This is a genomic window from Devosia oryziradicis, assembly GCF_016698645.1.
Taxonomy (GTDB): domain Bacteria; phylum Pseudomonadota; class Alphaproteobacteria; order Rhizobiales; family Devosiaceae; genus Devosia; species Devosia oryziradicis.
The window spans coordinates 3,010,446-3,065,524 of the sequence record NZ_CP068047.1 but is presented as its reverse complement, the minus strand read 5'-3'; the positions used below and the strand labels follow the sequence as shown (position 1 = coordinate 3,065,524).

At 65.1% G+C, this 55,079-nt stretch carries 62 protein-coding genes and 1 pseudogene (2 of these 63 cut by a window edge); 50 read left to right on the top strand and 13 right to left on the bottom strand.

Annotation, left to right across the window (positions count from 1 at the left end):
* On the bottom strand, positions 1-264 hold the beginning of the coding sequence (locus JI749_RS15245) for a S9 family peptidase (protein ID WP_201655801.1). It extends 1,833 nt beyond the left edge of the window; the window shows 264 of its 2,097 coding nt (coding positions 1-264); the start codon lies at positions 262-264; its stop codon lies off the left edge, out of view.
* A gap of 191 nt (positions 265-455) precedes the next feature.
* Between JI749_RS15245 and mbhE the strand changes: the two genes are divergently transcribed.
* From mbhE to JI749_RS15190, 11 genes are all read left to right on the top strand, one after another.
* Positions 456-2,849 carry a hydrogen gas-evolving membrane-bound hydrogenase subunit E gene (gene mbhE / locus JI749_RS15240; protein ID WP_233280782.1) on the top strand — a complete coding sequence of 798 codons (2,394 nt, stop codon included), beginning with the start codon at positions 456-458 and terminating at the stop codon, positions 2,847-2,849.
* The gene (locus JI749_RS15235; protein ID WP_201655798.1) at positions 2,846-3,271 is read left to right on the top strand and encodes an MnhB domain-containing protein; all 426 of its coding nucleotides are present in this window, start codon (positions 2,846-2,848) and stop codon (positions 3,269-3,271) included. Before mbhE ends, JI749_RS15235 begins: the two co-directional genes overlap by 4 nt.
* A complete protein-coding gene (locus JI749_RS15230; RefSeq protein WP_201655795.1) occupies positions 3,271-3,648 on the top strand; it encodes a Na+/H+ antiporter subunit C in 378 nt (125 codons plus the stop codon). Before JI749_RS15235 ends, JI749_RS15230 begins: the two co-directional genes overlap by 1 nt.
* Position 3,649: 1 nt before the next feature.
* Positions 3,650-5,206 carry a proton-conducting transporter transmembrane domain-containing protein gene (locus tag JI749_RS15225; protein WP_201655792.1) on the top strand — a complete coding sequence of 519 codons (1,557 nt, stop codon included), beginning with the start codon at positions 3,650-3,652 and terminating at the stop codon, positions 5,204-5,206.
* Positions 5,203-5,682, top strand: coding sequence for a Na+/H+ antiporter subunit E (locus JI749_RS15220; protein ID WP_201655789.1), 480 nt, complete (start codon positions 5,203-5,205; stop codon positions 5,680-5,682). The genes JI749_RS15225 and JI749_RS15220 overlap by 4 nt, the downstream gene beginning before the upstream one ends.
* Positions 5,679-5,978 (top strand): monovalent cation/H+ antiporter complex subunit F, encoded by a 300-nt coding sequence (locus JI749_RS15215; RefSeq protein ID WP_201655786.1) that lies wholly within the window; start codon positions 5,679-5,681, stop codon positions 5,976-5,978. The genes JI749_RS15220 and JI749_RS15215 overlap by 4 nt, the downstream gene beginning before the upstream one ends.
* Positions 5,975-6,328, top strand: a complete 354-nt coding sequence (gene mnhG, locus JI749_RS15210) for a monovalent cation/H(+) antiporter subunit G (RefSeq protein ID WP_201655783.1) — start codon at positions 5,975-5,977, stop codon at positions 6,326-6,328. Before JI749_RS15215 ends, mnhG begins: the two co-directional genes overlap by 4 nt.
* 127 nt (positions 6,329-6,455) lie before the next feature.
* A complete protein-coding gene (locus JI749_RS15205; protein WP_201655780.1) occupies positions 6,456-6,878 on the top strand; it encodes a MucR family transcriptional regulator in 423 nt (140 codons plus the stop codon).
* Between the two features lie 169 nt (positions 6,879-7,047).
* On the top strand, positions 7,048-7,404 hold the full coding sequence (locus JI749_RS15200; protein ID WP_201655777.1) for a helix-turn-helix domain-containing protein: 357 nt from the start codon (positions 7,048-7,050) through the stop codon (positions 7,402-7,404).
* Entirely contained in the window at positions 7,397-7,903 is a 507-nt protein-coding gene (locus JI749_RS15195) for a DUF6456 domain-containing protein (protein WP_201655774.1), read from the top strand. The genes JI749_RS15200 and JI749_RS15195 overlap by 8 nt, the downstream gene beginning before the upstream one ends.
* A 35-nt stretch (positions 7,904-7,938) precedes the next feature.
* Complete coding sequence (locus tag JI749_RS15190; protein WP_201655771.1) at positions 7,939-9,012, top strand: acyltransferase family protein; 1,074 nt, start codon at positions 7,939-7,941, stop codon at positions 9,010-9,012.
* 1 nt (position 9,013) lies between these two features.
* Here JI749_RS15190 and JI749_RS15185 read toward each other — a convergent pair whose 3' ends face one another.
* Positions 9,014-9,439 (bottom strand): SufE family protein, encoded by a 426-nt coding sequence (locus tag JI749_RS15185; RefSeq protein WP_201655768.1) that lies wholly within the window; start codon positions 9,437-9,439, stop codon positions 9,014-9,016.
* Between the two features lie 95 nt (positions 9,440-9,534).
* Here JI749_RS15185 and JI749_RS15180 point away from each other — a divergent pair, with 95 nt between their 5' ends.
* Positions 9,535-9,861, top strand: a complete 327-nt coding sequence (locus JI749_RS15180; RefSeq protein WP_201655765.1) for a hypothetical protein — start codon at positions 9,535-9,537, stop codon at positions 9,859-9,861.
* 89 nt (positions 9,862-9,950) lie between these two features.
* Here the strand turns inward: JI749_RS15180 and JI749_RS15175 are convergent, their stop codons facing one another.
* Positions 9,951-10,160, bottom strand: coding sequence for a cold-shock protein (locus tag JI749_RS15175; RefSeq protein ID WP_201655761.1), 210 nt, complete (start codon positions 10,158-10,160; stop codon positions 9,951-9,953).
* Positions 10,161-10,474: 314 nt separating this feature from the next.
* On the bottom strand, positions 10,475-10,768 hold the full coding sequence (locus tag JI749_RS15170; protein ID WP_201655758.1) for a hypothetical protein: 294 nt from the start codon (positions 10,766-10,768) through the stop codon (positions 10,475-10,477).
* A gap of 377 nt (positions 10,769-11,145) precedes the next feature.
* Here JI749_RS15170 and JI749_RS15165 point away from each other — a divergent pair, with 377 nt between their 5' ends.
* The 3 genes from JI749_RS15165 to JI749_RS15155 are packed head-to-tail and all read left to right on the top strand — an operon-like array spanning position 11,146 to position 14,442.
* Positions 11,146-12,921 (top strand): PAS domain-containing sensor histidine kinase, encoded by a 1,776-nt coding sequence (locus JI749_RS15165; RefSeq protein WP_201655755.1) that lies wholly within the window; start codon positions 11,146-11,148, stop codon positions 12,919-12,921.
* Positions 12,918-14,108 (top strand): peptidoglycan-binding domain-containing protein, encoded by a 1,191-nt coding sequence (locus tag JI749_RS15160; RefSeq protein WP_201655752.1) that lies wholly within the window; start codon positions 12,918-12,920, stop codon positions 14,106-14,108. The genes JI749_RS15165 and JI749_RS15160 overlap by 4 nt, the downstream gene beginning before the upstream one ends.
* A 1-nt stretch (position 14,109) precedes the next feature.
* Positions 14,110-14,442, top strand: coding sequence for a DUF1491 family protein (locus JI749_RS15155; RefSeq protein WP_201655749.1), 333 nt, complete (start codon positions 14,110-14,112; stop codon positions 14,440-14,442).
* Between the two features lie 39 nt (positions 14,443-14,481).
* On the opposite strand, the gene JI749_RS15150 is transcribed toward JI749_RS15155, so the two are convergent.
* A complete protein-coding gene (locus tag JI749_RS15150; RefSeq protein WP_201655746.1) occupies positions 14,482-15,630 on the bottom strand; it encodes a DUF2336 domain-containing protein in 1,149 nt (382 codons plus the stop codon).
* A 362-nt stretch (positions 15,631-15,992) separates the two neighbouring features.
* On the opposite strand from JI749_RS15150, the gene JI749_RS15145 reads away from it, so the two are divergent.
* The 3 genes from JI749_RS15145 to JI749_RS17580 all read left to right on the top strand — a co-directional run bounded on the left by JI749_RS15145 (position 15,993) and on the right by JI749_RS17580 (position 20,319).
* Complete coding sequence (locus JI749_RS15145) at positions 15,993-16,805, top strand: hypothetical protein (protein ID WP_201655743.1); 813 nt, start codon at positions 15,993-15,995, stop codon at positions 16,803-16,805.
* A 19-nt stretch (positions 16,806-16,824) separates the two neighbouring features.
* A complete protein-coding gene (gene chrA / locus JI749_RS15140) occupies positions 16,825-18,015 on the top strand; it encodes a chromate efflux transporter (protein WP_201655740.1) in 1,191 nt (396 codons plus the stop codon).
* Positions 18,016-18,210: 195 nt separating this feature from the next.
* Positions 18,211-20,319 carry a calcium-binding protein gene (locus JI749_RS17580; RefSeq protein ID WP_201655737.1) on the top strand — a complete coding sequence of 703 codons (2,109 nt, stop codon included), beginning with the start codon at positions 18,211-18,213 and terminating at the stop codon, positions 20,317-20,319.
* Between the two features lie 120 nt (positions 20,320-20,439).
* Here the strand turns inward: JI749_RS17580 and JI749_RS15130 are convergent, their stop codons facing one another.
* From JI749_RS15130 to JI749_RS15120, 3 genes are all read right to left on the bottom strand, one after another.
* Complete coding sequence (locus tag JI749_RS15130; RefSeq protein WP_201655734.1) at positions 20,440-20,985, bottom strand: DUF1254 domain-containing protein; 546 nt, start codon at positions 20,983-20,985, stop codon at positions 20,440-20,442.
* A complete protein-coding gene (locus JI749_RS15125) occupies positions 20,982-21,554 on the bottom strand; it encodes a DUF1214 domain-containing protein (protein ID WP_201655731.1) in 573 nt (190 codons plus the stop codon). The genes JI749_RS15130 and JI749_RS15125 overlap by 4 nt, the downstream gene beginning before the upstream one ends.
* 122 nt (positions 21,555-21,676) lie before the next feature.
* On the bottom strand, positions 21,677-23,833 hold the full coding sequence (locus tag JI749_RS15120; RefSeq protein ID WP_201655727.1) for a transglycosylase domain-containing protein: 2,157 nt from the start codon (positions 23,831-23,833) through the stop codon (positions 21,677-21,679).
* Positions 23,834-23,964: 131 nt separating this feature from the next.
* On the opposite strand from JI749_RS15120, the gene JI749_RS15115 reads away from it, so the two are divergent.
* The 4 genes from JI749_RS15115 to JI749_RS15100 all read left to right on the top strand — a co-directional run bounded on the left by JI749_RS15115 (position 23,965) and on the right by JI749_RS15100 (position 27,098).
* Positions 23,965-24,420 carry a YcgN family cysteine cluster protein gene (locus tag JI749_RS15115; protein ID WP_201655724.1) on the top strand — a complete coding sequence of 152 codons (456 nt, stop codon included), beginning with the start codon at positions 23,965-23,967 and terminating at the stop codon, positions 24,418-24,420.
* Positions 24,421-24,488: 68 nt separating this feature from the next.
* Positions 24,489-25,151: a diguanylate cyclase domain-containing protein gene (locus JI749_RS15110; RefSeq protein WP_201655721.1), complete on the top strand. Its 663-nt coding sequence runs from the start codon at positions 24,489-24,491 to the stop codon at positions 25,149-25,151.
* 80 nt (positions 25,152-25,231) lie between these two features.
* A complete protein-coding gene (locus tag JI749_RS15105) occupies positions 25,232-26,488 on the top strand; it encodes an Hsp70 family protein (RefSeq protein WP_201655718.1) in 1,257 nt (418 codons plus the stop codon).
* 223 nt (positions 26,489-26,711) lie between these two features.
* Complete coding sequence (locus JI749_RS15100) at positions 26,712-27,098, top strand: DUF2147 domain-containing protein (protein ID WP_201655715.1); 387 nt, start codon at positions 26,712-26,714, stop codon at positions 27,096-27,098.
* Positions 27,099-27,359: 261 nt separating this feature from the next.
* Here JI749_RS15100 and JI749_RS15095 read toward each other — a convergent pair whose 3' ends face one another.
* Positions 27,360-27,590, bottom strand: a complete 231-nt coding sequence (locus JI749_RS15095; RefSeq protein WP_201655712.1) for a KTSC domain-containing protein — start codon at positions 27,588-27,590, stop codon at positions 27,360-27,362.
* 99 nt (positions 27,591-27,689) lie between these two features.
* Here JI749_RS15095 and JI749_RS15090 point away from each other — a divergent pair, with 99 nt between their 5' ends.
* From JI749_RS15090 to JI749_RS15080, 3 genes are read left to right on the top strand one after another with little or no spacing between them, the layout of a single operon-like run.
* Positions 27,690-28,103: a hypothetical protein gene (locus JI749_RS15090; RefSeq protein WP_201655709.1), complete on the top strand. Its 414-nt coding sequence runs from the start codon at positions 27,690-27,692 to the stop codon at positions 28,101-28,103.
* Complete coding sequence (locus JI749_RS15085) at positions 28,081-29,337, top strand: DNA-packaging protein (protein WP_407644888.1); 1,257 nt, start codon at positions 28,081-28,083, stop codon at positions 29,335-29,337. The genes JI749_RS15090 and JI749_RS15085 overlap by 23 nt, the downstream gene beginning before the upstream one ends.
* 17 nt (positions 29,338-29,354) lie before the next feature.
* Positions 29,355-30,509: a phage portal protein gene (locus tag JI749_RS15080; RefSeq protein ID WP_201655703.1), complete on the top strand. Its 1,155-nt coding sequence runs from the start codon at positions 29,355-29,357 to the stop codon at positions 30,507-30,509.
* Between the two features lie 148 nt (positions 30,510-30,657).
* Here JI749_RS15080 and JI749_RS15075 read toward each other — a convergent pair whose 3' ends face one another.
* Both JI749_RS15075 and JI749_RS15070 read right to left on the bottom strand, forming a co-directional pair.
* Positions 30,658-30,918 (bottom strand): DUF2442 domain-containing protein, encoded by a 261-nt coding sequence (locus JI749_RS15075; protein WP_201655700.1) that lies wholly within the window; start codon positions 30,916-30,918, stop codon positions 30,658-30,660.
* Positions 30,893-31,135 carry a DUF4160 domain-containing protein gene (locus JI749_RS15070; protein WP_201655697.1) on the bottom strand — a complete coding sequence of 81 codons (243 nt, stop codon included), beginning with the start codon at positions 31,133-31,135 and terminating at the stop codon, positions 30,893-30,895. Before JI749_RS15070 ends, JI749_RS15075 begins: the two co-directional genes overlap by 26 nt.
* A 99-nt stretch (positions 31,136-31,234) precedes the next feature.
* Here JI749_RS15070 and JI749_RS15065 point away from each other — a divergent pair, with 99 nt between their 5' ends.
* The 22 genes and pseudogenes from JI749_RS15065 to JI749_RS14960 all read left to right on the top strand — a co-directional run bounded on the left by JI749_RS15065 (position 31,235) and on the right by JI749_RS14960 (position 48,129).
* Positions 31,235-31,423, top strand: a complete 189-nt coding sequence (locus JI749_RS15065; RefSeq protein ID WP_201655694.1) for a hypothetical protein — start codon at positions 31,235-31,237, stop codon at positions 31,421-31,423.
* A gap of 123 nt (positions 31,424-31,546) precedes the next feature.
* The gene (locus JI749_RS15060; RefSeq protein WP_201655691.1) at positions 31,547-32,023 is read left to right on the top strand and encodes an HK97 family phage prohead protease; all 477 of its coding nucleotides are present in this window, start codon (positions 31,547-31,549) and stop codon (positions 32,021-32,023) included.
* 11 nt (positions 32,024-32,034) lie between these two features.
* A complete protein-coding gene (locus tag JI749_RS15055; protein WP_201655688.1) occupies positions 32,035-33,276 on the top strand; it encodes a phage major capsid protein in 1,242 nt (413 codons plus the stop codon).
* A 300-nt stretch (positions 33,277-33,576) separates the two neighbouring features.
* Positions 33,577-34,143, top strand: coding sequence for a head-tail connector protein (locus JI749_RS15050; protein WP_201655685.1), 567 nt, complete (start codon positions 33,577-33,579; stop codon positions 34,141-34,143).
* The gene (locus JI749_RS15045; protein ID WP_201655682.1) at positions 34,140-34,481 is read left to right on the top strand and encodes a phage head closure protein; all 342 of its coding nucleotides are present in this window, start codon (positions 34,140-34,142) and stop codon (positions 34,479-34,481) included. Before JI749_RS15050 ends, JI749_RS15045 begins: the two co-directional genes overlap by 4 nt.
* Before the next feature lie 4 nt (positions 34,482-34,485).
* Positions 34,486-34,884, top strand: coding sequence for a DUF3168 domain-containing protein (locus JI749_RS15040; RefSeq protein ID WP_201655679.1), 399 nt, complete (start codon positions 34,486-34,488; stop codon positions 34,882-34,884).
* 162 nt (positions 34,885-35,046) lie between these two features.
* Positions 35,047-35,460 carry a phage major tail protein, TP901-1 family gene (locus JI749_RS15035; RefSeq protein ID WP_201655676.1) on the top strand — a complete coding sequence of 138 codons (414 nt, stop codon included), beginning with the start codon at positions 35,047-35,049 and terminating at the stop codon, positions 35,458-35,460.
* 146 nt (positions 35,461-35,606) lie between these two features.
* Complete coding sequence (locus JI749_RS15030; RefSeq protein ID WP_201655673.1) at positions 35,607-35,921, top strand: gene transfer agent family protein; 315 nt, start codon at positions 35,607-35,609, stop codon at positions 35,919-35,921.
* On the top strand, positions 35,918-36,106 hold the full coding sequence (locus JI749_RS15025; RefSeq protein WP_201655670.1) for a rcc01693 family protein: 189 nt from the start codon (positions 35,918-35,920) through the stop codon (positions 36,104-36,106). The genes JI749_RS15030 and JI749_RS15025 overlap by 4 nt, the downstream gene beginning before the upstream one ends.
* On the top strand, positions 36,096-36,650 hold the full coding sequence (locus JI749_RS15020; protein ID WP_201655667.1) for a phage tail tape measure protein: 555 nt from the start codon (positions 36,096-36,098) through the stop codon (positions 36,648-36,650). The genes JI749_RS15025 and JI749_RS15020 overlap by 11 nt, the downstream gene beginning before the upstream one ends.
* 167 nt (positions 36,651-36,817) lie before the next feature.
* A complete protein-coding gene (locus tag JI749_RS15015) occupies positions 36,818-37,438 on the top strand; it encodes a DUF2460 domain-containing protein (RefSeq protein WP_201655664.1) in 621 nt (206 codons plus the stop codon).
* Complete coding sequence (locus JI749_RS15010; RefSeq protein ID WP_201655661.1) at positions 37,435-38,325, top strand: DUF2163 domain-containing protein; 891 nt, start codon at positions 37,435-37,437, stop codon at positions 38,323-38,325. Before JI749_RS15015 ends, JI749_RS15010 begins: the two co-directional genes overlap by 4 nt.
* Positions 38,322-38,744, top strand: a complete 423-nt coding sequence (locus JI749_RS15005) for an NlpC/P60 family protein (protein WP_201655659.1) — start codon at positions 38,322-38,324, stop codon at positions 38,742-38,744. Before JI749_RS15010 ends, JI749_RS15005 begins: the two co-directional genes overlap by 4 nt.
* A gap of 3 nt (positions 38,745-38,747) precedes the next feature.
* A complete protein-coding gene (locus tag JI749_RS15000; protein WP_201655656.1) occupies positions 38,748-42,479 on the top strand; it encodes a baseplate multidomain protein megatron in 3,732 nt (1,243 codons plus the stop codon).
* Positions 42,472-43,239, top strand: a complete 768-nt coding sequence (locus tag JI749_RS14995) for a glycoside hydrolase family 108 protein (protein ID WP_201655653.1) — start codon at positions 42,472-42,474, stop codon at positions 43,237-43,239. Before JI749_RS15000 ends, JI749_RS14995 begins: the two co-directional genes overlap by 8 nt.
* A 62-nt stretch (positions 43,240-43,301) precedes the next feature.
* Complete coding sequence (locus JI749_RS14990) at positions 43,302-43,550, top strand: DUF1902 domain-containing protein (protein ID WP_201655650.1); 249 nt, start codon at positions 43,302-43,304, stop codon at positions 43,548-43,550.
* Between the two features lie 34 nt (positions 43,551-43,584).
* Positions 43,585-43,746 (top strand): annotated as a pseudogene (locus JI749_RS17650) (type II toxin-antitoxin system HicA family toxin); the annotation flags it as partial.
* A 3-nt stretch (positions 43,747-43,749) separates the two neighbouring features.
* On the top strand, positions 43,750-44,100 hold the full coding sequence (locus JI749_RS14980; RefSeq protein ID WP_201655644.1) for a PepSY domain-containing protein: 351 nt from the start codon (positions 43,750-43,752) through the stop codon (positions 44,098-44,100).
* An 18-nt stretch (positions 44,101-44,118) separates the two neighbouring features.
* A complete protein-coding gene (locus JI749_RS14975) occupies positions 44,119-44,778 on the top strand; it encodes a response regulator transcription factor (RefSeq protein ID WP_201655641.1) in 660 nt (219 codons plus the stop codon).
* A 153-nt stretch (positions 44,779-44,931) separates the two neighbouring features.
* Complete coding sequence (locus tag JI749_RS14970; protein ID WP_201655638.1) at positions 44,932-46,305, top strand: sensor histidine kinase; 1,374 nt, start codon at positions 44,932-44,934, stop codon at positions 46,303-46,305.
* 57 nt (positions 46,306-46,362) lie between these two features.
* Complete coding sequence (locus JI749_RS14965; protein WP_201655635.1) at positions 46,363-46,836, top strand: hypothetical protein; 474 nt, start codon at positions 46,363-46,365, stop codon at positions 46,834-46,836.
* A 111-nt stretch (positions 46,837-46,947) separates the two neighbouring features.
* Positions 46,948-48,129, top strand: a complete 1,182-nt coding sequence (locus JI749_RS14960; protein ID WP_201655632.1) for a hypothetical protein — start codon at positions 46,948-46,950, stop codon at positions 48,127-48,129.
* Here JI749_RS14960 and JI749_RS14955 read toward each other — a convergent pair.
* Both JI749_RS14955 and JI749_RS14950 read right to left on the bottom strand, forming a co-directional pair.
* Positions 48,126-50,126, bottom strand: a complete 2,001-nt coding sequence (locus JI749_RS14955; protein ID WP_201655629.1) for an FAD-dependent oxidoreductase — start codon at positions 50,124-50,126, stop codon at positions 48,126-48,128. The two genes, JI749_RS14960 and JI749_RS14955, sit on opposite strands and share 4 nt — an antisense overlap.
* Entirely contained in the window at positions 50,123-51,190 is a 1,068-nt protein-coding gene (locus tag JI749_RS14950) for a hypothetical protein (RefSeq protein WP_201655626.1), read from the bottom strand. Before JI749_RS14950 ends, JI749_RS14955 begins: the two co-directional genes overlap by 4 nt.
* A gap of 255 nt (positions 51,191-51,445) precedes the next feature.
* Here JI749_RS14950 and ccmI point away from each other — a divergent pair, with 255 nt between their 5' ends.
* From ccmI to JI749_RS14935, 3 genes are all read left to right on the top strand, one after another.
* Entirely contained in the window at positions 51,446-52,531 is a 1,086-nt protein-coding gene (gene ccmI, locus JI749_RS14945) for a c-type cytochrome biogenesis protein CcmI (protein WP_201655624.1), read from the top strand.
* A complete protein-coding gene (ccmE, locus tag JI749_RS14940; protein ID WP_201655621.1) occupies positions 52,528-53,001 on the top strand; it encodes a cytochrome c maturation protein CcmE in 474 nt (157 codons plus the stop codon). The genes ccmI and ccmE overlap by 4 nt, the downstream gene beginning before the upstream one ends.
* Before the next feature lie 184 nt (positions 53,002-53,185).
* Positions 53,186-55,079: the 5' portion of a heme lyase CcmF/NrfE family subunit gene (locus tag JI749_RS14935; RefSeq protein WP_201655618.1), read on the top strand. It continues 80 nt past the right edge of the window; 1,894 of the gene's 1,974 nt are visible here — the first part of the coding sequence; the start codon lies at positions 53,186-53,188; its stop codon lies off the right edge, out of view.

Sequence of the window (55,079 nt, the reverse complement as noted above, 5' to 3'; positions counted from 1 at the left end):
GCTATCATCCTCTTTGATGCGGCCACGGATTTCCTTGTAGATCGTGTCCTGCAGCGCCTTGGTCGGCTCGCCGAATTCGGCTTCGTAGAAAGCATTTTCCGCTTCGAGATAGGCACGGATTTCCGCGTCCAGCGTCTCGGGCTTCTGCATCACCTCCTGCCAGTTGTCGGCCCGCAGCCAGTGATAGGGGTCATCGCGCCGGATATTGTGGAACGTGACGACATGCGGCTTGGTGGCTGCAACGGGCGGGGCGGCTTTGGTCATGGGAAGATCCGTTAGGCGGGTCCATTCACATAGGCTCGGCCTTCCGCGAAAGAAAGGGGCAAGCGAGCTTCCTTGGACAACGCGTCGCGCCCGGCCGTTTTGGCTTGTCGATGGGGACCTAATCGGTAAGGTCTTGCCCAAGCCGGCCCACACAGAGTCGGCGTGGGGAGTATCGGCAGTTGGGGCCTGGTTTGGACGCAAGCATTGCGCTGGTGGCGATAGCGCCATTTGCTGCCGCTGCGCTTGCGCCGCTGGTTCAGCGCATCGCCAGACCCTTTGCCGGCTGGGTCCTGGCCCTGGTGCCGGCGAGCCTGTTCATGCTCCTGCTGCGCCTGGTGGAGCCGGTCATGGCCGGCGGCGCGATATCTGCACGCATCGGTTGGGTGCCAGCGTTCGACCTCGACCTTTCGTTCATGGTCGATGGGCTCAGCCTCACCTTCGCGCTGACGATCAGCGGCATCGGCATGCTGATTGTCCTCTATTCGGGTGCCTATCTCAAAGGCCATCCCCATCTGGGCCGGTTCTTCATGTTCCTCTTGGCCTTCATGGGCGCCATGCTGGGCCTGGTGTTGTCAGACAACCTGCTGGCGCTGTTCATGTTCTGGGAGCTGACCTCGGTCACCTCCTTCCTGCTGATCGGGTTTGACCATACCAGGCAGGCCGCCCGCCGGGGGGCAATCCAGGCCCTCGTCATCACCAATATCGGGGGCATGGGCCTGCTGATCGGCGCAATCGCTGTGTATCAGCTCACCGGTACCTGGGACATGAGCGCGCTGGGAGGCGAAGTCCGTTCCAGCGGCCTCTATGGCTTGGTGCTGGCCGTATTCCTGCTGGCAGCGTTCACGAAATCGGCGCAGCTGCCATTCCATTTCTGGCTGCCCAACGCCATGGAAGCGCCCACGCCGGTTTCGGCGTTCCTGCATTCGGCCACCATGGTGCAGGGCGGCGTCTATCTGCTGGCGCGGACGACGCCCTGGCTCGGCAATACCCAGGCCTGGACGCTGATCCTGGTCTGCCTTGGCGGAGCGACGCTGCTGTGGGGCGCAATCGGCGCCATCAGGCAAACCGACCTCAAGCAGATGCTGGCGCAGACTACCATTGCTTCGCTCGGACTGTCAGTCCTCTTGCTGGGGTTGGGCACCCCTGCGGCCATTTCGGCCATGCTGCTCTATTTCGTGGCGCATGCCCTCTACAAGGCCGGGTTGTTCATGGTGACGGGGGCTGTGGACCATGAGGCGGGCACCCGCGACATCACCGTGCTCGGTGGCCTTGCCGACAGCATGCCGGTGACCTTTATTGCCGCTGCATTGGCCTGCCTGGCCATGATCGGGCTGCCGCTGACACTGGGCTACTTTGCCAAGGAAGAGATGTATCTGGGGCTTCTGAGCCTGCAATGGCCCGACATCGCCACGTTGGCCGTGCTCCTTGTGGGCAATGCCATGCTGGCCGGTGTGGCCATGCTGATCCTCATCAGGCCGTTCCTGGGGCCGGTGCTGTCGACGCCGAAAACGGCGCATGAGGCCCCCATTGCCATGCTGGTCGGGCCCATCGTTCTGGGCGCCGCTGGCATCGTCGCGTCGGTGATGCCCGATTGGCTGGGCCTTGCGTTGCTCGAGCCCGGCACGTTGGCCGTTCTGGGCGAGGCCATCAGCGGCCACCTGTCGCTTGCCGTCGATCCCACCAACCCGCTGCTCTGGCTGTCGGTGGCGACCTGGGCGCTCGGCTACCTCGTCTATCGCCAGGCAGCAGCGCTCCGCACTTTGTCCCGTCGTTTCGAAGTGGCGCTTGGCTGGACGGCCGATACGGCTTTCGATGGCGCCATGTTCGGGCTGATCCGCTTCTCGGGCGCGGTGACCCGCTTGCTGCATCACGGCCTGCTCGAGATTTATCTGGTCACCGTGTTCGTCATGCTGGCGCTGGCGCTGGTCGGGCCATTGCTGATGCTCGACGGCTATGCGGCCCTGCTACCTACGGCCGAGCTGGGCAACTGGTCGGCCAAGCTTACCTGGCCAGATTTGCAGGTCCATGAATGGGGCGTGATCGCACTGGCCCTGCTGGGCCTGGGGGCGGTGCTGTTTTCCGCAAATCGTCTGGTGGCCATCGTGGCCCTGGGGATCCAGGGCACGGCTGTGGCGCTCATCTTCCTCTTGTTCGGCGCGCCCGATCTCGCCTTCACCCAGTTGATGGTGGAAATCCTGTCGGTGGTCATTCTGGCGCTGGTGATGACCCGCCTGCAACTCGACGAGCGTGATAGCCGGCAATTCGAGGATCTGGCGCGCGATGGAACGCTGGCCCTGGTCTGCGGGGCGGGTGTCAGCCTGTTCCTCATGGTCATCCTCTCCGGCAGTTTCGACAGTCGGCTGTCGGATCTTTTTGCGGCCACCAGTGTCCCGATCGCCCATGGCCACAACATCGTCAACGTGATCCTGGTGGATTATCGCGGTCTGGATACCCTGGGCGAAATCTCCGTGGTCATGGGCGCCGGCATAGCCATCATGGCGCTATTGCGGAGCCGGGCGAGGCGTACTGTCCCACCCGCACCCACGCCCATCCGCGCCCCCCGGCGGGGAAAGGTGGCGCCATGAACACGATCATCTTCCGCACCATCGCGCCGCTGATCGTGGCCATCATGCTGGTCTTTTCCGCCTATGTCTGCCTGCGTGGCCACAACGAGCCGGGTGGCGGCTTCATCGGTGGCCTGATTGCCGCCTCGGCCATCGCCGTCCTGGGCATGGCCAGCGGTGCGCAGGCGGCCCGCCGCGCCCTGCGTCTCGACCCAATGGCCATTGCCGGCTTTGGCGTCGTCATCGCCGGCATGTCGGGGCTGCTGTCGCTGTTCACCGGCTCGCCCTTCATGACCAGCATCTGGCTTCACCTTGAGCTTGGCGAGACCACCGTGCCGATCTCGACGCCAATGGTCTTCGATATCGGTGTCTACCTGGTGGTCTTCGGCACCATTGCGACAATTGCACTGGCCCTCGAGAGCGATGGCGGGGACGGCCTCTGATGGATTATGTGCTCGCAGCCCTAGTCGGCTTCTTTGTCGCGCTGGGTATCTACTTGCTGCTGTCGCGTTCGGTCATCCGCATGCTGCTGGGGCTCGTGGTGCTGGGCAATGGGGTCAACCTGCTGATTTTCACCGCCGGTCGGCTGACCAGGGCCGCGGCGCCCATCGTGCCCGCTGGTCTCGATCAACCCACCGGACCTATTGCCAATCCGCTGCCCCAGGCGCTGATCCTGACCGCGATCGTCATCGGCTTTGCCATGTTCAGCTTCCTGCTGGTGCTGGCCTTCCGCGCGTATCAGAGCCTCGACGCCGACAACACCGACAACATGCGCGTCGCCGAACCGGTCGACGAGCCCCATCCACCCTTGAGCTACTGACATGGTGGAACAGGCACTGCCAATTGCAATGATCGATGCCGTGACCGCCGCGGCCGACTGGGTCGTGGTGCTGCCGCTGGTGCTGTGCCTGATCGGTGCTGCCGCCACGCTGATGCTGCGCCGCGCCGGCGCGCTGACCTTCGTGTTCTCGCTGCTCATCCTGGCAGGGGTCATTGCCTGCGAGGTCAGCCTGCTGCTCCGGGTGGTCGATGCCGGTCCGTTGAGCATGACGATGGGCAAGTGGCTGCCGCCCTTCGGCATCAGCTTTGCCGCCGATGTCTTCGGTGCCGGCTTTGCCCTCGCCGCGGCTGTGGTGACGCTCGTGGTGGTGATCTACGCCAAGGGCGAGCGCGGCGCAGAAGACGGCCGCGACGGCTTCCATGCGATGGTGTTGCTGCTCCTCGCGGGCGTGACCGGCTCGTTCCTGACAGGCGACCTCTTCAACCTCTATGTGTGGTTCGAGGTCATGCTGATTGCTTCGTTCGGATTGATCGTGCTGGGCGGCAGTCCGTCGCAGCTCGACGGCGCGGTCAAATACGGCTTCCTCAATTTCCTCGCGACCACCCTGTTCCTGATGGCCCTGGGCCTGCTCTACGGGCTGCTCGGTACGCTGAACATGGCCGATATCCTCCGCGTAGCGCCCGCTGCAAATCCGGCAGCCATGGCCGGGGTGGCGGCGCTGCTCCTTCTGGCTTTCGGCATGAAGGCTGCGGCGTTCCCGGTCAATGCCTGGTTGCCGGCGGCCTATCACACGCCCCCGGCGGCAATATCGGCCCTGTTCGCCGGCCTGCTCACCAAGGTCGGCGTCTATGCCCTGCTGCGGGCGCTGGTAGTCTTGCTGCCGGCCAGCCGGGACTTGCTCGAGCCCGTCCTTATATCCGTTGCGGTGCTGACGCTGCTGGTCGCGCCCCTGGGTGCCATTGCCGAAACGAACCTGCGCCGAGCCATCGGCTTCCTGGTCATCGGCGGCATTGGCTCCGTCCTGGCCGGCATCGCTATTCCGTCGCTGGCCGGCGTCAGCGGCGCGGGGCTCTATGTGTTCCATGCCATCCTGACCATGACTGCGCTCTACCTGGTGGCCGGTCTCATCGAGCGGCAGACGGGCCAGTTCGACACGCGACGCATGGGCGGGCTGTATGCTGCCGGTGCTCCGGTCTCCATCGCGTTCCTCGTGCTGATCTTGGCAACGGCGGGCGTTCCACCCTTCCTCGGCTTCTGGCCCAAGCTGTTGTTGCTGCAGGCAGGCCTGGCGGAAAACGGCTGGATTGGCGGATTGGTCACGGTAGCGCTGGTCGTCAATGCCGTGCTGACCCTGATCGCCGGATCGCGTCTATGGGCGCACATATTCTGGCGCTCTGCTCCGGCGGAGCTTGCCCCCGGCCAGCTTGGGACGGGTCACCTGCTTCGCATTGCGGCAACCGGGGCATTGGTTGTCCTGGTGGTCGCCGCCGGGCTTTGGCCCAACGGCATGTTCGAGGCCGTGCGGCTGGGGGCGCCCGATCTGCTTGATCCCGCGCGCTACGTCGCCGCCATTGGCCTGGCAGGAGGCACGCCATGAACCCGCTCATGACAGTCATCGTTCTGGCTCTGGTATGGGGGGCTATTTCAGGCAATTTCAGCGGCCTGAACCTGCTGCTGGGCGCCGGTATCGGCGCGATCGCCGTGGTCCTGCTGAGCCGCATTTCTGGCTCCGGCAGAAGCTTGCGCAGGCTGCGCAGCGCCATCTCGCTGGGCCTGCTGTTCATCTATGAGCTTCTCGTCAGCGCGGTGAAGGTGACGCTGGTCGTGCTGAGCCCAAACCTGCGGGCGACCTTGCGGCCTGCCATCGTCGCCTTCCCGCTCACCATCAAGTCCGATGCCGAGATTACCTTGCTGGCCAACCTCATCACGCTGACCCCGGGAACGCTGAGCGTCGATGTGAGCGCAGACCGCAGCCTGCTCTACGTGCACACGCTGACGCTGGACACACGGGAGGCGCTCATCGCCGACATTGCCAGCGGTTTCGAGGCCAAGGTGCGGGAGGTCTACGCATGACCCCGGCCGACGCCCTGCAGTGGACGACGCTGGTGGCGCTGATCGTGCTGGGCCTGGCGCTGCTGATTTCGGTGGTTCGCATCGTTGTTGGCCCCACGCTGTCCGATCGCGTACTGGCGCTGGACCTCATGACGGTGATCGCCATGGGTTTCGTCGGGGCGATTGCCCTGCGGACCGGACAGATGATCTATGTCGACATCGCCATCGCCCTGGCCCTCCTGGGCTTCCTCGCCACGATCGCCTTGGCCCGCTATGTGATGACCCGCGCTGCCGGGCGCGATGGAGGCGCACCATGATGGAAGCCATAGCCATCTACACCGGCTGCGGCCTGTTGCTGGTGGGGTCGCTGTTCAGCCTGGTCGCCGCCATCGGCGTTGTTCGGCTGCCCGATCTGCTGACCCGCATGCATGCCGCCTCCAAGGCCGGGCCGGTCGGCGCCGGATTCGTATTGATTGCGGTCGCGCTGTTGAGCGGCGATGCCGGCGTTGCATTGCGAGCAATAGTCGGCGTCGTATTTCTTCTGCTCACCACGCCTGTCGGGGCGCATCTGCTAGCAAGGGCAAGTTATCGCACCAGTGATCAATTGGGCGGGAACATGGTTCTGGACGAACTCAAGTCTAAAACCGGCCAAAGTCCCGGCGCATGAACATGCCTATTGTAGCATGTTAATTGCGGCATATTGGGTTGCGAATACGGTTAAACGGCCATAGGAATGAAACATGGCCGTGACTATGCGTCGTCGCGACCCAATAAGAACAATGAAAGGTTGAAATATGAGTGACACCGCTGGCGCGGCGAACGGCTACGAGCACGACCTGATCGAGCTCAGCACTGAAATCGTCTCAGCCTATGTGAGCCACAACTCCGTCAACGTTACCGATCTGCCCAAGCTTATCGCTGATGTTCACGGTGCCCTGCGCGCTCTTCAGAACAACGAAGTCCCCACCCCAGTCGAAGAGCTCAAGCCGGCCGTGCCAGTGCGCAAGTCTGTCGCCGCCGACTACATCGTCTGCCTGGAAGACGGCAAGAAGTTCAAGTCGCTGAAGCGCCACCTGCGTACCCACTACAATCTCTCGCCGGAAGAATACCGCGAGAAGTGGGGCCTGCCGGCCGACTACCCGATGGTTGCTCCGAATTACTCGGCGACCCGCTCCAAGCTTGCCAAGGACAATGGCCTGGGCCGCAAGGCCGCCTGAGCCCCTCTTACGCTACGAGACGTCGCGCCTTTCCGGGCCCCGGCGACAAATGAGATCAAACGGTCGCCGCGAGGCGGCCGTTTGATTTTGTTGCGCACACTTATCCCCGTCTGGCTTTACCCATCGCAGTATCTAGGAATAAATTCCTTGAATGTGATGAGGCCTACGGATGTACGATTCAGTATCCAGCGCAGCACCATGCCGGCCCGGCCGGCGTTCCCCTGGCGCGCCGCGCAACTGCGATCAGGTAATCACGCTGGTTGCGCGGCAGAAGAACGTGCCGGAACAGTCGCTTACCAACCGCCGCCGCAATCGCTTGCCGATTGCCCGCGCGCGTCAGCTGGCCATGTACCTGTCCCATGTCGTCCTGGGTCGGACGCTGTCGGAAATCGGCGAAGTGTTCGGCAGGGATAGGACTACGGTCTCATATGCTTGTGCGCTGATCGAAGATATGCGCGACGACCCCCGCTTCGACGATGAAGTCACCATGCTGGAGCAGCAGATCGAAACGGTGACCCATGGCTAGTGGTCGCGACGACGACGTGCTTGCGCGCCTGTCTTCGGGCCGCGACGGGACAAGCTTCCTCGCCCCGCATCACCTGGCAGCGGCCGATCGGTTCGAGCGGCTGGTGCAGCGGGCGCAACTGGCCCCGCGGGTCACCATGTCCTACAGCCCCGCCCATGTCGGCGGGCGAGGGCGGTCCAATGGCGTGGAGACGGCTTCGGACGCGGCTGCCGATGCGCGGCTCAAGCTCAGCCGGCTGGCTGCGGCGCTGCCGGCGGATTGCTGGGGCGTGCTATTCGATGTCTGCGGCCTGGGCAAGGGCCTGCAACTGGTCGAGACGGAACGGCGCTGGCCGCGGCGCAGCGCCAAGCTGGTGCTGCGCATCGGGCTCGACCAGCTCGCCGGCCAGTTCGGCCTTTCCCCCCATGCCACCGGCACCGGGACCGCATCACGGCACTGGCTGGAGGAGCGCCTGCCGCTGATCGCTGACGATAGACCCGAACTTGGCGACGCTCGGTAACACTTGCTGCATGTCTTGCGCGGTAGAATGGCGCCATGCGCCACAAGTTCATCTCGATACAGTATCTGCGCGGACTGGCCGCCATGCTGGTGCTGGCATCGCATGCGCTGCTCTATCCGCTGACCGGCCCCCACCTCGGATATAGCCGGCTGGGCTGGCTCGGCGTCATCCTGTTCTTCGTCATTTCCGGGTTCATCATGGTGGTGGTGACGGGAGAGGGGCGCTTCTCGCCCCTCGATTTCCTGCGCCGCCGCTTCATCCGCATCGTGCCGATGTATTGGGGCGCCACCCTGCTGGCCGCCGCCTTGGCGCTGGTGGCGCCGCACCTGTTCAAGACCACGGTCTACGACACCGGCCAGCTGCTGCTGTCCCTGCTCTTCGTGCCGTTCTACAACCCGGTCAGTGGCGGCATTCATCCGCTCTACAAGCTGGGCTGGACGCTCAACTACGAAGTGTTCTTCTACCTGTGCTTTGCGGTGCTGGCTTTCCTGGGCGCCAAGGCGCGCGTAGTGGGGCTGACGGCCGCTTTCTCGCTGCTCGCCGTGCTGGGAGCATTGTTCCAGCCGCAACCGGCCATTCCCCAATTCTATACGAGTTTCATGCCGCTGGCCTTCTGCGCCGGCGCCTGGCTGGGTCTGGGTACCCTGCGCGGCCAGGTCGCCGCCCTGCCACGCGCCGGGATCTGGATTGCGCTTGCACTGGGTGCTGCAGGGCTGGGCGAAGGCTTCGCGGTCGATCGCGCCGGCCTGCTCGAGGACGGCCTGGCGTTCACGGGCTTCGTGGTTTTTGCCTCGGCGCTGGTCCTGCTGGCTGTTCGCCTCGAGCGCAGCCTGCCACGCGTCACGCTGCTCGGGCGCATCGGCGATGCGTCCTATTCGATCTACTTGGTCCACATCTACGAAGTAGCCGTGCTGGCCGGCTTAGCCTTCATGCTGCTGAACCCGGCCGACCTCGTGGCTGACTATTCCGTCGCGGTCGTCTCGATCGCCGGCGGCACGATTGCGGGCCTGGTGGTCTATCGCTTCGTTGAGCAGCCCGTGCTGCGCGCCGCAAATGCCATTTTCGGACGGCGCAGACCCGTCAAGGCCGCCGAGGCTCCGGCCGAATAGGTCAGCTCAGGGCTTTCGCTTCCGTCCTGATCCGGTTGACCATGGCCACCAGGCCATTGGAGCGCTGCATGCCCAGATGCTCGCTCAGGCCGACTTTCCTGAACCATTCGATGGCATCGGTATCGGCAATCTCGTTGGCGGGCCGCCCCGAATAGAGCGCGATCAGCACGGCCACCAATCCTTTGGTGATGATGGCGTCCGACTGCCCCCGGAAGCACATGACCGGCGAGCCGCCGGACCGGTCGACGCTGGATACGAGCCAGACATTGGACACGCATCCCTTGACCTTGTTCTCGGCCGACTTGTCTTCGTCCGCCATCGGGGGCAGGGCCTGGCCCAGTTCGATGAGATAATTCAGCCGGTCTTCCCAATCGTCGAGAAAGGAAAGGTTTTCGGCAATGTCCTGGAAGGCCTGGGGCTCGCTCATGGCCGGTTATCTAGTCAAAGCCGGGCGCCATTACCAGAGCGGAGTACCGCCCTGGTACCTGATCGTCAGGCAGTGGCAGCGTTCTGGTGTGAAGCATGCGCAAGGCGCGTCAGGGCACGTGCCCAGGTCCGCCGTCCTGCGACTCGATGCCTGCGGGCGCGCCGCATATCTTGCTTGCGTGGCAGTGGAAAGGCCTCACTGCGGTAGAGGGCCGCAAGGTCATCGCCGGCAAATGTCGCCTCGCCGATCTTCAGCATTGCGCCATGAAGGCTCACGGGGGCCGCTTCTTCGAAGGCGAAGCGAATGGCCTGGGCGGCGCTCGCAAAACGGCGCGCACCCTGTTCGATTGCAGTGTGACGATCGCTGCCGAGATAAAGCTCGGCGCGAGCGTGAAAGTCTGGAAATGTCATTATTGTCTCTGATGGCCCGAGCGGTGCCCAGGACCTTGTCTAGGCTTCGGCCAGTGGCGCGAAGCGTGGCCAAGCCCGCCGAAGCGGGCCTGGCACAGATCTTACTTTACGAGGGTCAGGTTGCCGGCCGAAGCCTTGCCGTCACGGCCGGTCTCGAGCTCATAGGTAACCTTGTCGCCTTCATACAGACCCTGCAGGCCTGCGCGCTCGACAGCCGACACATGGACAAAAGCGTCCTTGCTGCCGTCTTCGGGCGAGATGAAGCCGAAACCCTTGGTTGCGTTGAAGAATTTTACGGTGCCGGTGATCATGGTTGATGTCTTTCAAATCGTGCCCTGGCCTGAGGCCAGCAAGCATCATTGCTGCCCGGCAACATGCCGGACAGGCCTAAACGCTCACAAAAACAGGGGATACGATGTCCGGCGAACCGGGGATCAAATAGCCATGTAGCTCAAACGTATGCGCATCATGTAGGCGCTTGTGGTGTCCATAACAAGGCAAAAGAAAAAGCCGCAAGCACGGGGCAGCGTGCCTGCGGCTAAGGCCAGGGATCGCTGGAGTGCGTCGCTTGGGGAAGTGACGCGATCCCTGGGGTCTGGATCGGGGCCCTGGGGCAGGGCTCCCGCTATCCCGCCCAGTCCGGCCGAGGTCGGGGGATTGGGGCCGTACGGGTCGGCGGCAACGCATGCATGGGTGTGCCGACGGGCGGGGAAGTCTGAAGGGCAGCGGCAATGACGGCCTTGCCGCCAAGGCACTGCAAACTGTCGCAATCGATCGCCTGGATCTGCTCGGCAATGACCTGCTGGCCGGCGGCCATCGCCTGGGATGACACCTGCTGGGCGTCGGCAAAATCAACGCCGGGCTTGATCACCATATAGGCGACCGTCAGCCAGAAAACGGAGCGAACGACCAGAAACATAGCCTCTACCAGAACTTTACAGGTGCAAGCTCGACCTGCACCAACCACCCTAGGCCGCCCCTCTTAAGCGCCGCTGGGACATTTCGATAAAATTTGAGGCAAATGCCGGCGACCGCTCCGACACGGGCAATATGTTGTTTACGCTAACCCGAGAAACCACCCCGCGGTTTGCTCTCCAGGCACCCGCGTGGCTCCAGATTTAAGGTCGCCTTCAACTCTTCCCCCGCACTGTGAGCCCAACAAGACCTGAAGCCATTCAGGCGACTGGTGCGCCACGGAAACAGCAAGTTTCCCAAGGCATTCCATGACTGCTGGCGTCGTGATGAGTGAGTAAAAGCGTAATGCGTAGGCTGTTCTCTTTTGGCGCAAGCAAAGAGATGTCCCTGGCCGTTGCCGGCACCGGCCACCGCCCCGAGATGCTTCGCCGCAAGACGCTTGCGAACAATTCCCGCATCCTGATCGGGCTTGGCGCGTTGGCAATGCCGTTTGCCGTTTATGGTCTGGTGACGGGCGCTGCCCTTCCTTTCGTCATTGCCGCGCTTGGCCTGGCCGGCGGCATGGTCACGCTGTCGCTGCACCAGCGCAAGCTGTTCGAAGAGGCGGCCGCCGGCCAGGTCTATACCCTTCTGATATTGGGCTGCATCCTGACGCTGGCGGACAACCGGTTTGGCGACACGGGCCTTGCCATATCGGCCATGGCGCCGATCATGGCCTCGCTGGTGGGGCGCGAGCCCCTCCGTCGCCAGGGCTGGCTCCTGCTCGCCGCCTTGGCTTTGGTGGCTGGCCTTGCCTCTCTCTTTGCCCTGCCCACCATTCCCGTCGGTTCGGCCGCCTTGATGGCGACGAACTTCGCAGCCTTCGTGGCCAGTGTTTGCCTGGTGGCGCACACGGCCAATCGCATCAACACTGCCTATGAAGTGCATGACAAGGCGCAGGTCACCGCCTACCGGCACCTGCTCGAACATGTGCAGGATGGTGTCATCCGCTTCTCCAGCGATGGCGAGATTCTGCTGGCATCGCATTCCTCCGAGCAGTTGTTCGGCTGCCGCCGTTACGAACTGTCCAATGGCGGGCTGGGCGATCGCCTGCATGTGCTCGATCGGCCGGCTTACCTGACGGCGTTCGCCGATGCCAACCAAGGTGGCAAGTCGCGCGTTATCGAAGTCCGCATGCGGCAGGACGATCCCCGCGCCGCCACCGGCGTTCCACGCTTCATCTGGGTCGAAATCAGCCTGTCGCCCGTGCTGGACGCCGAAACCGCGGGTGAGCGGCACGAGGTCGTGGCGCTGTTCCGCGACATCACCAGCCGCAAGGACAATGAGATTGCCATGGCGGAAGCCCGACGCGCGGCCGAAGAAGCGTCAGCTGCCAAATCGCGCTTCCTGGCGACCATCGGCCACGAGTTGCGCACGCCGCTCAATGCCGTGGTCGGCTTTTCGGAAATGATGACATCAGGCATTGGCGGCGAACTGTCGACGACCCACCGCGAATATGCCGGGTTGATTCACCAGAGCGGCAAGCATCTGCTCGAAGTGGTGCGCATGCTGCTCGATATGTCGCGCCTCGAGGCCGGCAAGTTTGAATTGCAGACCGAGCCGTTCGTGGTCGAGGACATGATCGAGCCCTGCTTCGGCATGGTCGAGGCCATGGCAGCCAAGCAGCAGGTTACCCTGGTTACCGACATTGCCGGCAACCTGCCGCTGCTGGTTGCGGACGAGCGCGCCTGCCGGCAGATCCTGCTCAATCTTCTGTCCAATGCCATCAAGTTCAGCCATCCCGGTGGCCGCGTGACGGTCAGCCTCAAGCGCCAGGGCCAGAGCCTCAACCTCTCCATCGCCGACCAGGGCGTCGGTATGGCGCCAGAAGCGCTGACCCGAATCGGCGAGCCCTTCTTCCAGGTGCAGGATGGCCTGTCCCGCCGTTATGAAGGGACGGGCCTGGGCCTCTCCATCGTCAAGGGCCTGGTCGAGCTGCACCAGGGCACGCTGCGCGCAATGTCCGAGATTGGGGCGGGGACAACGGTAACTGTTTTGCTGCCCATAAACGGTCCGGCAACCAAGTCCGAAGAAACTGCCTCGGTCACACCATTCCGCAAAGAACCGGCCACTGCCCAGACCTATTCATGGCAAGACGAAAAAAGAAAAGCGCAATGACCGCAACCACCCTTTCGCGCCTGCCTTTGCTGGCGGGTAGCGCCGTCGCAGCCACCCTTGGCCGCGCCGGCCTGTGGACCATCTCACGCTACATGCGGACGCCGCTCGCCTCGACCGGCATGCTCGCTCTCGTCACGCTGACCGCCCTGGCGGCCAGCAATGCCCTCTATTTCCAGACAGCGCGCCATCCGGCGCCGTTCTTCGCGCCGGCCACCAATGTAGCGATTGCCGAACCTGAAGCCGCGCCGCAGCCAATGCCGGCGCCACAGCGCCAGACGGCTGTCGTAACGGCCCCTCCCGCAACCCTTCCTGCTCCGGTTACCCAGGAAACGACGGGCAGCGTTGCCTCCGCTCCCGCACCGGTTCCCAGCACGCCAGTGGGCAACACCGATGCCTTCGCCGTCCAGAAAAAGCTCACCGAGCTTGGCCTGTTCAGCGGCACCGTCGACGGTTTCTATGGCCCGATGACGGCCAATGCCATCCGCGCCTTCGAGCAGCGCAATGGGCTTGAGCCAACCGGCGCCCTGACGCCGGACGTGATCGACGCCATCCTGCGTTCCGATGCCGCCGGCAAGGTGCCCGTGGCGATGGCGGCGCCGGCATCTCAGCCTGCCCCCGTGGTTCAGCCGGCCATCGCTGTCCAGCCCGCCGTCCAGCCCCAGGCCGCACTTGTCGCGGCGCCCGAGCCCGACCGCATGGTGGCACGCCTGCCGACCTTGTCTCCGGTTGATCAGGCCGTCGACACGATCGGCAACGCTGCCGCCCAGACCATTGATTCCATCGTGGCCGCCGTGGATGGCGGGCGCACCACGCCGCCCGCTCCCGCGGTCAAGCCGGTTCCCGCGCTGCCGCTGATGGCGACGCCGCAGACCCAGCAGATGCCCGCCCCCGTGCAGGTCGCCTCGCTCGAACCCATGGCCGCGCCACGGCCGGCAGTCGCCGTAGAGGCCCAGCCGACGCAGGCGGTGGCAGCCAATGTGGCGCCGGCCAACAATGTGCAATTGGTCAGCACCATCCAGCGGGGCCTGGCGAGCCTGGGCTTCTATCACGGCTCGATCGACGGCCACCCTGGCGATGCCACGGCCAAGGCCATCCGCGAATTCGAGAACTTCCACAGCTACCGGGTGACCGGCCAGGTCAACCCCGATCTGGTTGGCCTGCTGCGCCAGGCCGGGGCCGCCATCTAGCGTGAGCACGCTGCGCAGCGACCTGTGGTGCAGCGTCTTCGTGCGCCGTCACAACGATTTAGGCCATATGTGCGTGGTCGCCCGGCGGGGCGACCCCATCGCCGGCCAGGTGTTCATCGAGGTCGACCATCTCGACGGGACGCGATCGCTGTTCACGCCCGCGCCCATGGCCAGCCGGAAAGACGATGCCAGCCTGGTGTTTCAACGCCGCTTCGACCATGTCGAGCCGGCCAAGGTCAGCGAGCGCATCGCGCGCGAGGTGGAGTTCGATCCCGACCTGTGGGTGCTCAGCATCGACCTGCGCGGCGATGACCTCGGCATCGAAGTCGTCTAGCGTGCACGTGCAGGCAATCCGCAAGAAGTCTTGCAGCAATCAGCCGGCACGCCGCACGCCGATGCGTGCCAGGGCTTCGATGGCCTGGTCCACCACCGGGTTGTGCGCCGGCGCCAGCGTATTGGCCGGCGTACGACGGCTGGTTTCGACGAAGGGCTTGTATTCGGGCTTGTTGAGCTCGAGCAGGTTCACCTCGCCGCGCCAGGCGCTCATCAGGTAAGCCATTGATTCCGGGCTGACATTGCCGAACAAGGTGGCGAAATCCGCCAGGGCCCGGGAGCGCTCGGCGTCGTGGCTGGTGGCATGGATCAGCACCTTGAGACCGTCATAGGCCGTGCAGCCAAAGGCCCGCAGGATGACGAAGAGCGACGCGCCGGTCACGTCATGGGCAATCTGCCCGCACCGCACCTCATCGAGCCCGGTAATCTGCGACAACAGGCGCGTGACCTCGGGACGGCGGTTCTCGGAGAACAGCTTCATCAGCGCCTTGGTCAATTCCTGATTGGCGACAGTGAGTTGCTCGATGGTCTTGCTGATCGGCGCCTTGGGCGTCTCGCGATGGGCGAAGGCCTGGATGACCTTGACGCGATCGATATCTGACAGGTCGAAAAAGGCCGGAGCCAGCAGGGCCGCATCGAAATCGGCGCGCTTGGCCAGCGAATCGGCAACCAGGTGGTCCATCTGCGCGGATCGGGCGAGGGCGCTGAGATAGGCGCCGCGCGGCACGATGGCGAGATTGGACGCCAAGGCCCGGTAAACCTTGCGCGAATTCATCTGGAAGAGCTTGGCCAGCACGACATTGCTGAGGTCGTCGCGCGCCGCAATGGTGGCGGCACCCGGCACGTCATAGCGGGCGATGATCTCGAGCATGGTCGGCTCGCTCAATTCCGCAGCGCCGGCCAGGAAGGTGTTGAGGTCTTCCCCGATATGATCGACCACCAGCTGCTCCAGGGCAGGGGACAGCATCTCGGCCCGGCCCAGGATAGCAGCGCCCTTGGCGCGGGCCTGCGGGCCGGCAATGGGGAACAGCCGGCCGGCCAGGGCTTCGAACTGTTCCATTTCGGGAGGCGTGGGCTTGCCGCGCCGCGCATAGGCGTCGCAGGCCGCGATCAGCAAGGTATTCGTACGGTCGACGCCACCCGTCTCGATGAGCAGTTGAAACGTCTCGTAAGGCTGAAAACCAAGCATGTCCGGGCAACCGTCTATTCGGAATCGCACCACATTCGGTGCGCATTCACTCTTGCCGCCAATTCGTTAGCAGACTGTTAACCTTGACGATCTCTTAATAGGGACCTGAGCAAGGGGTGCGAGGGGCGTCACACCACCGATTTGCAACGCGAACCGTGGCCTCCAATGGGAATGGAGGAGCGAGCAACTGGAGGACAGCTTGGGAAAGCTCGTCAAATTTGATCGGCGGCGCAAAGCTGCCACCAGCGGGGCCGACCGGCCCGGCGGTGCCCAGATACTGATTTTTACCGGGGTGCGTTATGAGCGCGGGACGTCGCAGCCGCCAAATACCAGGCTCGATCCGACGCGGCCAAAGCGCAGGCGTGGCTAACCTCGTTCGTTCGACAGTCGCTCTGGCCCTGACCGCAATACTGGCCGGTTGCGTTGCGCGCCCGGTGGGCGATTTCGGCCGCGCCGCCCCCAGCTGGACCCATGATACGGCCATGCCGGCCGTGGGCGACTTCATCGCCGCCAATCGCGGCGAGCCGGTGTCGCGCTTCAACAAGACCGACCAGGAAGACGAGATGCATGACCGCGTCTGGCGCTTCCTGGTGGCGGCCCACGCCCAGGACTGGCAGTTCGACAGCGCCGTCGAGCTGCAGCGCACCCGCATCGTCGCGCCGCGCGACGAGACCTTCACCATCGAGCGCTACTACCAGTGGCTGAGCCGAACCGAATACCAGTCCTCGCGCACGCGCTATTCAACCGTTGGCCGGCATATCACCGCCGATATCGACACCTTGCCCACCACCTTCCTCGCGATCTGCAAGGTGATTGAAATCGACCGCCAGCGCGCCATTGCCTATGACGGGCTGGGCCACGACCTGCCGCCCCGCATCGGCCAGGAAGTGGCGGCGCGCAAGTATGAGAACACGGCCTTCATCGACTGGTTCGTGCGGGCCCTGAACTACCGCTATTCGAGCTACGACTACGCGCTGGACAACCTGCTGGTCGAAACGCCCCATGAGCAGTCGCTTGCGGTGGACGAGGCCTTGCGGCGCATGTCGGTCTACGTGAACCGGGCCAACCGCCGGGACTTCTGCTCCGACGCCAGTGCAGCCCATGGCGGCGGCGATGTCGTGATACCGTCACGCTTCCAGCATATGGGCGACACCGAGGTCGTGCTGCCCAAGTAGCGCGGCAAAAGGGGCGGGTGTGGAGCAGCCAGCAGCCAGAATCGGTTCGGCGGGCGAGGTATTCCTGGCTTTCCTCAAGCTCGGGCTCACCTCATTTGGCGGGCCGATCGCCCATCTGGGCTATTTTCGCGACGAAATCGTCGTCCGTCGGCGCTGGATGGGCGAAGTGGCCTATGCCGACCTGGTGGCGCTTTGCCAGTTCCTGCCCGGACCGGCATCGAGCCAGGTCGGTTTCGCCCTCGGGCTCTGGCGCGCTGGCCCACTAGGCGCCCTCGCGGCCTGGACCGCTTTCACCCTGCCCTCGGCACTGCTGATGACGATGCTGGCCCTTGGCTCTGCTGCCTTGGATGGGGCCGCGGCGGAGGGCGTGCTGCACGGGCTGAAGTTGGTCGCAGTCGCGGTGGTCGCGCAGGCCGTCTGGGGCATGGCCCGGACCCTGGCGCCCGATGCCAACAGGGCCGCCATTGCGGTGGTCGCCGTCGCTATCACCGCCATTCTGGGCGGTGCCCTGGCGCAGGTGGCGGCTATTGCCCTGGGCGCGTTGGCTGGGCTGGTCATTTGCCGTGATGGCGGACAAGGCGCGACATCGGCCAGCCGCTTTACCATCAGCCGCATGACTGGGCTCACCAGCCTCACGCTCTTTGCGGCCCTGCTTGTCGGACTGCCCCTGTTTGCCGCGGCGTCTGGTGGCCACTGGCTCGACCTGTTCGATGCATTCTACCGCGCCGGGGCGTTGGTCTTCGGCGGCGGGCATGTGGTGCTGCCCTTGCTCGATGCGGAGACCGTGGCGAGCGGCTGGGTGAACCGGGACACTTTTCTTGCCGGCTATGGCGCGGCCCAGGCGGTGCCCGGGCCGCTTTTCACCTTCGCGGCCTATCTCGGCGCGGCCGATGGCGGGCTCGTCGGCGCGGCTATTGCGCTGGTGGCGATCTTTCTGCCCGGCTTCCTGCTGCTTGTGGGTGTGCTGCCGTTTTGGGATGCCCTGCGGACTAGGCCACTCATGCAGGCAGGGATGCGGGGGGCCAATGCCGCGGTGGTCGGCATCCTCGGCACCGCCCTCTACAACCCCGTCTGGACCAGCGCCGTGCTCACCCCAACCGACTTCACCCTGGCCTTGGTCGGCTTCGTCGCGCTGGTGGCCTGGAAGTCACCGCCCTGGATCGTAGTCGTGTCACTGGGAGTGGCGGGCGGGGTGTTGGGGGTGCTGTAAGGCGCGGGCCCAAAGTGAGAGTTACTAAGGCCAAGACATTGTATTATTTGCCCGTAGTCTGCAGGAATGGCCTTGTCTGACAGTGCACGTCAGAGTGCCTTTCTTATTGGGCTCACTGCGCTATAATATTCGACCGTCTCTTGCCTCCGGCCGCACGTCGGCATAGCCTCATCTTCCTTGATTGCGGAGGTCAAAATGGGTGTGCCTGTTCAGGTCGGCGGAACAATCAATTTAAACGTTGGATGGTTTCCGCCGGCAGGTGGGCAGTATTTCCCACATATTGTGGGTACCGCTAGCGGACATATATTTGCTGCTTGGCAGTCGGTAAACGGATACGAGGGTGGGTTCTTTGGTAGCTACGGCCTGATCTCGACATTTGCGGCTCCTTCGGGGGGCACGCAAAGCATCGATGTTGCTAGCCTCGGTGGAGGTCGAGTGGGAGTGGCCTGGATCGACCAAGCTGGCGACGTCAACCTTCAAACATTGGCAGTAAGTGGGATGAGGTCTGCTGTCATTACACAGGCAACGGCTGGACAGCAGGACAGCGTAGCTATTGCGTCAAGCCGAGGATATGTTGTTGTCGTCAATAGTTCTCCTGGCGCCGGCGAGGGAGATATCTATCGATCGGCATACGATAGCTTCGGCAATCTAAGATTCAGCCCGGACGAGGTCACTGGCGGAGTTGGGGTTGCTGGCGTTCAAGACAACCCGGACATCGCCGTACTTGCAAATGGCCTTCAGATTGCTGTGTGGATCGATCGGAGCGATAATACGATCCGCGGCTCGCGCCTTGATGAGGGCGCGCGTTTTGGGGAGGCGCTGCTTCTAGCTAACTCAGTACCAGCCGCTAGTGGCCAGGACCATGAAGTCAGTGTTACCGGCCTAGCGAGTGGTGGCTTTGCGATTGCCTATCGGGCGGGGTCAGGCGTCGACGGCGTGTTGCAGTACAGGATTTTTGACCAAGTCGGTCAACCTGTTACGGGGTTGTTGACTCCAGCTCAGCTGGGAGGCTCCGACTTTTCCCCCCAAATTCTAGGATTGCCGGATGGCCGGTTTGTCATTGTAACGGCCAGCAATGACAACATCGTCGGGCAAATGTTCAACGCCGATGGGACAGCGAACAGCAACGCGTTCACTATTGAAAGCAATGGGTACGTTCAAAACCAACCGTTCCTTGCGATGCTGGCGGATGGCCGCTTTGCGGTATCCTACTCGTCTAATGGTGTAGCAGACGGAAACGCCCGGGATTTGGTAATGAAAATCTTTGACCCCCGGGAGCGAGGGATCGAACTTGCCGGTACCAGCGACAACGACGACTATGTTGGATCAACATTCGTAGACACCATCATCACCGGTGATGGGGACGACACGGTATCAGGCGGCGGCGGCGCGGACCTGCTCAAGGGTGACGCCGGGTCCGATACCCTACGTGGTGATGCTGGAGCCGACAGGCTGTATGGCGGCACGGGCAACGACGCTTTGTTTGGGGGAAGTGACAACGATCAGCTTTTCGGCGGGTGGGGGGCTGATGCCCTCAATGGCGGCGACGGTACCGTCGACTATGCCCGCTACGATGACGCGGCCTATGGCGATATTCGAGTTTCGCTCGCCAGCGCTGCGGTCGGCACTGGGGCTGCCAAGGGCGACACCTTCACCGGCATTGAAGGCATCATCACCTATTATGGCAATGACTACGTCTACGGTGATGGAGGTAACAACTACATCTACACCCAGGATGGCAATGACAACCTGTTCGGCTCGAACGGCGCAGACTATCTCGATGGTGGCAATGGTCTAGACTATGCTCGCTTCGACGATGCCGGATATGGTGGGCTTACCGCGGATCTCGCCAACATCGTTGCGGGAACCGGTGCGGCGGCGGGCGATACCTACGTCAACATAGAAGGCCTTATCCTTACCAAGAACTCGGACTACGGTTACGGCACCGCTGGCGACAACTACCTGTATGGCCTGGGCGGGAACGACACCCTCGATGGGCGGGGCGGCAGTGACTATCTTGATGGTGGTATCGGCAACGACAGCCTTACCGGCGGTGCCGGAAATGACATCTACCGCTACGGCGGCGCCGGCTATGGCCGCGATACAATCTACGGGTTCGAGGGCGGCACTGGAGCAGGCGATCGAATAAACCTGCAAGGTGCAGGCTTCGCTAATTACAGCGCGGCCATGGCTTCTGCCATTCAGGTGGGGAACAACGTCGAAATCCGCATCAACCCCGACGACGTTCTCGTCATCACGAATTTTCTGAAGGGCAACCTGGCAGCGGACGACTTTATCTTCTGAAGGTCACAATGGTCCTGCGACCTAGCACTCGTGCCGGGTTGTCGGTCCGTTCGCGCTGGAATGACTGTTCCAGTCGCCCCCTGCGCATCTCCGAAGGTTTCGGTCGTGGAGATGCCCGCCTCAGCCTCGCGTTCCGCAGCTTACAGCGGATAGTTGCTGCTCGAAGCGGGCGCGCATGGCTTGGTGGGGAGGGGCGAGGCGGACGAGGACGAGGAGCTTGTCGCTTGCCGACTCGACGACCAGAAGGCCCTCGGCGATATCGAGCTGCTGCTGGGCCAGGAGCCTAGTCTGGGCGGCGTTGAAGATGCCAAGCTCCAGCGTCTGGCCGATGCCGTCGCGGTTGGTGGTCGAATAGGTGACTATGCCTGAGGGGTCGAACAGCGCAACCGACCAGAACGCATCGGGCAGGACGCCGCTGATATAGGCCGGACCATTGGCCAGGTCGATGCGGCACAGGCCGTAGGCCAGCTCCGGATCGAGGCCCAGGGGATTTGGCTCGCCCGCCGCAATGGCAGGCAGGATGACCATGCGATTGTCGGCGTCAAGCGATGCGACGCGGCTCCAGACCGACTGTTCGGCCAGGGCGGGCAGGGTCAGGATCACGATGATGTGGATGATGCCGCCCAGCACCACGCCGCCAATAAGCCAGAGCAGGGGACGGATCATGCGCAATCTCTCCGCACGATCGATGGCATCGAGGCGTCGCTCGAGAAGCCGGAAAAGGCCGCTGTGTCGTAGAGGGTCAATACCAGTTTGAACGGCCCCTCGCCGGTCAGCTCGAGCCAGTTCTGCGGCAGCAGCCGCGTGCCCACGTTGATGATGATCGACCCGTCCGGCGCGCGCGCAATGGCGTTGCTGTGCATGGCCGGAGCCACATCGGGCGCCGCAATGTTGATGCCGGCCTCGTCGACCGCCACCAGCGTCCAGAACGTGGCGAGCGGTGTCTTGCCATCGATGCGATAGCCGCAGTTGCGCGTCAGCGGCTCGCCATCGCTGTCGACTGTCGCGGTGAACTGCAGACCCTCGGCCTGACCCAGTTCAAGGGCTGCGGTGCGGGCCAGATGGCCTCGCGTATAGGGGTTGGGCGCGCTGGAGCCCACATCCGGCCAGGCATGCCAGGGGCCGACCTGCGCCACGCCGAACAAGCGTCCATCAGTCAGCGCATAGTAGCTGAGGCCGAAGCCCACCCCCAGCGCCACCGCGATCATCATGAGAAGGTAGAGGACGAAACGCACGGGTCTAGCGGCTCGGAGATGCGGTGGACGGCATTGACGGGAGACCTGCGCGCGGAATGGCTATGACGCTTGTAGCAAGGGGGCCATGGACGCGGAAGGGTCAAGTGACGGCCGTAGCGCCACTAAAGTCCTTGCGTACCGGCCTGCACGCTCGCCTGATCGACTGGGGGCGCCTGCGACTCCAGGCTCGCCGCGAAGCGATCGGCGAGGTCGACGAGCTTGCGAGCCGCGGCAGGGGTGAGGCTGGGCGGGCGCTGGGCGACTTCCTCTTCCACCGCGGCTGGGTCGGCTTCGGCCACGACCGTGGGTTCGATGGCGAAATCGACGCCGAATACCGGCTGGATGTCGATATTGGTATGCGCATAGGCCATGAACTTCTGCCAGGTTATGGCCGGAAGGGTGCCACCCGTCAGGTTGTTGGTCGGGTGATAGTCGTCATTGCCGAACCAAACGGCGGCGACATAATTGCCGGTAAAGCCGCAGAACCAGGCGTCGCGATAGGACGACGTCGTGCCCGATTTGCCGACGGCCGGCACGCCGGGCACGTCGGCGCGACGGCCGGTGCCCCCGGTGATCACGCCGCGCAGCATGGAGTTCATGTTGGCGACGGTGGTTTCGCTCAGGATCCGCTCGCGTGGTGCATCAGGATCGACTTCGTAAACCAGCTCGCCGGTAAGCGTGGTCATGCGCGTGATGCCATAGGCTGGTGTCTTGTAGCCGTGGTTGGCGAGGACCGCATAGGATGATGTCATGTCCAGCACGGACACCGAGGCCACACCGAGCGCCAGCGAACGCGTGACGGGATAGTCGGCCTGTAGCCCCATGCGGTGGCTGAGCGCAGCGATGGGATCGCGGCCGGTCTTGATCGAGAGCGTGACGGGCACCGTGTTGAGCGACTGCGCAAACGCCGAGGCCAGCGTGACCGTGCCCTTGTAGCTGCGCCCATAGTTCTGCGGGCACCAGTCGCCAATGCAGACCGGGCGATCGGTGATCGTGTCCGACGGGGTGAGCCCGAGCTGCTCGAAGGCTTCCGAATAGACGAAAATCTTGAAGGCCGAGCCCGGCTGCCGGGTAGACACGATGGCGCGGTTGAATTGGCTCTTAGCATAGTCGGTGCCGCCGACCATGGCGCGGATGCCGCCCTGGGTATCGGTGACCACCATGGCCGCCTGCGTCACGTTGTACTGCTCGCCCTGTTCGAGCACGGTCGAAATGACGGCCTCTTCGGCATATTTCTGCAGGGTCGTGTCGATGGTGGTGCGCACCACGAAATTGTTGGTGGCATGGTGGCTGCGCTCGATCAGCAGCTTGGATTGCTCGAATGCCCAGTCGAGGAAGTAGTTGGGGGAATTGGCATCGGCCGCGCGGCTCACCGGGGTGGCCGGATGGCGCCGCGCTGCGGTCACCTGGCCTTCGGTAAGGAAGCCGGCGGCAACCATGTTGGATAGGACCAGGTTGGCGCGGCCGCGGGCTGCGGCAAGGTCCACGTGCGGCGCGTAGCGGGTGGGGGCCTTGAACAGGCCCGACAGCATGGCGGCCTCGGCCAGGTTGATGTCCTGCACCTTCTTGCCGAAATAGTAGTCCGACGCCGCCACTACGCCGAAATTGCCGCCGCCCATATAGGCGCGGTCGAAATAGAGCTTGAGGATCTCGTCCTTGGTGTAGTGCCACTCGAGCCACACCGCGAGGAAGGCCTCGATAATCTTGCGCTCGATGGTTCGTTCCGAGCTGAGGAACAGGTTTTTGGCCAGCTGCTGGGTGATCGAGGAGCCGCCCTGGGTGGAGTTCTCGCCGCCGGCATTGCTGGCGAGGGCGCGCAGCGTGCCGACCACATCGATGCCGAAATGGTCGTAGAAGCGGCGGTCTTCGGTAGCGAGCGTCGCCTTGATCAGGAAGTCCGGCATGTCATCGAGCGCCACCGAGTCGTCGGAGCGTATGCCGCGGCGACCGATTTCCGTCCCGAAACGATCAAGGAAAACAACGGAGTAGTCCTCGGCCTTGTTGAACTCGCCCGACGCCGTGGCGTCGAAGGCGGGCAGGGCCAGAGCCGTCATCAGGACGCAGCCGATGGCGAAAAACGAGAAGCCGTCGCTGAGCAGTTCCACGAACAGGCGCTTGAAGCCGGCGACGTGGAAAATGCTCATGAAATCCTGGAAGCGCGTATAGCCGCGGCCCAGCGCCTGCCAGAATTCGTAGAGCGAGGAATCCAGCCACGCATCGGCGGCAAGCATGCCGCCCGATTTCTTGCGCTTTTCCTTGGTATAGAACGGATCCTGCACCAACGGCCCCTGACTTGGTCACGGACTGTTGTCCGCGCGTCGCGATCAACGCAACATGATCGCTGGAATATGATTGCACTCGGCTGCCGACAAGAGCAAACCGGCAACAGCGATAACAGCAACGGATTAAGATGGCCTTCTGGGACGAAAAAACCCTGGACGAAATGACCGAGGCGGAGTGGGAAGCGCTCTGCGACGGCTGCGGCCGCTGTTGCCTGATCAAGCTCGAGGATGAGGACAGCGGATTGCTGATAACCTCGGACGTCCGCTGCCAGCTGCTCGATGGCGATACCTGCACCTGCACCGACTATCCGGGCCGGCAGGCCAAGGTGCCCGACTGCATCAAGCTGACGCCGCAGAATGTCACCGAGATCAAGTGGATCCCCACGACCTGCGCTTATCGCCGCATTGCCGAGGGAAAGGGCCTGGCCTGGTGGCACCCGCTGATCTCGGGCGACCCGCAGACGGTGGTCGATGTCGGCGTCTCCGCCCGCGGCCGCACTTTCGCCGAACAGGACGTGGCGCCGGGCGAATGGGAAGACCATGCGGTCGACTGGCCCGAATGGGAACCGCCCGAGCGGCTGTGATCTTTACACACCGTTAACCATGTTGTGGCCTGATCCTGCGGTGCCCCAGCCCAGGACAGGCGGCTACCATGACCGACACTGCGATCAGCAAAGAGCCAAGTGAACCCTTCTGGACGCGCGTGCGCGCGGCGCTGGGGGCAATGCGCCCGGTGCAGCAGGAGCGGGCGCCGGCCTATGGCCAGGCGGCGATCGCGCGGTCGATCGGCATGAAGCCCAAGCTGGGGGCGCGGATCGAGGAAGAATTGCACCAGGGCTGGAGCCAGGCGGCGGCGCGCCGGGTATCGCTGAGCCTGGTGGTGATCGAGATCGACCGCTTCGCCGATTATTTCACCGCCTATGGCCGTGCCGAGGCCGATGACTGCCTGCTCACGGTCATGCGCGCGATCACCGATATCCTGCCCCGATCCGGGGACAGTTGCCTGCGGCTGGGCGCGGCAAGCTTCGTCATCGTGATGCCCGACCTGCCGGCACTGATGGCGCGGGCCATCGCGGCCAAGATGGGCGACGCGGTGCGGGACCTCGCCCTGCCGCACAAGGAGAGCCATGCCGGGATCGTCACCCTGAGCATGGGCCTGGCGGTGACCAATCCGAGCGGCAACTATGACCGCAAGTTCTTCGAGGCCGGGGCCGAGGCGCTCAAGAAGGCCCAGCGCCGCGGCATGGGCCGCATGGAGGCCGTCGACCTCCGCCCGGCTCTCGAACGCAAGCGGAAACCGGCCCGCGCGGCTTGAGGTTGCCATCGCCGCCTTGAGACACTAAGAAGCCCGTCCCTCGCGCCGACCTGGCGCATTTCCCAGATGGACGGCATGCCATGACCCTTGTTTGCGGCCTCGACTTCGGCACGTCCAATTCCACCATTGCGCGCCGCGATTCCGGCGGCGTGCCGCAATTGCTGAAGCTCGAGGATGGCCGCGAGACCATTCCCAGCGTGATCTTTTTCGGCTTCGAGGATGACAGCATCCATTTCGGACGGCAGGCGGTGGCCGAATATGTGACCGGGGCCGAGGGCCGGCTGATGCGCTCGCTCAAGAGCGTGCTGGGCACCGCGCTGATCGGCGACACCACCCGCGTCAAGGCGCGCAGCTATGGCTTCATCGCGATCCTGGGTATCTTCATCGCCGAGTTGAAGCGCCGCGCCGAGGCGGAACTGGGTGGGGAAGTCGATACGGTGGTGTGCGGCCGGCCGGTGCATTTCGTCGACGACGATCCGGTGGCCGATGCGGCGGCGCAGAGCCAGCTCGAGGGCGCTGTGCGGGCGCAGGGGTTCAAGCATGTCGACTTCCAGTTCGAGCCGATCGCGGCGGCGCTCGACTATGAGCGGCAGGTGACGGGCGAGAAGCTGGCGCTGATCGTCGACCTGGGCGGCGGCACCTCGGACTTTACGGTGATCCGCGTTTCGCCGGAGCGGGCGCGGGCGGTGGACCGCAGCCAGGACATCCTGTCGACGGCGGGCGTGCATGTCGGCGGCACCGATTTTGATCGGCTGCTGTCGATGGGCAAGGTGATGCCCGAACTGGGCCTGGGCACGATGACGCTGGATGGCAAGCGGCACCTGCCGGTGGCGCCCTATTATGACCTGTCCACCTGGCACCGGATCAACCGGCTCTATAACGCGCAGACGCTGCGTGACCTGCGCGGTACCCAGCGCGAGGCGCGCGCGCCCGGGCGCGTCGAGATGATGATCGAGCTGATCGAGGATCGCCTCGGGCACCGGCTGGTTGGGGCAGTGGAAGCCGCCAAGATCGCGCTTTCGGATGACGAGACGACGGACTTTGCCTTTCCGGTGCGCGAGCGCCGGATCGAGACCGTGATGAGCAAGGGCGACCTCACCAAGGCGCTGCAGCATTCGGTCGAGCGCATCGAGGACACCATTGCCGAGACGCTGCGCCGCGCAGGGGTGGCCGGCGCGGCCATCGACAGCCTGATCCTGACGGGCGGTTCGACCCAGGTGCCGGCGATCTCCAGCCGGCTAAGGGGCCTGTTTCCCGAAGCGGAACTGGTGCGCACCGACGTTCTGGGCAGCGTGGGTCTGGGGCTGGCCATGGATGCGGCCCGGAAGTTTGGGTGAGGGGGCACCTCCCCCTTAGGGGAGGGGTCGGCGGCGAAGCCGCGGGTGAGGGGGCCTTTCCCCAGCGGTATAAAAGAAAGGGCCCCTCACCCGACCTTCGGTCGACCTCTCCCCCAGAGGGAGAGGTGAAGGAAGCCCGAACATGAACCCAATCCGAACGATTGGTTCTCAACCCGTTCAACCCGGGGCGGCGACTCTGTGCTGCAACAGAGGAGAGATGACCATGACCATGTTCAAGACCATCGCCGCCGCCGCCTTTGCCCTTTGTGCAGCGGCCCCTGCTTTTGCCCAGGACCTGACCCCGGTCGGCACCTGGCAGACCACGACGGGCGAGTCGCGTTATTCGGTCAGCTATTGCGGGGACGGCACGGCGCTCTGCGCCAAGCTGATCTGGCTGCGCAAGGATGCCCGCACTCCGGAAAACCTGGCTTTGCTCAACAAGCATGTGGTGCAGGGCGCGCGGTCGACCGGCGCCAACAAATGGCGCGGCACGGTGAAGTATGATGGCCAGACGGTGTCCGGATCGGTGACCCTGGTGAACCGCAACAAGATGAGCCTGCGCGGCTGCCAGCTGATCGCCTGCCAGAACGTGGATTTCGTAAGGATCTGAGGCTGGGGGAGGGCAGCGTCCCTAGAAATCCACCTGCCGTCACCCTCGGGCTTGACCCGTGGGATCTCCACTTTCAGCACGGGTGATGGGCCATCCGCGGCACGATCCCCAACATCGTCAAGTGAAGAGCCCTCGGGTCAAGCCCGAGGGTGACGACCGGCGGGAGAGGGTCAGTTCACCGCCGTTTGCCAGAAAAATCACCCTGACTTATCCCCGCGTCACGGTGATCGGCTATAGTTCAGGCATGGTCACGAAATTGGGTCACGAAGCCGAGCGGCGGTTACGCTTTTCAGCGGGGTCGACATAGCGGCATTCGAAGCGGCCGCGGATGGCCTGGTTGAAGAACCGGCCGCGCGACTCGGCGTCGCGCAAAGCTTCGTAGATGAATTCGGGCACGCCGAAATATTTGTAGCGCCGGCCTTCGGGTCCGAACCAGATCGAGAGTTCCTCGTCGGCAGGCTTGTAATGGATATGGCGGATGGCAGCGGACATCGGGGGTCTCTCCCGGTTGGACTCCGCATGGACGAATCCGTGGCGGATTCGATGGGTTCCGGGCAGCGATGTCGGGACGATTCACAAGTGAGTCATTGGATGGATGAAACGCAAGCGCCGGACTGGGCGGCAATCCGGCATGCCTATGAGCACAGTGACGATACGCTCAGGACGATCTGCGAGCGGTTCGGCGTAACCAAGGGGCAGCTCGAGCATCGCCAGAGGCGGGAGCGTTGGCCGTCGCGACGGTCGACCCTGAGGGAACGCCAGACCGCGACCTTCGACAAGATTTTCGGCGTGCTGGAACAGCAGGTGGGCAAGCTGGCCAGTGCGACCGGCGCAACCCTGGGCGACAAGGAGACACAGCAATTGGCCGACATCATCAAGAACTTCGAGAAGATGGCGCATCTTTCAGGCCATGACAGCAAGGACGAGGCACCACGGCCGCGTCGCGACATGCAGGAACTGCGTGCCAAGCTGGCCAAGCGCCTTGAACAGCGCAGCCGTCGCTAAGTTCGAACGCCGCGTCGCCAAGCTTTCCGACGAGGAGGTCATCAAGCAGCTGTTCGACTGGCAGGACTGGGCCTATCCGGCGCAGCGGGCGCCGGCGGGCAACTGGACGACCTGGCTGTTCATGGGTGGACGAGGCTGCGGCAAGACGCGGACGGGCGCGGAATGGGTAAGGGAACAGGTCAATGCCGGGGTGGGGCCGATCGCCCTGGTCGGCGAAACAATGACGGAGGCCATGGCCATCATGGTGCGGGGCGAAAGCGGCATCCTGGATGTCTTTCCCGATGACGCGCAGCCGCGCATTCGGCAGGGAACGCTGCTGTTTCCCAATGGCGTGGAAGCCATGCTGATGTCGGCCTCCGACCCCGATCGCTTTCGTGGACCGCAATTTGCGGCAGCATGGTGCGACGAGGTGGCGAAGTGGCCCAACGCAACTTCGGCCTGGGACAACCTGCAGTTCGCACTTCGCCTTGGCGACAAGCCACGGCAACTGGCAACGACCACGCCGCGACCGATACCGCTGCTCAGAAGGCTGCTGACCGACAGCAATACGGTGTTCACCCATATGCGGACCGCGGACAACCACGCCCACCTGGCGCCGGACTTCATGACGGCGGTTGTCGGGCGCTATGAGGGGACGCTCCTCGGCCGGCAGGAGCTCGATGGCGAGCTGATCGAGGATGATCCGGGGGCGCTGTGGCAGCGTGGCATGTTCCGGCGCTTCGAGGGCGGCCAGATCGGGCGGATCGTCGTGGCGGTGGATCCACCGGTGACGGGCAATGCCAGCTCGGATGCCTGCGGCATTGTCGTGGCCGGTCGGGCGGGCGAGGGGGTGGCGGTGCTGGAAGACTGCACGGTCAGGCCGGCGGCGCCGCTGGCCTGGGCGCGGCGGGCGGTGGCGGCGTTTCATGCACACCAGGCCGATGCCATCGTGGTGGAGGTGAACCAGGGCGGCGACCTGGTGCGCTCGGTGATCGCCCAGGTCGACGGCGCCGTGCCGGTTCGGGAAGTGCGGGCTATCAGGGGCAAGTGGCTGCGCGCCGAACCCGTCGCGGCGCTCTATGGCCGCGGGCTGGTGAGCCACGCCGACGGGCTGACGGCCCTTGAGGACGAGATGTGCGCCTTTGGCGTGGATGGGCGGAGCGACGGGCACTCGCCGGACCGGGTCGATGCCCTGGTCTGGGCGGTGACGGACCTGCTGCTCAACGAGATGCGGCCGCGGATACGCGGATTGTAGGGCGAGGAACCAAACTCATGCCGAACTGGATCAGCCGCCTCCTGGGCGGGCGAATGAACACGCCTGCGGAGCGGAAGAGCTTTGCCGGGCATACGCTGCTGAGCCTCAGCCAACTTGGCGCGGCGAGCTGGAGCAATCGGGGCTTTGCCAGCCTGGTCAACCAGGGCTTTGCGCGCAATCCGGTGGTCTACCGCTGCGTAAGGCTGATTGCCGAGACGGCCAATCGCGTGCCGCTGGTGGTGAGCGAGGGGGGCAGGCGGGTGGATGAGCACCCGCTGGCGACGCTGCTGGCGCGGCCCAATGGGCGGCAATCGGGCGGAGAGCTGCTCGAGGCGGTCTATGCCTATCTGCAGACGGCGGGCAATGCCTACCTGCAGGCGGGCATCGTCGATGGCGAGGTGCGCGGCATCTTTGGGCTCAGGCCGGACCGCATGAAGGTGGTGGCCGGGGCCGATGGCTGGCCCGTGGCCTATGACTATACCGCCGGCGGGCGGACGGCGCGGCTGCGGCAGGACGAGGGCGTGGTGCCCGCGGTGCTGCATATGGCTTTGTTCCATCCGCTCGACGACCACTACGGCATGGCGCCGCTCGAGGCCGCGCAGACAAGCCTCGACATCCACAATGCGGCGGGGCTGTGGAACAAGGCGCTGCTCGACAACGCGGCGCGGCCCAGCGGCGCGCTGGTCTATTCGGCGGCGGGGCAGAGCCTCACCGAGGACCAGTTCAGCCGGCTCAAGGCGGAGCTGGAGCAGAACTTTTCCGGCGCCGCCAATGCCGGCCGGCCGATGCTGCTCGAGGGTGGTCTCGACTGGAAGGCCCTCGCGCTGTCGCCGCGCGACATGGATTTCATCGAGGCCAAGCATGCCGCGGCGCGCGACATCGCGCTGGCCTTCGGCGTGCCGCCCATGCTGCTCGGCATTCCGGGCGACAATACCTATGCCAACCTGGCCGAGGCCAACCGGGCGCTATGGCGGCAGACGCTGATCCCGCTGGTGGTGCGGGTGGCCGAGGAGCTGAGCAACTGGCTGTCGCCGGCCTTTGGCGGGGCGGTGGTCAGCCCGGATTTCGATGGGGTGGAGGCTCTGGCGGAGGATCGCGCGGCGCTGTGGGCAAGGGTGGGCGGAGCGGAGTTTCTGAGCGACGCGGAGAAGCGGGCGATGTTGGGGGTTTAGAGGCCGTAGTAGGCGATTATCACGACCGCCAGACCCAGGAGTGGAAGCCCAATCCTATAGACCCCGCGAGCAATCGCCACCACGCCGACGGCAATGACGAACGGCAAAAGCATGACGGGCAGGAGCGCAACGAAGATATCCAAACCGGTCAGGCCGCCCGCGTCTGACGGTGGCCGGCCAGCAGGCCGCGGACGGAAATGTCTTCGTCGATGGCGGGCCAATGGATGCCTTCGCCGCGGCCGATCAGGCGCCAGTTGGCGCGGTCGAGGTCGGACGCATCGCGCAGGCGTGGGAACCACTCAACCGGCACCGAGAGTTCGCGGCCGTCATCGAGGGTGACGCGAAGCACCGTCGCGGTGACGGCGACGTCAACGGCGAGCGGTTCAGTCTGCAGCGTCAAAGTGGTCATGCCAGGCCTTCAGGAACTCATTGCGGTGTTCGACGACCAGTCGCCGGACCGCGCCCAACTCGTGGGAGCGGACGCGCTGCGATGATGCCAGTTCCACAGGCTCAAGCCAATACTTGGCGAGCTTGTCGCCGAATTCAACGTGGATGTGCGGCGGCTCGTCATTCTCGTTGCTGAAGAAAAAGAACCGGTAGCCGTCGAGGCGAAGGACTGTGGGCATGTCTAGTGCTCGCTGAGTTCGAGTCAATGAAGCACAGCTGCTTTTGCGCCGGGTGCAAAAACTCTTTGCCAGAAGTGCAAAACTTGAGCGGAGGCCGACATGGACGAGCTGACCAAAACGGTCATCGAGCGGGGCGATCTCGCGCACCTTGCCTTATTTCTGTGGGCGACGGGGGCAAGCACGCTGCTGGTGTGGGCGCTGCGCGAGATGGCCAAGGTGAATCAACACTTCAACGACTTCGTGCAGGAGATCGCATCTCTGAATCGGCTTTTCAGGAAGGATGACTAAGTCCATGGCCAATAAGCAGAATGTGCACAATGCGCAGCAGACGTTCCGCCAATTCGCCTGGAACCTGGCGGGCACCCTGGCCAAGCCCGGCAAGGCGGCCATCGCCAAGCCGGGCAAGCGCTGATGGCGGGAATACCCATCGACGGCGAGGGGCGGTTTTCCGGCTATGCCAGCATTTTCAACCGGCTCGATGGCGGTGGCGATATCGTCATGCCGGGGGCGTTTGCGAAGAGCCTCGGCAAGCGGCGCGACCGGATCCGGTTGCTGTTCCAGCATGACCCCAAGGAGCCGGTGGGCACCTGGGACGCCATTGGCGAGGACAGCCATGGCCTCTTTGTGGCCGGGCGACTGGTACCCGGCGTCGAGCGGGCCGATGCGCTCAGGCGGCTGATCGAGGGCGGGGCGCTCGATGGGCTCTCCATCGGCTTCCGCACGGTGAAGGCCACCCGCGAGGGTGGGCACCGCAAGCTTTGGGAAATCGACTTGTTCGAGATCTCGATCGTGACTTTTCCGATGATGGAGGACGCCCGCATCGCGCCCTCCGGTTACTCGACCGGCGCCGCCATCGTGGCCGCCACCAACACCATCCGCAACCGATAGGGACACCCTACATGGACATGACCAGTGACGGCCTTGAAACCAAGGCCGGCGCGGGGAGCGACATTGCCGCGCTCTTCGCCGAATTCTCGACGGCCTTCGAGGAATTCAAGCGCACCAACGACCAGCGCCTGGGCGAGATCGAAAAGCGCGGTTCGGCCGATGGGCTGCTCGAGGACAAGCTGGACCGGCTCAACGCCGTGCTCGACGGGCAGAAGGCGGCCATGGATCGGGCGCTGGTGGAACGCGCCCGCCCGCTGCTCGACGGCAGGGCGATCCATCTGGACGGCAAGGGCCGCCAGGTCGACGGCGAGTACAAGGAAGCCTTTGCCTCCTATGTGAAGCGCGGCGAGGAGAAGGCGCTGTCGATCGGCGTCGCCGCCGATGGCGGCTATGTGGTGCCGCCCGAGACCGAAACGGAAATCACCCGGCTGATGACGGCGGTGTCGCCGATCCGCGCCATTGCTGGCATCCGCCAGGTCAGCGCCGCAGTCTACAAGCGGCCGATCTCGGTCACCGGTCCGGCGACCGGCTGGGTGGGTGAAACGGGGGCGCGACCGACTACCAATTCGCAGACCCTGGCCGAGCTCAGCTATCCGACCATGGAACTCTATGCCATGCCGGCGGCGACCTCGGCTTTCCTCGACGATGCGGCTGTCGATGTCGGCCAGTGGATCGCCGATGAGGTCAATGCGGCCTTTGCGGCGCAGGAGACCACGGCATTCGTTTCCGGCAATGGCGTTAACAAGCCGACCGGCTTCCTGGCGGCGACCACCGTGGCGGAAACCAGCTGGAGCTGGGGTAACCTCGGCTACATCGCCACCGGCTCGGCCGGCGCGCTGCCGGCCAGCAATGCCAGCGACGTGCTGATCGACCTGGTCTATGCGCTCAAGGCGGGCTACCGGCAGAACGCCACCTGGGTGATGAACCGCAAGGTGCAGGGCGCGCTGCGCAAGCTCAAGGATGCCGATGGCAACTACCTGTGGCAGCCGGCGCTGACCGCCGACGGCAAGGCACGGCTGATGGGCTTTGACCTGGTCGAGGCCGAGGACATGCCCAATATCGCCGCCAACTCGCTGTCGATCGCCTTCGGCGACTTCAAGCGCGGGTATCTGATCGTCGACCGCCAGGGCGTGAGCGTGCTGCGCGACCCGTTCAGTTCCAAGCCTTATGTGCTGTTCTACACGACCAAGCGCGTTGGCGGCGGCATCGCGGACTATGACGCGATCAAGCTGCTGAAGTTCGCCGCAAGCTAAGTCCCCGAGCGCGGCCATCTAGCGCGAAAAGCCTGCGCTCCGGTGCTCACGTACTTATGTACGCTCCGCTCCGGTGCTCGGCTTTCCGCGCTATCTGACTCAGGCTGACGGCTCCTACTTCGCGGCGTCGTGCCTCCCTCACCCTTCCTCCCCAAACGCTGTGTCACCCCGGCGAAGGCCGGGGTCCATGTCCGCATGTCACCCAAACCCCAGTGTTCGTGGCGGTTGCCGGACATGGATTCCGGCCTTCGCCGGAATGACCCGGTGGTTGGTAAAGACAAACAAGCCAAAGGCAACACCATGACTTCATACCTTCTCGCGGGGCCCGCGGAGGAGCCGGTTTCGCTTGCCGAGGCCAAGGCATTTCTTCGCGTCGATGACGGTGCCGAGGACGGTCTGATCACGACGCTGATCGGGGCGGCGCGGCTGCATGTCGAGGGCGTTACAGGGCGGGCCCTGCTGGCGCAGAGCTGGCGCGTCATGCTCGACGGCTGGCCGGACGATCGGCAGGTCAAGTTGCCGGTGTCGCCCTTCATCGCGCTGACCGAAGTCACCGCCTATGACGCCAATGGCGCGGGGCACGACGTTCCGCTGGCGCAGTTCCTGCGCGCGCCGGATCGGTTGCTGCTGCCGGCGACGGTCAGCGGCATGCCCGTGCTGCGCGAGCGGCAGGGCATCGAGATCGACTATGTCGCCGGCTTCGGCACGGAGCCGGGGGACGTGCCGGCCGATATCCGCCAGGCGCTGTTGCTGCTGGTCGGGTACTGGTTCGAACACCGCGATGCCGTGATCGTGGCTGGATCGGGCGCGGTGGTGCCATCGGGCTTCGACCGCATGGTCGCGAGCTACAAGCGGGTGCGGCTGTGAACGAGCAGACGCCGACGCTGGGGAGCTTGACCGATCGCGTGCAGCTTAAGCGACGGGAAATGACCGGGGAGACCGAGGGCGGGCACGTGGCCATGTTCGTGCCGGTGACCAACCTCTGGGCGCGCGTGCGCTCGCTGACCGGGCGCCAGGGCACCAGCGCCGATGGCCGGGCGGTGGAGATTTCGCATGCCGTGGTCTTCCGCTTTCGCAACGACATCAAGCCGGGCGACCGCATCGTCTATCGCGGACGGAACCTCGATGTGGTGAGCGCCGCCGACCTCAACGGGCGGCGGGCCTATCTCAGCTGCGCCTGCAGCGAAACCAGCTTTACGGGGTAGGGCCATGCATCCGATTTCGATGTTGCAGGGGGCGCTGGTGACGGCGCTCAAGGCCGACGCGGCACTGATGGCGATTGCGGGCGCCGACGGCGTGTTCGACGCAGCGCCCCAGGGCCGGCCGGCGCCTTATGTGGTGATCGCGCGGCATGACGTGGTGCAGCGGGACGGCGACGAGACGCCGGGCCAGGAGCACCGGCTGCTGCTGCATTGCTGGGGCGACCAGCCCAGCCGGAAACGTGCGCTCGATATGGCCGAGCGCGTGGTCGCGGTGGCGCTAGGGTTTCCGTCCGCCGGGATCATGGTGACGCATCGCGAGCATGTGCGGACCGAGACGGTGATCGACAAGGATACTGGGCTGGCGCGGGCTGCGGTGGGGCTGCGATTTTTGAGCGAGGGCGCTTAGTGCCGCGCAAGCGGATGGTCACCCCCTCCTACCTCCCCCATCGAGGGGGAGGTTTCTCTCCGCTCACTTGACTCGATCCGGTCCACTCACCGGACGGCACCTCCCCCTTGATGGGGAGGTTGGGAGGGGGTGAGGTTTTGGGCACTGACAAAGGACAAACACATGGCCGCTCAGAGCGGGAAGAACATGCTGCTCAAGCTCGACCAGGCCGGGTCGGGGAGCTTTCTGACGGTGGCGGGCCTGCGGACGCGGGCTTTGGCCTTCAATGCCCCGACGGTCGATACGACCGACCAGGAAAGCGCGGGACGCTGGCGGGAACTGCTGGCCGGCGGCGGGGTGAAGCGGGCTTCTGTGACCGGCGCGGGCGTGTTCAAGGACACCACGTCGGACGCACAGGTGCGCTCGCTGTTCTTTGGCGGCACCATCCGCAACTGGCAGCTGATCATCCCCGATTTCGGCACGGTGCAGGGACCTTTCCAGATCGTGGCGCTGGAATTTGCAGCCGACCATGCGGGGGAAGTGACCTTCGACCTGGCGCTGGAAAGCGCTGGGGAAGTGACGTTTACGGCGATCTGATTTTCCACGGTGTCATCCCGGCGAAGGCCGGGATCCAGATCCGCATGTCGCCCCGAACAAGGTGTCTGTGGAGGTTGCCGGACATGGATTCCGGCCTTCGCCGGAATGACCCGGTGGGCGGGCTTCATCAAGCAAGGAACAAACACATGGCCATCACGCAGCGTGGTGAGATCGATGCCGTCATAGGCGGCGAGACGCGGACGCTTTGCCTGACGCTGGGGGCGCTGGCGGAGCTGGAGAGCCGGCTGCAGGCCGGGGATCTGGTTGGGTTGGCGGAGCGGTTTTCGGCCGGGCGGGTGTCGGCGCGCGACCTGACGGCGATCCTGGGGGCCGGCTTGCGTGGCGGGGGCAATGCCATCACCGACGATGATCTGGCCCGGTTTGCCATCGAGGGCGGACTCAAGGGCGCGGCGGAGATCGCGGCACGGCTGCTCAAGGCGACGTTTGGAGACGCGGCATGACACCCTTTCCCTGGGACACGGCGATGCGTTTCGGGCTGGGCGTGCTGCGGCTGCCGCCGCGCGACTTCTGGCGCATGACGCCGCGCGAGCTGGCTTCGGCCTGGGGCGCGGTGATGGGCGACCGGGGGCCGCTTGCCCGCAATGAACTCGATGGACTGATGGAGCGCTTTCCCGATGGCCGATAGTTTATTTCCCGACAGTTTCCACGATGAACTCGACAGCGTGGAGATCGAACTTGGGCGTATCGGCAACCTGGCCGATGGCGTGGCGCGCTCGATCAGCGCCGGCTTTCGCGGCGCGCTGCTCGAGGGCAAGTCGCTCAAATCCGTACTGGGCGATATCGCCCGCAGCTTCGCCGATATCGCCCTCAAGGCCGCCATCAAGCCGCTGGGCGACATGGTCGGCGGGCTGATCGGCAACCTGTTTGCCGGAACCAATCCGGCGCTCGGCAATGTCACACCCTTCGCCAAGGGTGGGGTGATCGCGACGCCGAGCTACTTTCCGCTGGGCTCATCCCCTCCTGTCGGCCTGGCGGGGGAAGCGGGGCCGGAGGCGATCATGCCTCTGGCCCGCGGCCCCGACGGCCGGCTGGGCGTCGCCGGTGGCGGCGGCGCGGTGAATGTGACGTTCAACGTGACCGCGACCGACGCGCGCAGCTTTGCCGCGAGCGAGGCGGAGATCAGCGCGATGCTGTTGCGGGCGGTGAGGCGCGGGACGCGCAGCGCTTGATGGGCTGAGCGCGCTTCAAGAACTCGATCGTCACCCTCGGGCTTGACCCGAGGGCACTACACTTCCCGAACCCAGAGCAAGTGAAGAGCCCTGGGGTCAAGCCCGAGGGTGACGGCCGGCGGGTAGGGCAGGCTGCGGATCAGTTTCCCAATTCTGAGGAGTAAACCATGGCCTTTCACGCAGTGCGGTTTCCGCTCGATGTCGCCCTTGGCTCCCGCGGTGGGCCGGAGCGCCGGACAGACGTGGTCACGCTGGCCTCGGGGCGCGAGCAGCGCAATGGGCGCTGGCAGCACTCGCGGCGGCGCTACAATGCCGGCTATGGCGTGAAATCGCGGGCCGACATGGCTGATGTGCTGGCGTTTTTCGAGGAGCGTCGCGGACGACTGCATGGCTTTCTCTGGCGCGACGGGCTGGATTATTCCAGCGGCGGCCCGGTGCCGACTGCCCTCGACCAGCCCATCGGGACCGGCAATGGCAGCCGCACGGGCTTCCAGCTGACCAAGCGCTATGGCGCCAGCTTCGATCCGTATTTCCGGCCGATCACGCGGCCGGTTGCGGGCAGCGTGAAAGTGGCGGTTGCGGGCGTCGAACAGGTGAGTGGCTGGAGCGTCGATGTCGCCACGGGCGTGGTCGGCTTCACGGTCCCGCCGGCCAATGGTGCCGCGCTGACGGCCGGGTTCCTGTTCGACGTGCCTGTCCGTTTCGATACCGACCGGCTCGATGTGGAGCTCAGCAGCTTCGATGGGGCCGAGGCGCCCAGCATTCCGTTGGTGGAGATCATCCCATGAGGGTGCTCGATATCGGGCTGGCGGCGCATCTGGCGCAGAGCGAGACGACGCTGGCGACGTGCTGGAAGCTGGTGCGCGGCGATGGCGTCGTGTTGGGCTTTACCGACCATGACGGGGTGCTGAGCTTTGGTGGCACCGATTTCGTGCCGGCGCATGGCCTCGACGGGGGCGAGGTGCCGGCGCGGCTGGGGGCGCAGGTGGAGACGTCGGAGGTGCTGGGCGTGCTCAGCGCCGACGATATCACCGAGGATGACATCCTGCTCGGGCGCTATGACGGCGCCGTGGTCGAGACCTGGCGCGTCAACTGGGCCGATGTGAGCCAGCGCGTAAGGCTGCGCAGCGACACGATCGGCGAGATTGTGCGCGAGGATGGGGTGTTCCGGGCGGAGCTGCGCTCGGCGCAGCAGGGGCTCAATGCGACGCTTGGGCGGATTTATCAGGGCCTGTGCGATGCGGTGGTGGGGGATGCGCGCTGTGGGGTGAACCTGACGGGGCCGGAGTTCCTGGGATTTGCCACGGTAACGGCGCTCGAAGACGACCACCGCATCGTGGTCACCGGCCTCGGCGGGTTCGCCGAGGGCTGGTTCGGCTTCGGTTCGGCGCTGTGGACGGATGGGCGGCGCGTCGGGCTGCGCGACGGCGTGGTGACGCATCAGCGCATGGCTGCCGGCGACGTGCTGGCCTTTGGCGTTGCCGTGGGCGACTGGGTCGTGCTGGGCGATACGCTCGAGGTGACTGCCGGTTGCGACCGGCGGTTTGCCACCTGCCGCGAGAAGTTCGCCAATGCCGTCAATTTCCGCGGCTTTCCGCATATTCCGGGCAGCGATTTCGTGTTGCGCCATCCGCGCAATGGCGATGCGCTGGATGGGCGGGCGGTGGTGAAGTGAGCGACGCGGTCGTTGCGGCGGCGCGCGAGTTTCTCGGCACGCCCTATCGGCACCAGGCGTCGTTGGCGGGCGCGGGCTGCGATTGCCTGGGCCTGCTGCGCGGGGTGTGGCGGGCGCTCTATGGGGGCGAGCCGATGGTGGTGCCTCCCTATCGCGCCGATATGCGCGACCCCGGCAATGCCGGGGCCCTGCGCCGGGCCGCGGAGACGCTGCTGGTTGCCGAACACGGTCCGCTGGCGGCGGGGCAGGTGGTGCTGTTCCGTTTGGGCGGCATGGCAGAGCCCAAGCATTGCGGAATTTTGCTGAGCGATACGCGCTTCATCCATGCGCAGGAGAGGCTTGGCGTGGTCGAGGCGGATTTGACCGAGCCCTGGGCGCGGCGGGTGAGCGGGCGTTTTGTGTTTCCGGAGAGGAATTGAGGCATGGCCACACTTGCTCTGTCCCTGGCCGGGCAGTTTGTCGGCGGCTTCGTGGGCGGGCCTCTCGGCGCGACCATCGGGCGGGCGCTCGGGGCACTCGCGGGGAGCGCCGTGGATGGGCTGCTGTTTGGCGACAAGCCGGAGCGCGCGGGCAGTGATATAAGGCTGCAGGGCTCGAGCGAGGGCGGCGCGGTGCCGCGGCTTTATGGCTGGAGCAGGCTTTCCGGAAATATCATCTGGGCGCGTGAACTCGAGCTGCTCGGTGGCGAGAATGCCGGAGCCAAAGGCTTCGGGCTCGGCAAGGACGAGGACGTGGTCGGCGCCAGCTTTGCGGTGGCCTTCTGCGAGGGCGAGGTGCACCGGCTGGGCCGCATCTGGGCCGACGGACAACTGCTCGATACGGCCGGGCTGACAGTGCGCTTTTATCGCGGCACCGAGGACCAGCTGCCTGACGGGCTGATCGCGGCAACGCAGGGCGGGGTGGCGCCAGCATATCGGGGACTGTGCTATCTCGTGGTCGAGCAATTGCCGCTCAACCGCTTCGGCAACCGCATTCCCCATCTCAGCGTCGAACTGTGCCGCGTGGTGGGTCATCTGGAGCCTGATATCAGGGCCGTGACTGTGATCCCGGGGGCGACCGAGTTCGGATACGACCCCGTGCCGCGGGTGCGGATTGCCGGTCGTGGGCACACCGAGGCCGAGAATACCCATCTGTCGGCATCGGTAAGCGACTGGACGGCATCGATCGACGAGCTGGTGGCGCTCTGCCCCAACCTCGAGCTTGTGGCCCTGGTCGTGGCTTGGTTTGGCAACGACCTGCGCTGCGGCCACTGCAGCATCGGGCCGCGGGTCGAGGCTGCCGAGCGCGTGGTGCAGGGCACAGAGTGGAGCGTGATGGGGCTCGGCCGGGGCGATGTGCCGGTCGTGTCCAGCCATGGCGGTGGCGCGGCCTATGGCGGCACGCCGAGCGACGCGTCGGTGCTGGCGGCCATCGCCGACCTCAAGGCGCGCGGACTCAAGGTGACGCTCTATCCGATGGTGATGATGGACATTCCTGCCGGCAACGGACTGCCGGATCCCCATGGTGCCGCCGAGCAGTCGGCCTATCCCTGGCGCGGGCGGATCACCTGCCATCCAGCGCCGGGGCGGGCGGGTGCTCCCGACCAGACGGCGGCCGCGGCGGCACAGGTGGCGGCGTTCGCGGCGAGCTATCGGCAGATGGTGCTGCACTATGCCGGGCTGGCAGTGGCGGCTGGAGGGGTCGATACCTTGATTATCGGCTCTGAGATGCGCGGCCTGACGACGGTCCGTGGCCTGGGCAACAGCTTTCCGTTCGTATCGGCGCTTGTCGCGCTGGCCGCCGATGCGCGGGCGGTGGTGGGACCGGAAACGGTCCTGACCTATGCGGCCGATTGGAGCGAATATTCGGGCTACCAACCGGGCGGCGGCGAGAAGTTCTTCCACCTCGACCCGCTCTGGGCTTCACCCCATATCGATGCGGTTGGCATCGACAACTACATGCCGCTGGCTGACTGGCGCGACGGGCACGGGCACCTGGACGCGGCATTGTCGGCTGACGGCTATGACCTCGCCTATCTCAAGGGCAATATTGCCGGCGGGGAGGGGTACGACTGGTTCTACGCCAGCGATGCCGATCGGCAGGCACAGGCGCGGACGCCGATCACCGATGGGGCGCATGGCGAACCGTGGGTGTGGCGGTTCAAGGATATCAGGAACTGGTGGAGCCACGCTCATCACGACCGGCCGGGCGGGGTACGCAATGCGAGCCCGACGGCGTGGGTGCCGGGTTCCAAGCCTGTGCTGTTCACCGAACTGGGCTGCGGCGCGGTCGACAAGGGCGCCAACCAGCCCAACATCTTTGGCGACGCCAAGAGCGCCGAAGATGGTCGGCCGTATTTCTCGAGCGGACTGCCCGATCCACTGATCCAGCGGCAGGTGTTGCGCGCGCATCAGGCCTGGTGGCGCGATCCGGTCAACAATCCGGCTGGCATGGTCGATGTGGACCGGATGTATCTCTGGACCTGGGACGCGCGGCCCTATCCCGCCTTTCCTGGCCTGACAGAGGTGTGGGCCGATGGCCCGAACCACCGCAATGGCCATTGGCTGACCGGGCGGCTGGGCGGCCTGGCGAGCGACGAACTGGCCGCGGCGATCGCCAGGGATCATGGCGTGGCGCTGACCGCCGAACCCGCGCCTCCATGGGTGGGTGGGGTGGTGCTGGGCCAGGCCACCACGGCGCGCGAGGCGCTGGAGCCCTTGATTGCCGCGAGTGGTCTCAGCCTGCGCAATCATAATGCCGGACTGCATCTGGGCCTCGCTCGGCGCGGCGAAGCCGTGATGATCCAGGCCGATGGACTGGCCCAGGAGGAGGGTGCCACGCTGTCGCGGCGGCGCGTTGATCCGGCGGAGGCGCCGGGCCGGCTGGCGCTGACCTATCTCGATCGGGAGCGGGACTACCTGACGGGCACGGTGACGGCGCTGAGCCGCGCCGAGGGACCCTTGGCGGGTGAGGCCAGCGGCATGACGCTGGATGCCTCCGGGGCAAGACTGGCTGCCGAGCGGATGCTGGATACCCGCAACGGGCGACGCGAAACGATCGAGTTCAGCCTGCCGCCGACGGCGTTGGCGCTGGAACCGGGCGACCTTGTCCAGATCGATGGCCTTGCCGAGGGGCCGTTCGAAATCAGCGAAATCCGCGATGGTTTGGCGCGACGCGTCACCGCGCGGACGCTGCCATCCGGCACGGCAGTTGCGACCGGCATCGATCGGCCGATTTCCATGAGTGGCGGCCCTGCCGCGCGGTCTCTGCCGTATGTGGAAGTCGCGCACCTGCCGCCTTTGCCGGCCGATCCAGCGCATTCGAGAATAGCTTTCGTTGCTTATGCGCAGCCCTGGCCAGGCAGCGTCCAAATGGTGGATGAGGCGTCGGGGGCGCTGGTTGCGAACCTGCCGCGGCGCGGGACACTGGGGGCCCTGGCGGCGCCGATGCCGACAGGCCCCAATGCCGTTTGGGACAAGGGCGGCGTCGTCGAAGTGAACCTCCTGGCGGGGCACCTGAGTTCGGCGGAAACCATGGCGGTGCTCTCGGGCTGCAATCGGCTGGCTATCCAGGCCGATGGCGGCGACTGGGAAATCGTCGGCTTTGCTCAGGCCAACCTGGTGTCTCCCGGGCGCTATCGGCTGACCCGCCTGCTGCGCGGCCTGGATGGGACGCAGGTTTCCACGGCGGCCATCGGAAATTCCGTCATCGTCATCGATGCGCGGGCCACGACGCTGCCGGTCGAGCCGAGCTGGCTCGGGGAGACCAGGGACTTTCGCGTCTATGCAGGCGCAGCTGACATCGAAGGCGTGCCCATGACTGTTGCGACCGCGGTGAAACCGGCTTTGCCATTGGCACCGGTCCATCTGCGCGCCGTGCGCACCAGCGGTGGCGACATTGGCTTGCGCTGGGTGCGGCGGAGCCGCGCCGATGGCGACGGATGGGGCGCGGCGGAGAGCCCCCTCGAACACGTGCCAGAGCGCTACCGGCTGACGATTTTCGACGGCAGCTCGGTCGTCCGGACGATCGAGGTCGGCGCGCCGGCGGCGGTCTATGCCAGCAGTGAGCAGCTTGCCGATTTCGGCGCACCGCCCGGCGCCTTTGTCTTCACGGTCGCGCAGATGAGCCCGGTGCTGGGCGCCGGGCACACCGCACAGGGAGAATTTCATGACTAGGAGCCGGTTCGACATCTGCCTCGATGAGGTGTTGCGGCATGAGGGCGGCTATGCCGATCACCCGTCCGACCCCGGCGGCGCCACCAATCTGGGCATCACCCACAAAACCCTGGCGCGTTGGCGACGGATTTCGCCGTGGTGGAAGCTGCCCAAAAGCGCGGTGATGGAGTTGCAGCGCAGCGAAGCGGCAAAGATCTATCGCGCCAGCTATTGGGACCGCGTTCACGCCGGGCAATTGCCGTACGGACTCGACCTGGCGCTGTTCGATTTTGCCGTCAATTCCGGGCCGGATCGGGCGATCCGCACCCTGCAGGCCGAACTCGGTGTGGCGACGGACGGACAGGTCGGGCCGCTGACGCTCGACGCTATCGATGCCTACGCTGATCGCAAGGGGCTCGGTACCTTGATCGGCGCCTTCTGCGACCGGCGGCTCGCCTTCCTCCATCGCCTGCCGACCTTTGCCACCTTCGGCAGGGGCTGGACCGCGCGCGTCGCGGCCGTGCGCAAGGCGGCCATCGCGTCCGCCGGCACCACGGCAAACCCTCAAACCAAAATTTCCCAATGGAGACTGCTCATGGATATGCTCAACGGCTACAAGACCTACCTCGTCGCTGCCTTCATGCTGTTGGCTGGCGTGGCGCAAGTGCTCGGCATCGACCTACCGGCGCTCGATGGTGGCTCGGCTGGTCACCTGATCATGGAAGCGCTGGCGGTATTGTTCCTGCGCAAGGGGCTGAAGGCGGATATCGAGCGGGCGTGAGGTGCTTGCCAAGGGCAGGAGGCTAACTCATATTCCCAGGGGCATAACAAAGGGAGTGATGCATGATCAAGCGCATGTTCAGCGTCACCGCTCATTGGGATGACGAGGCGAAGGTTTTCTACTCGGACAGCGACATTGTCGGCCTCCACATCGAGGCTGAAACCATCGAGGAATTCGAATCGGTGATGATGGAGGTTGCCCCCGGATTGGTCATCGCCAATCACGTGAGCAAGGCTGAATGGGAGTCCTCCGCTCCGGAAGACCTCATCCCGGCCATCCTTTGGCAGCGGCCAACGGGCAAGGCAGCCTGAATAGGTCGACGGCTACTATTCAGCCGTCGTCAAAGTATTGCGAGCCCATGGCTTTCACTACGTGAACAATGCCAAAGGGTTCCATGAAAGGTGGACGAATGCGCAGGGCACAACCCTGATCGTGCCACGCAATTTGATGAGCCGGCACACAGCGAATTCCATTCTGCGCGATGCCGGCAGCAAAACGAAATTGTAAGATTTGGCCGGCTTTGCCTCATTCATGTCCCATTCAGCAACAGCGCCCTATGGTGCCGGCATGAAAACCTTGACCTCAAAATTGTTTGCGCCGGTGACCGTCGCGCTGGCCATCGGGCTGGCGGGCATTGCGCCGGCCCATGCCCAGGCCTGTCTTGATAACCGCCAGATCCAGGAAGCGGTGTCGTCGGGCCAGATCATGTCGCTTGCCGATGTGCTGGCTTCGGCCGGCATCGATGGCAGCGCCGAAATCCTTTCCGTTCAGGTATGTGACGAAGGCGGTGGCCTGGTCTATATTATCGGCGTACTGACGCCGGACGGGGATGCACAGAACCTTGTCTTGAGCGCGCAGTAAGACGCACCGGGGGCCAGCATGCGTATTCTTGTTGTCGAAGACGATACCAATCTCAACCGGCAGCTCAAGGAAGCGCTGACAGAGGCGGGCTATGCCGTCGATGTCGCCTTCGACGGCGAAGAGGGCCATTTCCTCGGCGATACCGAACCCTATGATGCCATCGTGCTCGATATCGGCCTGCCGCAGATGGACGGGCTCAGCGTGCTCGAGGAATGGCGCCGTGCCGGCCGGACCACGCCGGTGCTGCTGCTGACGGCGCGCGACCGCTGGAGCGACAAGGTGCAGGGCATCGATGCCGGTGCCGACGACTATGTCGCCAAGCCATTCCACATGGAAGAAGTGCTGGCCCGCATCCGCGCCCTGGTACGGCGCGCCGCAGGCCTGGCATCCAACGAGATCGTCGCCGGTTCGGTCCGGCTCGATGCCCGCTCGGGCAAGGTGACGGTCGATGGCCAGTCGGTCAAGCTCACCAGCCACGAACTGCGGCTCTTGAGCTATCTCATGCACCACAAGGGCAAGGTCATTTCGCGCACCGAGCTGACCGAGCACCTCTATGACCAGGATTTCGACCGCGACAGCAACACGATCGAAGTGTTCGTCGGCCGCCTGCGCAAGAAGCTGCCCGATGACTGCATCCAGACGGTGCGCGGGTTGGGCTATCAGATAGCGGAAGACTAGGATGGGTCGATATTTGGATGAGGCCGGCCTGCAAGCGCCGGTTTTCTCCGCTTCCGGTGCTCACGTATGTTTACATACGCTGCGCGCCGGTTCTCAAAAACCGACCCTTTCGGCTCGCCCTGATCCAAATCTCGACCCATCCTTGGTGCCCCGTTGAGAAAAGGCTCGATTGCAGCTTCGCTGTTCTGGCTCTCTGCCGGCTGGCTGGTCGTGGCGCTGGTGGCGACCGGGTTCCTGTTGACCGATCTCTATTCACGCGCGCTCGACCGATCCCTGTCCGATACGCTCGACTTCCACCTCGAGACCCTGGCCGGCGACCTGCTCGAGGCCGGCGATCCATCAAGCCCTGACATCGTGCTCAGCGACCCCCGCTTCGAGCGGCCGCGCTCGGGCTGGTACTGGGCCATTCGCGACGCCGACGGCAAGCTCTATAATCTCTCCACCTCCGTGGTCGGCATTGGCTTGCCGGTCATCAGCGGCGCATTCAGTGGCGGGCGTCGCACGGCCATCCTCGACGATGCGTTCGGCACCCGGATGCGCGTGGTCGAGCGCTCCGTTACCCTGGCGCCCAATACCTACCAGATCGTGGTCACGGGCAATCTGAGCGAGATCCTCGACCTAGTGGGCAATTTCCGCGGCCAGGCCTTTATCGTCCTGGGTGCGGTGGGTGTGATGCTGGCTATCATGAGCGCCATTGTGGCGCGCTTCGCCATGCGGCCGATAGATCGGCTCAGCGCCGCCGTCGAACGCGTGCGCGAGGGTGACAGCGTGACCGTGACCGGCACCTATCCGCGCGAAATCGCGCCGCTGGCCGAAGAGGTGAACGAGTTGCTGCGCTCCAACGCGCAGATCATCGAGCGCGCGCGCAACCAGGTTGGCAACCTGGCGCATGGCCTCAAGACGCCCATCGCCGTGCTGCGCAACGAGGCGGCCAACAAGAAGGGGGCATTGGCCGACGTCGTGGTCTCGGAAACCGAGAAGATGAGCACGATGGTGGCCACCTATCTCGAGCGCGCCCGGCTGGCCGCGCGCACGTCGGTGGTGGGCAAGAAGGCCGACGCAACCATGATCATGCTTCGGCTGACCCGGGTGATGCGCAAGATCAATCCCGATTGTACCATTGCCTTCCAGCGCCCGGATGCATCGCTGCCCTGGTTCAGGGGGGACGAGGCCGATCTCGAGGAAATGGCGGGCAACCTGCTCGACAATGCCTGCAAATGGTCCAAGGGGCAGGTGGGCGTGCGGCTCGATGCCGAGCGCAGCAATACCGGCACCATGCTGTTGATTCGGATCGATGATAATGGTCCGGGGCTGAGCGAAGCCGATGTGGAGAAAGTGTTGCGCCGCGGTGTCAGGCTGGACGAGAAAACGCCTGGCAGCGGACTGGGGCTCGATATCGTCAAGGAACTGGTGGATGTGTATGGCGGCAGCCTGGCGCTGAAACGCTCCGCGCTGGGCGGCCTGCTGGTGGAATTGCGGTTGCCGACGGCGCGCCTGGGCGCCATGGCCAGGCCCAACGCGGCCTGACGCACTTTTGCCGCAATACGACAACAAGAGCCTCTGACCGACCACGAGATTGCACCCATGAACCGCTTTGCCCTGATCGCCGCTCCGCTGCTCGCCCTGACCCTGGCTGGTTGCGCCAGCACTGGCCCCACCCAAGTGGTGCAGGCCCCGGTCGTGGCGGCGCCCGTTACGCCGCAGCCGCTGGTGGCGAGCCCTGCCCAGACGACGCAGCAGGCACTGCTGACGACCAGCGTCTCCAATGGTTTCGTCGATCCGGCAGCGCTGGCGCTGATGACGGCGAAGGATTCTGCCGAGGCCAACAGCGCCCAGTTCTACGCCTTGCAGTTCGGCCGCCCCGGCGCACCGCGCCAGTGGGCCGGCGACAAGGGCACGACCGGCACCGTGGCGGTCGGCCCCTATGTCCGGGTCAACAATCTGGACTGCCGCGACTTCACCCACACCGTCAAGGCCGGTGGCAAGGACTACGTGAAGAAGGGCACTGCCTGCCGCGAGCAGAACGGCAACTGGGCCGTGGTGCAGGGCGCCGCCTGACACAGTTCGAGCAGCGGCTGGTAAGGATTGTTTACCAACGCGCTATAGTGTCGGTTAGCCAAGCTTTCCGTACCCGCAGCGCTGATGTCTCAAGCCGCCAAACAAACTGAAATGCCCGTCTCGACGGTCGCCCGCCGGGCTGTGCGTGTCGCAGCTCGGCCGTTTGCGGGCCTGATCGACGTGATCCTGGTGCAGGATCCGGTGCCATTTCCGTTTGCCGGCTCCGTGGCCCGCAAATATGCGGACGCCATCTGGACCTGGGTCTATCGCGATCTCTGCCCCGACCTGATTTCGGCCGACGGTGTCGCCAACGGCAATTTCGTGGCCACCGACCTCGAAGTGGTGCTACCCGAAGTGCTGGCGCGCGTGAAGGCAGCGCTGGCCGTGGTCGCCCAGGACCCCGAGAAGGATCAGCGGCTGCGCTCGGCGCTCGGCAGCCACGAAGCCCGCGATGCCATTCCAGTCATCGTGTCCGCGCTGCGCAACCGGGCCCTTCTGGCCAAGGCCCAGGCCTTCGGCAAGGCTATCAACACCATCACCGACGAGGCGGCGCTGGGCGTCGCCCTCCAGTCTATGCCCCTCCAGGACCCGCCGCTCGCCGCGCTGCTGTTCCACGCGGCCATCGGACAGGTCGCCAATCCGACACGGCTGATCACCACCCTCATTCGCCTGGCCGGGAACGCCACCGAGGCCTCGATGATCCGCATGGGCTTCACGCCCGTGATCGACGCCATCCTGGCGCATGCGCAGAACCAGTTGCATGTGCTGCAGCCGATGGGCGCCTTTGCCGATATCGACCTGGTCTGCCGCAGCCTCGATCGCTTCCACCGGCTGGTGCGTTCGCTGACGGGCTATATCGAGTTTGCCCGCGGCAGCCGCTGGGCCACGGTGTTGGCCGGGGTGACAAAGCAGGCCTCGGACCGCATCGAGCCCCGCCTGCGCGACGTCGTCTCCGACCTCAACCAAGCCTTGCGCCGGGGCCGCGAGGGCAGTGACCGGCTCGACGACGACCGCATCCTGGCGGCCATCAACGGCGTCTACCTGCTCAGCACCATACGCGAATGCCGCGACTCGCTGGCGCTCAACGCCCTGTTCGAGCAGGCCTGGAGCCAGACCGGGCAAGCGCTGGAAATGCACCTGCAGCGCAACCTAGACCTGATCCGCCAGTACCCAGCCGATCCGGTCATCGGCGCGCGGCTCGATGCGGGCATCAAGATGGCCGAGGTGCGCTTCAACCCCGAATATGCCGAAACCCTGCGGCGGGCCCGCGCTTCCGCCGAGCGCCGCAACTAGGCGTTTGCCGACCCGCCCTCGCGATAGGGCGCGGCCAGCGTGATGCCGACGGCGCGACCCGGCTCGCGCACGCTCGCAGACTGGCCATGCTGGCCGGCAACCAGGGCGACGGCCTTTCCATCGACGATCCGCACCACCACGCCAATCGCCTTGAGCGGGTCGGTTTCATCGGCATCGCGATAGATAAGGGCGCCGACATCGAGCGCCCGCGCTTCTTTCGGGGCCACGAGCCACAGGCTGGCACCATCGTAACGGCCCTCGAGATAGGGTGGGGGCATGGCAAGCGCCTGCGACGGCTGCGGGTCATTGCCGCCGGCCTCGATGACGACCATGGCCACCCGCTCCTGCGCCACGATGCCGGCGCTGGCCGCCGGAATGGCGCCGAGCTGCACGCCGGCGGCGATATCGGCAATGTCGAGCGGCTGCGGCGTGTCGGCGAGCGACCAGCCCGGCAGCGCCGGGGCGAAGGGAAGCCAGGAGGGCCAGCGGGACGCCTTGAGGCGCGGTCGTTCGATATGACGCCAGCCGCCATCGAGATAGGAGGGCGGCGCCACCTCGTCGGGGACCTCCCCGATCGGGGCAGGCGCATCCGGCGTTTCGTAGATCGGGTCGATCAGGCGCTCTTCGACGACCCGACGCTGACGACCGAGCAGGGCGTCGACCGCATCACCGCCGCTCTCGACACAGGCGCCGCGGCTGAACCAGCCAGCCGCGCTGCCGGCCAACGCGATGCCGGCTGGCCCGGAGCGGGGTTCAAGACGAGCACGCGCGGCGTTCCAGGCGCTTTGTCCTCCTGCCATGTGCCAGAGCGTCAGGTCAGGCTGCCAGCCGCCGCAAAGCACCAGCCGGTCGACCGAAATGGCCGGTTCCGACCGCTGAAAGGCCCCGAGTGCCACCAGCGGCGTCGCGACGAGTCCGCGGCCCTTGGAGGCGGAGGCGGCCGAGGCAACCAGTGTTCCGGCGGCCAGGGTGATGCCATAGGCCTTGGAGAACTCAATGAACCGGGACTGCGGATTTGGCCGCGAGTCGATGATACGCGGCACGGTAATGCCGGCATCGTTCGCCAGCATGGCGAGCCGGTAGGCAGGGCTGCTGCTGGTCGCTACCAAGGCCGAACTGCCGGCCCACACACCGTAGCGATGCGCCAGCTCGAACGCCTCCAGCGCGCCAATCGTCCCGGGCAGCCGGTTGCCAGGAAATATCGGCAGCCGCTCGAACGATCCGGTAGCAAGGACGATATGGGGCGCCTTGATCTCGACGACGCGACCGGTCGGCGTATCGTCGATCATCTCCACCTGATGCAGCCGCACCACGCCCGGTCGCAACGCGAATGCTTCCGCATTGGTAAGGACGGTGATTGCTTCTGCGTTGGTGACCGCGGTGGCGAGGCGGTCGATCTGTTCATCGGGCGTCTGCTCGCCTTCCAGCGTACCGAACAGCCGCGAATTGCCGCCGAGCATCGGCGTGGCCTCGATCAACACCACGCGCAGGCCCCGCTTGGCTGCGGCCAGGGCGGACGAGAGGCCTGCCACGCCCCCGCCCACGACCACAAGATCGGCCGCTGGCCCCGCCTCGGCGGGGCTGCCGATCCATGGCCGAGCCAGGGCGTCGCCGCGATCGAGGTCAATGTTGAGCGAGCGGCCGCGGCGCATGAGCCGCAGCAGTGGGTTGCGCTGCAGCTTGCGCGCCGTGGAGATGTAGTCGGCGCCGTCGGTGGCCGGCGTCCGCTCCATCGGCAGTGTACGCTGGTGGTCGGCGGCGAGGGCAGCAAAGCTGATGGTCGGCGCGTGACGCTGCGACAATGCCAGAGCAGTGCCGTTGTGCTCGCCGATCGTGTCGAGGCCAGACGCCAGCACCGCGCTCAGCACCGTGTCGCCTGCAAGGCCGGATATCAAACGGCCATCCAGTCTAAACTTAAGGGGCCGACCGCGATCGATGGCGCTGCCATGAAATTGATGCGGCCGGTCGACGCCTATGCGGTTGGGTTGATCCTTCATGCCGCCGCCCCGAAATCGGCAACCGGAGAGGAAGCGGCATTGCGATTTACCAGGCGCGCGCCAAGCCAGGCGCTCTCCGCCGGGGTGGCCTTGCCGCATAGCCAGCGGGCAATGGCTGGGGCGAGGAACGCGCCGTTTGGACCCAGGCCTGCCAGCACGTCCGGGCCGGTGCCGCCCAGGCGACCCACGGCCGGCGCAAAGTCGCTCGTCACCAGGGTTTGGTAGCTGGACTGCCCCGCCTGGCGAAACTGCCTTTCCTTGTCGAGCAGTATGCCCAAAGCCGCGGCAAATGGATCGATCGCGCCCGGCCCCATGGCCGCAACGCCCCGCCGTGTCTGCTGCTGCACAAGGGTAAGACCCGTTTCGAGCTGGTGCATGACGGGCGCGGCGATGGGCCGGGTGGGCTCGGTCTGGATCGTGCTGGCAACGCGCGGGACCAGCAGCGCGGGCCACCGCGCGGCGGGCACATGGGCCAGGATTGCCGGATCGTCGGCCAGTATGGTCTGGGCGATTTCAACGCGATCCTCGCCCGAGACGAGCTCGGCGCTACCGTCGTCACGGACGGTGAGCACCTCTTCGTCGCGCAACCGCCGTACCCCTTGCTGGTCCAGCCACCTGTCGAGGGCCACTTCGAGGCTTGGTCGGTGCAGCAGAACCGCGTCTCGCAACATCAAGCCGTCCCGCCCGGCGCCAATCGTCTTGGCATGCAGCCGCTCGGCCGCGTGGCCAAAGGCCACTGCCATGTGCCGGATGTGGGCCAGGGCTTCCCGACCGGCCGCGGCCTCGCTGAACAGAATGGGATCGACCCGCGACCATGCCCTTCGACCACCCAAACGCGTGATCAGCTTGAGGGTTTCTGGCAGGCCCGCCTTGAGGAGCGACCAGGTCTCCGGGCGCGTGATCGGCGCGACGGACAGGTCCAGACCGCGTGGCAGACGATAACTCGACTGGCTCTCGCCGGAAAACACGACGCTCTTGCCGTGCACGGAGGCCAGCAGCCCGGCGACCAACCGGGCTGTCGGGGTCGATCCGACGATGGCGAAGTCGATGCGGGCTTCGTTCATGCCACAATGCTTGCCGATGCAGGCGTTGGCATCGGCTCGTCTGCCTGTGGCAATGCGTCCGCCCCACGATCGCGTGTTTTGGTGGTTTTTCCGCGCAGTGGGCTTATAGATGACGCCGTCCTGCCATGCGTCGGCGGGCAGAGCCTTTCGCCATCCGAGCCATAGTGATGGCTGGCTCTAGGTTTTGTTGTCGCAAGGTTATCAGCGAAAAGCCGGTTTGCACCTTTTCGCGCCTTGCCTGAGCGTCCAGGGGCCATGCTTTTCTGGTTGATCGCCATCGCCGTTACCGCCATTGCCTGCGCTGCACTCTACTACGCAGCCGGCTGGCGCGTGGTCAACGCAGACACGCCTGAATCGGACGATGCCAACAGCCATTTTCGCCTCGTTCTGGCGGGGATCGACGCCGATCTGGCTGCCGGCAAGCTCGGGGAGAGCGAGGCGACAGCGGCCAAGGGCGAGCTTGCCCGGGAAATCCTGCGTCTCAAGGCCGAGAGCGGCCATGTCGCGCCTGCCGGGCCTGGTTTCGGACGCGGCCCCTTGCTTGGCGGACTGCTGCTTGTCGGACTGTTGGCCTTCGCCGTCTATGGTTGGCTCGGCAAGCCCGACCTGCCCAGCCAGCCCCTCAGCGGCAGGGCCGATGTCGCGGCGCAGCAACTTGACCTCGACACCGCCATTGCGCGGATCGAGGAGCAGCTCGCGGCCACGCCGGATGACCTGCGCGGTTGGACGGTCATCGCGCCGGCCTATGTTGAGCAGGCGCGCTATGCCGACGCCATACGCGCCTATCGCCGTGTCATCGAGCTTGGCGGGGCGACCCCGGACCTACAGACGAGCCTCGCCGAAGCCCTGCTGCTGGAAGGCCAGGATACCGACATCGGCGAAGCTACGACGCTGCTGCAGGCGGCCGCTGCGGCGGACCCAAGCCATGTGATGTCACGGCTCTATCTCGCCTCCGTGCTGACGGGGGCGGAGCGATATGCCGAAGCCGTTCCGGTATGGACGCAGGTCCTGGCTCTGGCCAAGGGCGACGAGCCGTGGCTGGCCAGCGCGCAGCAGGGATTGGCTGTGGCGCAGAATGGCGGGGTGGCGTCGACCAACGACCAGGAGGCCGAGATGATCGGCCAGATGGTCAGCGGGCTCGCCGAGCGCCTGGCGGCCAGCGGCGGTACGATCGAGGAATGGACCCAACTGGTGCGCGCCTATCTCGTGCTTGGCGACACCGAGCGCGCCCAGGCAGCCTTTGACGATGCCGTTGCCGCCTATCCACAGGCGTTTGACCGCGGCGACCTCGACACCTTGGCGCTCGGCGCCGGCCTCACCATCAATGGAGCCCAGCCATGACCACCGACACCATCGTCCGCAAGAAGGGCTGGTCGCGCAAACAGAAGCGGCTTGCGGTCATCGCGGGCCTGGCCGTGGTGGTGGCGCTGGCCACGACGCTGGTGCTGGTAGCGCTGCGCGACCAGATCGTGTTCTTCTATTCACCCTCCGACGTTGTGGCGCGCGAGGTTTCCGCGGGCACGCCGATCCGCCTCGGCGGCCTGGTCAAGGAGGGCTCCTGGGTTCGCGAGGGGCAGGACAACAGCTTCACCGTGACCGATGGCGCTACCGACATTGCGGCCCGCTATACTGGCATTCTGCCCGACCTGTTCCGCGAAGGGCAGGGCGTGGTCGCAGAGGGGAGCCTGGGGCCGGATGGTTCGTTTGTGGCCACCAATGTCCTGGCCAAGCACGACGAGAACTACATTCCCAAAGAAGTCGTCGACGCGCTGAAAGCCAGCGGCGAATGGCGGCCGGAGGGTGGGGAGTGATCTTGCTTTCGTGCGGAACCGACCCCCACCCTCATTCCCTCCCCACAAGGGGGAGGGAAGCCTGCTCAGTGTTTGCCGGGTTATCGTGGGCACCAGTGGTGCAGTCGTCTCCCTCCCCCTTGTGGGGAGGGATCAAGGATGAGGGTGATGCCGCCGCAGTCACGAATGTCGAGGCTGCCGGTCCATGAGCATCGAACTCGGTCACTTCGCCCTCATCCTCGCCTTTGCAGTTGCCACCCTGTCCGCGATCGGCGGCTTTGTATTCTGGCGGTCGGGCCAGCGCATCGCACTGGTGCTGAGCCAGGGGGCGATCCTCCAGTTCATCCTGGTCGCAGTGGCCTTTGCTGCGCTGATCCAGGCCTTCGTCACCTCCGATTTCAGCCTCTTGCTGGCGGCCAGCCATTCGCATTCGCTCAAGCCGCTGATTTTCAAGATCTCCGGTGTCTGGGGCAATCACGAGGGCTCGATGGTCCTCTGGATTTCCATCCTGGTCGCCTTCGGCGCCATGGTCGCAGCGTTCGGACGCCGGCTGCCCAGCGATCTGCTGACGCTGGTGCTGGCAACGCAGAGCCTGCTGACCGCGGCCTTCGCCGGCTTCACCATCTTCACGTCCACCCCCTTCGCCCGGCTGATCCCCGCGCCATTGGAAGGCAATGACCTAAACCCGGTGCTGCAGGATATCGGCCTCGCGATCCACCCGCCGCTGCTCTATGCCGGCTATGTGGGATTTTCGATCTGCTTCTCCTTCGCAGTCGCCGCGCTGGTATCTGGCCGCATCGACCAGGCCTGGGCGCGCTGGGTGCGCCCCTGGGCGGTACTGAGCTGGACTTTCCTCACCCTGGGCATCGCCATGGGCTCTTACTGGGCCTATTACGAGCTCGGCTGGGGCGGCTGGTGGTTCTGGGACCCGGTTGAAAATGCCAGCTTCATGCCCTGGCTGGCGGGCACCGCACTGCTGCATTCGGCGCTGGTGATGGAAAAGCGCAACGCGCTCAAGATCTGGACGATCTTCCTGTCGATCATCACCTTTTCCCTGTCGCTTCTCGGCACGTTCCTCGTGCGCTCGGGCATCCTGACCTCGGTCCATACCTTTGCCAGCGATCCGACCCGCGGCCTGGTCATCCTGACGCTGCTGGCGCTGGTCATCGGGGGGGCATTCGCGCTCTTTGCCTTTCGCGCGGCGTCGCTGCGGCAGGGCGGGCTGTTCGCTCCGGTGAGCCGCGAGGGCGCGTTGATCCTCAACAACCTGTTCCTGGCAACGGCGGTCGGCGCCGTGCTGGTCGGCACCCTCTATCCGCTGCTGCTCGACGCCCTCACCGGCACGACCATCTCGGTGGGCGCGCCGTTCTTCAATCTCACCTTCGGCGCGCTGATGGCGCCGCTGTTACTGGTGCTGCCCTTCGGTCCACTGCTGGCCTGGAAGCGCGCCGATATCGTGGCCGCCGCGCAACGGTTGATCGGCGCCGCGGCACTGGCGATCTTTGCGGCGATCCTGATTTCGGCGCTGGGCGGTGCCACCATTTCCCTTGCGCCGCTCGGCCTGCTGCTGGGCTTCTGGGTGGCCTTCGGAGCCATTGCCGAACTGGTGGACCGCAGCCGCGTCGGACGCATTCCGCTGGGCGAAAGCTGGCGCCGGCTGACCGGCCTGCCGCGTACCGCCTGGTCCACCGCCATCGCCCATTTCGGTATCGGCATCACGGTGCTCGGCATTGTCGCCACCACGGCCTGGGAGACAGAGCTCGTGACCACGCTAAACCCGGGCGAGAGCGCCGAGCTTTCGGGCTATGTCGTAGCGTTCGACAGCTTCGACACGGTCGAGGGCCCCAACTATGTCTCCGACGAGGGCAGCTTCACGGTGACCGCGCCGGACGGTGGAACCCGCCAGATGCTGGCCGATCGCCGGACCTATGTGGCTTCGGGCATGCCCACCACCGAAGCGGCGATCCAGACCTATGGCTTCTCCCAGCTCTACCTGCAACTCGGCGAGCCGCTGGACGACACTCATGTCATCCGCATCTGGCACAAGCCTTACATCACGCTGATCTGGCTGGGTGCGCTGCTCATGGCCTTTGCCGGCT

Bases quoted from the DNA above. Each gene is read 5' to 3' on its own strand.
- JI749_RS15235 (WP_201655798.1), top strand. From the start codon at position 2,846: ATGAACACGATCATCTTCCGCACCATCGCGCCGCTGATCGTGGCCATC.
- JI749_RS15230 (WP_201655795.1), top strand. From the start codon at position 3,271: ATGGATTATGTGCTCGCAGCCCTAGTCGGCTTCTTTGTCGCGCTGGGT.
- JI749_RS15225 (WP_201655792.1), top strand. From the start codon at position 3,650: ATGGTGGAACAGGCACTGCCAATTGCAATGATCGATGCCGTGACCGCC.
- JI749_RS15220 (WP_201655789.1), top strand. From the start codon at position 5,203: ATGAACCCGCTCATGACAGTCATCGTTCTGGCTCTGGTATGGGGGGCT.
- JI749_RS15215 (WP_201655786.1), top strand. From the start codon at position 5,679: ATGACCCCGGCCGACGCCCTGCAGTGGACGACGCTGGTGGCGCTGATC.
- mnhG (WP_201655783.1), top strand. From the start codon at position 5,975: ATGATGGAAGCCATAGCCATCTACACCGGCTGCGGCCTGTTGCTGGTG.
- JI749_RS15205 (WP_201655780.1), top strand. From the start codon at position 6,456: ATGAGTGACACCGCTGGCGCGGCGAACGGCTACGAGCACGACCTGATC.
- JI749_RS15200 (WP_201655777.1), top strand. From the start codon at position 7,048: ATGTACGATTCAGTATCCAGCGCAGCACCATGCCGGCCCGGCCGGCGT.
- JI749_RS15195 (WP_201655774.1), top strand. From the start codon at position 7,397: ATGGCTAGTGGTCGCGACGACGACGTGCTTGCGCGCCTGTCTTCGGGC.
- JI749_RS15190 (WP_201655771.1), top strand. From the start codon at position 7,939: ATGCGCCACAAGTTCATCTCGATACAGTATCTGCGCGGACTGGCCGCC.
- JI749_RS15185 (WP_201655768.1), bottom strand. From the start codon at position 9,439: ATGAGCGAGCCCCAGGCCTTCCAGGACATTGCCGAAAACCTTTCCTTT.
- JI749_RS15180 (WP_201655765.1), top strand. From the start codon at position 9,535: ATGCGCAAGGCGCGTCAGGGCACGTGCCCAGGTCCGCCGTCCTGCGAC.
- JI749_RS15175 (WP_201655761.1), bottom strand. From the start codon at position 10,160: ATGATCACCGGCACCGTAAAATTCTTCAACGCAACCAAGGGTTTCGGC.
- JI749_RS15170 (WP_201655758.1), bottom strand. From the start codon at position 10,768: ATGTTTCTGGTCGTTCGCTCCGTTTTCTGGCTGACGGTCGCCTATATG.
- JI749_RS15165 (WP_201655755.1), top strand. From the start codon at position 11,146: ATGTCCCTGGCCGTTGCCGGCACCGGCCACCGCCCCGAGATGCTTCGC.
- JI749_RS15160 (WP_201655752.1), top strand. From the start codon at position 12,918: ATGACCGCAACCACCCTTTCGCGCCTGCCTTTGCTGGCGGGTAGCGCC.
- JI749_RS15150 (WP_201655746.1), bottom strand. From the start codon at position 15,630: ATGCTTGGTTTTCAGCCTTACGAGACGTTTCAACTGCTCATCGAGACG.
- JI749_RS17580 (WP_201655737.1), top strand. From the start codon at position 18,211: ATGGGTGTGCCTGTTCAGGTCGGCGGAACAATCAATTTAAACGTTGGA.
- JI749_RS15130 (WP_201655734.1), bottom strand. From the start codon at position 20,985: ATGATCCGTCCCCTGCTCTGGCTTATTGGCGGCGTGGTGCTGGGCGGC.
- JI749_RS15115 (WP_201655724.1), top strand. From the start codon at position 23,965: ATGGCCTTCTGGGACGAAAAAACCCTGGACGAAATGACCGAGGCGGAG.
- JI749_RS15110 (WP_201655721.1), top strand. From the start codon at position 24,489: ATGACCGACACTGCGATCAGCAAAGAGCCAAGTGAACCCTTCTGGACG.
- JI749_RS15105 (WP_201655718.1), top strand. From the start codon at position 25,232: ATGACCCTTGTTTGCGGCCTCGACTTCGGCACGTCCAATTCCACCATT.
- JI749_RS15100 (WP_201655715.1), top strand. From the start codon at position 26,712: ATGACCATGTTCAAGACCATCGCCGCCGCCGCCTTTGCCCTTTGTGCA.
- JI749_RS15095 (WP_201655712.1), bottom strand. From the start codon at position 27,590: ATGTCCGCTGCCATCCGCCATATCCATTACAAGCCTGCCGACGAGGAA.
- JI749_RS15090 (WP_201655709.1), top strand. From the start codon at position 27,690: ATGGATGAAACGCAAGCGCCGGACTGGGCGGCAATCCGGCATGCCTAT.
- JI749_RS15080 (WP_201655703.1), top strand. From the start codon at position 29,355: ATGCCGAACTGGATCAGCCGCCTCCTGGGCGGGCGAATGAACACGCCT.
- JI749_RS15075 (WP_201655700.1), bottom strand. From the start codon at position 30,918: ATGACCACTTTGACGCTGCAGACTGAACCGCTCGCCGTTGACGTCGCC.
- JI749_RS15070 (WP_201655697.1), bottom strand. From the start codon at position 31,135: ATGCCCACAGTCCTTCGCCTCGACGGCTACCGGTTCTTTTTCTTCAGC.
- JI749_RS15065 (WP_201655694.1), top strand. From the start codon at position 31,235: ATGGACGAGCTGACCAAAACGGTCATCGAGCGGGGCGATCTCGCGCAC.
- JI749_RS15060 (WP_201655691.1), top strand. From the start codon at position 31,547: ATGGCGGGAATACCCATCGACGGCGAGGGGCGGTTTTCCGGCTATGCC.
- JI749_RS15055 (WP_201655688.1), top strand. From the start codon at position 32,035: ATGGACATGACCAGTGACGGCCTTGAAACCAAGGCCGGCGCGGGGAGC.
- JI749_RS15050 (WP_201655685.1), top strand. From the start codon at position 33,577: ATGACTTCATACCTTCTCGCGGGGCCCGCGGAGGAGCCGGTTTCGCTT.
- JI749_RS15040 (WP_201655679.1), top strand. From the start codon at position 34,486: ATGCATCCGATTTCGATGTTGCAGGGGGCGCTGGTGACGGCGCTCAAG.
- JI749_RS15035 (WP_201655676.1), top strand. From the start codon at position 35,047: ATGGCCGCTCAGAGCGGGAAGAACATGCTGCTCAAGCTCGACCAGGCC.
- JI749_RS15030 (WP_201655673.1), top strand. From the start codon at position 35,607: ATGGCCATCACGCAGCGTGGTGAGATCGATGCCGTCATAGGCGGCGAG.
- JI749_RS15025 (WP_201655670.1), top strand. From the start codon at position 35,918: ATGACACCCTTTCCCTGGGACACGGCGATGCGTTTCGGGCTGGGCGTG.
- JI749_RS15020 (WP_201655667.1), top strand. From the start codon at position 36,096: ATGGCCGATAGTTTATTTCCCGACAGTTTCCACGATGAACTCGACAGC.
- JI749_RS15015 (WP_201655664.1), top strand. From the start codon at position 36,818: ATGGCCTTTCACGCAGTGCGGTTTCCGCTCGATGTCGCCCTTGGCTCC.
- JI749_RS15010 (WP_201655661.1), top strand. From the start codon at position 37,435: ATGAGGGTGCTCGATATCGGGCTGGCGGCGCATCTGGCGCAGAGCGAG.
- JI749_RS15000 (WP_201655656.1), top strand. From the start codon at position 38,748: ATGGCCACACTTGCTCTGTCCCTGGCCGGGCAGTTTGTCGGCGGCTTC.
- JI749_RS14995 (WP_201655653.1), top strand. From the start codon at position 42,472: ATGACTAGGAGCCGGTTCGACATCTGCCTCGATGAGGTGTTGCGGCAT.
- JI749_RS14990 (WP_201655650.1), top strand. From the start codon at position 43,302: ATGATCAAGCGCATGTTCAGCGTCACCGCTCATTGGGATGACGAGGCG.
- JI749_RS14975 (WP_201655641.1), top strand. From the start codon at position 44,119: ATGCGTATTCTTGTTGTCGAAGACGATACCAATCTCAACCGGCAGCTC.
- JI749_RS14965 (WP_201655635.1), top strand. From the start codon at position 46,363: ATGAACCGCTTTGCCCTGATCGCCGCTCCGCTGCTCGCCCTGACCCTG.
- JI749_RS14960 (WP_201655632.1), top strand. From the start codon at position 46,948: ATGCCCGTCTCGACGGTCGCCCGCCGGGCTGTGCGTGTCGCAGCTCGG.
- JI749_RS14955 (WP_201655629.1), bottom strand. From the start codon at position 50,126: ATGAAGGATCAACCCAACCGCATAGGCGTCGACCGGCCGCATCAATTT.
- JI749_RS14950 (WP_201655626.1), bottom strand. From the start codon at position 51,190: ATGAACGAAGCCCGCATCGACTTCGCCATCGTCGGATCGACCCCGACA.
- ccmI (WP_201655624.1), top strand. From the start codon at position 51,446: ATGCTTTTCTGGTTGATCGCCATCGCCGTTACCGCCATTGCCTGCGCT.
- ccmE (WP_201655621.1), top strand. From the start codon at position 52,528: ATGACCACCGACACCATCGTCCGCAAGAAGGGCTGGTCGCGCAAACAG.